Origin of the sequence: Gilliamella sp. W8123 (genome assembly GCF_016101085.1) — a bacterium.
GTDB classification, from domain to species: domain Bacteria; phylum Pseudomonadota; class Gammaproteobacteria; order Enterobacterales; family Orbaceae; genus Gilliamella; species Gilliamella apis.
This window is the reverse complement of record NZ_JACFRE010000001.1, coordinates 576,713-634,383: the sequence shown is the minus strand read 5'-3', so window position 1 is coordinate 634,383 and position 57,671 is coordinate 576,713. Positions and strand designations below refer to the sequence as shown.

General features: G+C 33.8%; 47 protein-coding genes and 2 tRNA genes (1 of these 49 cut by a window edge). 37 read left to right on the top strand and 12 right to left on the bottom strand.

Going from position 1 to position 57,671, the window contains the following annotated elements:
* On the bottom strand, nucleotides 1-492 hold the 5' portion of the coding sequence (znuC, locus tag H3T56_RS02855; RefSeq protein WP_086320030.1) for a zinc ABC transporter ATP-binding protein ZnuC. Its footprint begins 285 nt before the window's first position; 492 of the gene's 777 nt are visible here — the first part of the coding sequence; the start codon lies at nucleotides 490-492; its stop codon lies beyond the left edge, outside the window.
* 117 nt (nucleotides 493-609) lie between these two features.
* On the opposite strand from znuC, the gene znuA reads away from it, so the two are divergent.
* The 15 genes from znuA to H3T56_RS02780 all read left to right on the top strand — a co-directional run bounded on the left by znuA (nucleotide 610) and on the right by H3T56_RS02780 (nucleotide 21,175).
* The gene (znuA, locus tag H3T56_RS02850; RefSeq protein WP_370545479.1) at nucleotides 610-1,518 is read left to right on the top strand and encodes a zinc ABC transporter substrate-binding protein ZnuA; all 909 of its coding nucleotides are present in this window, start codon (nucleotides 610-612) and stop codon (nucleotides 1,516-1,518) included.
* 55 nt (nucleotides 1,519-1,573) lie between these two features.
* The gene (mepM, locus tag H3T56_RS02845; protein ID WP_370545478.1) at nucleotides 1,574-2,908 is read left to right on the top strand and encodes a murein DD-endopeptidase MepM; all 1,335 of its coding nucleotides are present in this window, start codon (nucleotides 1,574-1,576) and stop codon (nucleotides 2,906-2,908) included.
* A 122-nt stretch (nucleotides 2,909-3,030) separates the two neighbouring features.
* The gene (gene mrcB / locus H3T56_RS02840) at nucleotides 3,031-5,355 is read left to right on the top strand and encodes a bifunctional glycosyl transferase/transpeptidase (protein WP_065650850.1); all 2,325 of its coding nucleotides are present in this window, start codon (nucleotides 3,031-3,033) and stop codon (nucleotides 5,353-5,355) included.
* 13 nt (nucleotides 5,356-5,368) lie between these two features.
* The gene (gene mutM, locus H3T56_RS02835) at nucleotides 5,369-6,178 is read left to right on the top strand and encodes a bifunctional DNA-formamidopyrimidine glycosylase/DNA-(apurinic or apyrimidinic site) lyase (protein ID WP_065577785.1); all 810 of its coding nucleotides are present in this window, start codon (nucleotides 5,369-5,371) and stop codon (nucleotides 6,176-6,178) included.
* A 394-nt stretch (nucleotides 6,179-6,572) separates the two neighbouring features.
* Complete coding sequence (gene tolB, locus H3T56_RS02830) at nucleotides 6,573-7,868, top strand: Tol-Pal system beta propeller repeat protein TolB (protein WP_065577804.1); 1,296 nt, start codon at nucleotides 6,573-6,575, stop codon at nucleotides 7,866-7,868.
* Between the two features lie 169 nt (nucleotides 7,869-8,037).
* Nucleotides 8,038-8,511 carry a peptidoglycan-associated lipoprotein Pal gene (gene pal, locus H3T56_RS02825; RefSeq protein ID WP_034903771.1) on the top strand — a complete coding sequence of 158 codons (474 nt, stop codon included), beginning with the start codon at nucleotides 8,038-8,040 and terminating at the stop codon, nucleotides 8,509-8,511.
* A 68-nt stretch (nucleotides 8,512-8,579) separates the two neighbouring features.
* Nucleotides 8,580-9,311, top strand: a complete 732-nt coding sequence (ybgF, locus tag H3T56_RS02820; RefSeq protein WP_165754873.1) for a tol-pal system protein YbgF — start codon at nucleotides 8,580-8,582, stop codon at nucleotides 9,309-9,311.
* Between the two features lie 135 nt (nucleotides 9,312-9,446).
* A tRNA-Lys gene (locus tag H3T56_RS02815) sits at nucleotides 9,447-9,522 on the top strand.
* A gap of 503 nt (nucleotides 9,523-10,025) precedes the next feature.
* The gene (locus tag H3T56_RS02810; RefSeq protein ID WP_198191944.1) at nucleotides 10,026-12,143 is read left to right on the top strand and encodes a TonB-dependent siderophore receptor; all 2,118 of its coding nucleotides are present in this window, start codon (nucleotides 10,026-10,028) and stop codon (nucleotides 12,141-12,143) included.
* 525 nt (nucleotides 12,144-12,668) lie between these two features.
* A complete protein-coding gene (locus H3T56_RS02805) occupies nucleotides 12,669-14,933 on the top strand; it encodes an aconitate hydratase (RefSeq protein WP_198191943.1) in 2,265 nt (754 codons plus the stop codon).
* A 21-nt stretch (nucleotides 14,934-14,954) separates the two neighbouring features.
* Entirely contained in the window at nucleotides 14,955-16,217 is a 1,263-nt protein-coding gene (gene icd, locus H3T56_RS02800) for an NADP-dependent isocitrate dehydrogenase (RefSeq protein ID WP_198191942.1), read from the top strand.
* A gap of 17 nt (nucleotides 16,218-16,234) precedes the next feature.
* Nucleotides 16,235-17,590 carry a citrate synthase gene (locus H3T56_RS02795; protein ID WP_198191941.1) on the top strand — a complete coding sequence of 452 codons (1,356 nt, stop codon included), beginning with the start codon at nucleotides 16,235-16,237 and terminating at the stop codon, nucleotides 17,588-17,590.
* 138 nt (nucleotides 17,591-17,728) lie between these two features.
* Complete coding sequence (gene murJ, locus H3T56_RS02790; protein WP_198191940.1) at nucleotides 17,729-19,267, top strand: murein biosynthesis integral membrane protein MurJ; 1,539 nt, start codon at nucleotides 17,729-17,731, stop codon at nucleotides 19,265-19,267.
* Nucleotides 19,268-19,289: 22 nt separating this feature from the next.
* Nucleotides 19,290-20,210, top strand: a complete 921-nt coding sequence (locus H3T56_RS02785) for a hypothetical protein (RefSeq protein ID WP_065577778.1) — start codon at nucleotides 19,290-19,292, stop codon at nucleotides 20,208-20,210.
* A gap of 26 nt (nucleotides 20,211-20,236) precedes the next feature.
* Nucleotides 20,237-21,175: a hypothetical protein gene (locus H3T56_RS02780; RefSeq protein ID WP_198191939.1), complete on the top strand. Its 939-nt coding sequence runs from the start codon at nucleotides 20,237-20,239 to the stop codon at nucleotides 21,173-21,175.
* Here H3T56_RS02780 and dusC read toward each other — a convergent pair.
* The 6 genes from dusC to H3T56_RS02750 all read right to left on the bottom strand — a co-directional run bounded on the left by dusC (nucleotide 21,172) and on the right by H3T56_RS02750 (nucleotide 26,149).
* Nucleotides 21,172-22,131 (bottom strand): tRNA dihydrouridine(16) synthase DusC, encoded by a 960-nt coding sequence (gene dusC, locus H3T56_RS02775; protein WP_198191938.1) that lies wholly within the window; start codon nucleotides 22,129-22,131, stop codon nucleotides 21,172-21,174. The two genes, H3T56_RS02780 and dusC, sit on opposite strands and share 4 nt — an antisense overlap.
* Nucleotides 22,122-22,901 (bottom strand): molybdopterin-synthase adenylyltransferase MoeB, encoded by a 780-nt coding sequence (locus tag H3T56_RS02770; RefSeq protein WP_198191937.1) that lies wholly within the window; start codon nucleotides 22,899-22,901, stop codon nucleotides 22,122-22,124. Before H3T56_RS02770 ends, dusC begins: the two co-directional genes overlap by 10 nt.
* Nucleotides 22,902-22,980: 79 nt before the next feature.
* Complete coding sequence (locus H3T56_RS02765) at nucleotides 22,981-24,300, bottom strand: amidohydrolase (RefSeq protein ID WP_198191936.1); 1,320 nt, start codon at nucleotides 24,298-24,300, stop codon at nucleotides 22,981-22,983.
* A gap of 21 nt (nucleotides 24,301-24,321) precedes the next feature.
* Nucleotides 24,322-24,771, bottom strand: a complete 450-nt coding sequence (locus tag H3T56_RS02760) for a hypothetical protein (RefSeq protein ID WP_065577773.1) — start codon at nucleotides 24,769-24,771, stop codon at nucleotides 24,322-24,324.
* 10 nt (nucleotides 24,772-24,781) lie between these two features.
* Nucleotides 24,782-25,558 (bottom strand): DUF3100 domain-containing protein, encoded by a 777-nt coding sequence (locus H3T56_RS02755; RefSeq protein ID WP_065650838.1) that lies wholly within the window; start codon nucleotides 25,556-25,558, stop codon nucleotides 24,782-24,784.
* A gap of 45 nt (nucleotides 25,559-25,603) precedes the next feature.
* On the bottom strand, nucleotides 25,604-26,149 hold the full coding sequence (locus tag H3T56_RS02750) for a cysteine hydrolase family protein (protein ID WP_086360738.1): 546 nt from the start codon (nucleotides 26,147-26,149) through the stop codon (nucleotides 25,604-25,606).
* Between the two features lie 285 nt (nucleotides 26,150-26,434).
* Between H3T56_RS02750 and aspS the strand changes: the two genes are divergently transcribed.
* From aspS to H3T56_RS02725, 5 genes are all read left to right on the top strand, one after another.
* Nucleotides 26,435-28,192 carry an aspartate--tRNA ligase gene (aspS, locus tag H3T56_RS02745; protein WP_198191935.1) on the top strand — a complete coding sequence of 586 codons (1,758 nt, stop codon included), beginning with the start codon at nucleotides 26,435-26,437 and terminating at the stop codon, nucleotides 28,190-28,192.
* Between the two features lie 10 nt (nucleotides 28,193-28,202).
* A complete protein-coding gene (nudB, locus tag H3T56_RS02740) occupies nucleotides 28,203-28,670 on the top strand; it encodes a dihydroneopterin triphosphate diphosphatase (RefSeq protein ID WP_065614346.1) in 468 nt (155 codons plus the stop codon).
* Complete coding sequence (locus H3T56_RS02735; RefSeq protein WP_065650835.1) at nucleotides 28,667-29,083, top strand: hypothetical protein; 417 nt, start codon at nucleotides 28,667-28,669, stop codon at nucleotides 29,081-29,083. The genes nudB and H3T56_RS02735 overlap by 4 nt, the downstream gene beginning before the upstream one ends.
* Nucleotides 29,084-29,139: 56 nt before the next feature.
* On the top strand, nucleotides 29,140-30,603 hold the full coding sequence (ubiD, locus tag H3T56_RS02730; RefSeq protein WP_110453032.1) for a 4-hydroxy-3-polyprenylbenzoate decarboxylase: 1,464 nt from the start codon (nucleotides 29,140-29,142) through the stop codon (nucleotides 30,601-30,603).
* 114 nt (nucleotides 30,604-30,717) lie between these two features.
* Nucleotides 30,718-31,788, top strand: a complete 1,071-nt coding sequence (locus tag H3T56_RS02725; RefSeq protein WP_198191934.1) for an SEL1-like repeat protein — start codon at nucleotides 30,718-30,720, stop codon at nucleotides 31,786-31,788.
* An 11-nt stretch (nucleotides 31,789-31,799) separates the two neighbouring features.
* Here the strand turns inward: H3T56_RS02725 and ppc are convergent, their stop codons facing one another.
* Entirely contained in the window at nucleotides 31,800-34,442 is a 2,643-nt protein-coding gene (ppc, locus tag H3T56_RS02720; RefSeq protein ID WP_198191933.1) for a phosphoenolpyruvate carboxylase, read from the bottom strand.
* Nucleotides 34,443-34,771: 329 nt separating this feature from the next.
* On the opposite strand from ppc, the gene H3T56_RS02715 reads away from it, so the two are divergent.
* The 12 genes from H3T56_RS02715 to H3T56_RS02660 all read left to right on the top strand — a co-directional run bounded on the left by H3T56_RS02715 (nucleotide 34,772) and on the right by H3T56_RS02660 (nucleotide 45,519).
* Entirely contained in the window at nucleotides 34,772-35,263 is a 492-nt protein-coding gene (locus H3T56_RS02715; RefSeq protein ID WP_065577764.1) for an NADH-quinone oxidoreductase subunit J, read from the top strand.
* Nucleotide 35,264: 1 nt separating this feature from the next.
* Entirely contained in the window at nucleotides 35,265-35,567 is a 303-nt protein-coding gene (gene nuoK / locus H3T56_RS02710) for an NADH-quinone oxidoreductase subunit NuoK (protein WP_065577763.1), read from the top strand.
* A complete protein-coding gene (locus H3T56_RS02705) occupies nucleotides 35,564-37,411 on the top strand; it encodes an NADH-quinone oxidoreductase subunit L (RefSeq protein WP_110453033.1) in 1,848 nt (615 codons plus the stop codon). The genes nuoK and H3T56_RS02705 overlap by 4 nt, the downstream gene beginning before the upstream one ends.
* A gap of 16 nt (nucleotides 37,412-37,427) precedes the next feature.
* Nucleotides 37,428-38,972, top strand: a complete 1,545-nt coding sequence (locus H3T56_RS02700) for a NuoM family protein (protein WP_198191932.1) — start codon at nucleotides 37,428-37,430, stop codon at nucleotides 38,970-38,972.
* A gap of 6 nt (nucleotides 38,973-38,978) precedes the next feature.
* A complete protein-coding gene (locus tag H3T56_RS02695) occupies nucleotides 38,979-40,697 on the top strand; it encodes an NADH-quinone oxidoreductase subunit N (RefSeq protein WP_065577760.1) in 1,719 nt (572 codons plus the stop codon).
* A 182-nt stretch (nucleotides 40,698-40,879) separates the two neighbouring features.
* Nucleotides 40,880-41,209 (top strand): preprotein translocase subunit YajC, encoded by a 330-nt coding sequence (gene yajC / locus H3T56_RS02690; protein WP_065577759.1) that lies wholly within the window; start codon nucleotides 40,880-40,882, stop codon nucleotides 41,207-41,209.
* Nucleotides 41,210-41,267: 58 nt separating this feature from the next.
* Complete coding sequence (gene secD / locus H3T56_RS02685) at nucleotides 41,268-43,124, top strand: protein translocase subunit SecD (protein ID WP_081298790.1); 1,857 nt, start codon at nucleotides 41,268-41,270, stop codon at nucleotides 43,122-43,124.
* A gap of 15 nt (nucleotides 43,125-43,139) precedes the next feature.
* A complete protein-coding gene (gene secF, locus H3T56_RS02680) occupies nucleotides 43,140-44,135 on the top strand; it encodes a protein translocase subunit SecF (protein WP_198191964.1) in 996 nt (331 codons plus the stop codon).
* Between the two features lie 123 nt (nucleotides 44,136-44,258).
* A tRNA-Ala gene (locus tag H3T56_RS02675) sits at nucleotides 44,259-44,334 on the top strand.
* Between the two features lie 84 nt (nucleotides 44,335-44,418).
* Nucleotides 44,419-44,736: a chorismate mutase gene (locus H3T56_RS02670; RefSeq protein WP_198191931.1), complete on the top strand. Its 318-nt coding sequence runs from the start codon at nucleotides 44,419-44,421 to the stop codon at nucleotides 44,734-44,736.
* 1 nt (nucleotide 44,737) lies between these two features.
* Nucleotides 44,738-45,250, top strand: a complete 513-nt coding sequence (locus H3T56_RS02665) for a ClbS/DfsB family four-helix bundle protein (RefSeq protein WP_065650829.1) — start codon at nucleotides 44,738-44,740, stop codon at nucleotides 45,248-45,250.
* A 35-nt stretch (nucleotides 45,251-45,285) separates the two neighbouring features.
* Nucleotides 45,286-45,519 (top strand): Pathogenicity locus, encoded by a 234-nt coding sequence (locus H3T56_RS02660; protein ID WP_065650828.1) that lies wholly within the window; start codon nucleotides 45,286-45,288, stop codon nucleotides 45,517-45,519.
* Between the two features lie 369 nt (nucleotides 45,520-45,888).
* Here the strand turns inward: H3T56_RS02660 and cas3 are convergent, their stop codons facing one another.
* The gene (gene cas3 / locus H3T56_RS02655) at nucleotides 45,889-48,597 is read right to left on the bottom strand and encodes a CRISPR-associated helicase Cas3' (RefSeq protein ID WP_198191930.1); all 2,709 of its coding nucleotides are present in this window, start codon (nucleotides 48,595-48,597) and stop codon (nucleotides 45,889-45,891) included.
* Between the two features lie 411 nt (nucleotides 48,598-49,008).
* On the opposite strand from cas3, the gene H3T56_RS02650 reads away from it, so the two are divergent.
* The 5 genes from H3T56_RS02650 to H3T56_RS02630 all read left to right on the top strand — a co-directional run bounded on the left by H3T56_RS02650 (nucleotide 49,009) and on the right by H3T56_RS02630 (nucleotide 55,785).
* Complete coding sequence (locus H3T56_RS02650) at nucleotides 49,009-50,964, top strand: extracellular solute-binding protein (protein ID WP_198191929.1); 1,956 nt, start codon at nucleotides 49,009-49,011, stop codon at nucleotides 50,962-50,964.
* Nucleotide 50,965: 1 nt separating this feature from the next.
* Nucleotides 50,966-52,054: a microcin C ABC transporter permease YejB gene (locus H3T56_RS02645; protein ID WP_110447102.1), complete on the top strand. Its 1,089-nt coding sequence runs from the start codon at nucleotides 50,966-50,968 to the stop codon at nucleotides 52,052-52,054.
* Nucleotides 52,054-53,085: an ABC transporter permease gene (locus H3T56_RS02640; RefSeq protein WP_198191928.1), complete on the top strand. Its 1,032-nt coding sequence runs from the start codon at nucleotides 52,054-52,056 to the stop codon at nucleotides 53,083-53,085. The genes H3T56_RS02645 and H3T56_RS02640 overlap by 1 nt, the downstream gene beginning before the upstream one ends.
* On the top strand, nucleotides 53,082-54,851 hold the full coding sequence (gene yejF, locus H3T56_RS02635; protein WP_198191927.1) for a microcin C ABC transporter ATP-binding protein YejF: 1,770 nt from the start codon (nucleotides 53,082-53,084) through the stop codon (nucleotides 54,849-54,851). The genes H3T56_RS02640 and yejF overlap by 4 nt, the downstream gene beginning before the upstream one ends.
* 73 nt (nucleotides 54,852-54,924) lie before the next feature.
* Nucleotides 54,925-55,785 carry a hypothetical protein gene (locus H3T56_RS02630; RefSeq protein WP_086360722.1) on the top strand — a complete coding sequence of 287 codons (861 nt, stop codon included), beginning with the start codon at nucleotides 54,925-54,927 and terminating at the stop codon, nucleotides 55,783-55,785.
* A 65-nt stretch (nucleotides 55,786-55,850) separates the two neighbouring features.
* On the opposite strand, the gene frdD is transcribed toward H3T56_RS02630, so the two are convergent.
* The 3 genes from frdD to H3T56_RS02615 form a co-directional block, all read right to left on the bottom strand.
* Nucleotides 55,851-56,204 (bottom strand): fumarate reductase subunit FrdD, encoded by a 354-nt coding sequence (gene frdD / locus H3T56_RS02625; RefSeq protein ID WP_198191926.1) that lies wholly within the window; start codon nucleotides 56,202-56,204, stop codon nucleotides 55,851-55,853.
* Nucleotides 56,205-56,218: 14 nt separating this feature from the next.
* Nucleotides 56,219-56,656 (bottom strand): hypothetical protein, encoded by a 438-nt coding sequence (locus H3T56_RS02620; protein WP_198191925.1) that lies wholly within the window; start codon nucleotides 56,654-56,656, stop codon nucleotides 56,219-56,221.
* 197 nt (nucleotides 56,657-56,853) lie between these two features.
* A complete protein-coding gene (locus H3T56_RS02615; RefSeq protein WP_198191924.1) occupies nucleotides 56,854-57,438 on the bottom strand; it encodes a hypothetical protein in 585 nt (194 codons plus the stop codon).
* Nucleotides 57,439-57,671: the final 233 nt, after the last annotated feature.

Genomic DNA, 57,671 nt, shown 5'->3' with positions numbered 1-57,671 from the left:
AATAATTAGATCATATAACAGTACCTGTCCATTAACATCAACGCCTTGGGTCGGTTCATCAAGAATGAGTAACTTTGGGCGTTTGGCTAATGCTTGTGCTAAAAGAACTCGCTGTAGTTCACCACCTGATAGTTGATGCATGGATCGATTTATCAAATATTCAGCCTTAACTAATGATAATGTTTTATGAATATCTATTTGACTTAACTGTTTATTTAACTGCATAAAACGTTTTACAGTAATCGGTAAAGTCGGATTTAAGTTTATGGACTGAGGAACATAGCCAATAGTTAAATCAGATGCACGTTTAATGGTACCAGTGGTTGGTTGAATTAAACCTAAGATAATTTTGACAAGTGTTGATTTACCAGCGCCATTTGGTCCTAATATTGTAATAATTTGATTTAAATTAACCGTTAATGAAATATCATATAATATTTTCTGGTTATTTATTTCAATGGAAACATTATCAAGTGACATTAATTGCGTCATGATATTATTAGTCCTTGCTGGTCAATATGTTATGTTATATTATAACAATATTCTGGTTTATTCCATCATATTTTATAAATATTGGATGATAAAGTGAAAAATTCTATTAATAGTACAATAAAGTTTATCCGTTTTTTTTTAGCTTTTTTATTTATTTTCGGGCTAATAGCTAATGCCAATGCGACAATAATTTCTTCAGTAAGACCTATTGGATTTATTACCGAAGCAATCGCATCAGGTGTAATAGATACTGATATATTATTACCGGATGGTGCTTCACCACACACTTATTCATTGAAACCTTCCGATTTAATTAAAATCAAAAATGCAGACTTAATAATTTGGGTTGGTGAGGAGATGGAAACTTTTATGCCAACTGTATTAAAAAATATTGACCACCATAAACAAATAGAATTAATGGATGTTGGCGAAATTAAAAACTTACTCCGCACAAACCATGAAGAAGATACACATCATGATATGCACGCAGATGATGAGCATCATGGTGAATATGATGAACATATTTGGCTTTCTCCTACTATTGCTAAAATCATTGCTAAATCAATTCATGATAAGCTGCTTGATTTATACCCCAATAAAGCGGCAATACTTGACTTAAATCTAGACAAATTCATTACAAATTTATCAGAAACGGAACAAAACATTGCAAAAAAACTAATTAACGTCCAAAATAGGGGCTATTTTGTGTTTCATGATGCTTATGGCTATTTTGAATCATATTTCGGATTAAAAAATCTAGGAAGTTTTACCATAAATCCAGCAGTACAACCTGGTGTTCAAACAGTTTATGCAATTCAAAAAGAGTTAGCTGAACACCAAGCGGTCTGTGTTTTTAGAGAGCCACAGTTTAGCCCTGCAATAATTAAAAAGATAGTGAATGGTACGGATGTTCGAATTGGTGAGTTAAATCCATTAGGGACAGGTATCCCTATAACAAAAGATTCATATTCACACTTTTTATTTGCATTGACACAAGAACTGTTGGATTGTTTAGATGAAAAATAATTTAGATAATAGATAGTTAAGGTTAATTTTGGTACGGCAGATTAAATCCTCTGATATTGAAAAAAATAATTTGAAAATTCCTTATTTTTCAATATTGGGAGTCCTTGTTGCTGTGATTTTAGTAACTATATTGTGGCGTCCTTTAAATTTAGATCGTACAGAGTATGTTCCTTTAAATTCACAAGCGCAAACCACAGTGACAGATACATCAACATCATCAGTTGTTATTGGTGATGGCCGAGTAGATATGGTTGGTGATAAATCAAAATCAGAAAACGTCACTGAATCGTCCGATGTTCCAGAAGATGCTATAGCTAAAGATGAATTAGACGATATTGCTGAAGAAAAAGATAACACCGTACAATATACTATTTCACGTGGAGATACATTACACGATATTTTAGTTCGTTATAATGTTAATCGAAATGATATTTCACAACTAACCAGTAAATTTAAACAGCTCGCCAATTTAAGAATTGGGCAACAAGTGAGTTGGACAACTGATGACAACCATAATTTATTAACTTTCAATTGGACAATATCAAGTAATAACGTTCGAATTTTTGAAAAGTCAGGCAATAAATTTATAGAAAGTTCTGAAACTATAGAAGGTACATCTGAAAATGTTGTCATTACTGGAGATCTTAAAACGAGTTTTGTTGCTGATGCACGTAAAGCCGGTCTAACTGGCAATGAAATCGGTATTATTACCCGAGCCTTGCAATGGCGCTTGGATTTTCGCCGTTTAAAAGTCGGAGATAAATTTGCCGTATATTTGTCACGTGAAATGCATGGTAAAAGATTATCTAAAAGCAAACTTCTTGGTGTTCGAATTAAAAATGGAACTAAAGATTATTATGCTATTTTGGCTGATGATGGTAAATATTATGATATTAATGCGAGTAGTTTGTCGCAAAGTTTTTTCCGTTATCCTTTGGCGAAGCAAGCTCGCGTATCATCAGGATTTAATCCTCGCCGTTTAAATCCTGTTACAGGCATCGTTACTCCGCATAATGGTGTTGATTTTGCTGTGTCTCGGGGAACACCTGTTTTATCAGTAGGTAATGGTGAGGTCGTTATTGCCAAATATAGTGGTTCTGCTGGTAACTATGTGGCTATTCGACACGGTAGGCAATATATGACAGCTTATATGCATCTGGATAAAATTTTAGTAAAATCAGGGCAACAAGTTAAGCAAGGCGATAAAATTGGGTTGTCCGGTAATACTGGACGTTCAACAGGACCTCATTTGCATTTTGAATTACATATCAATAACAAACCGGTTAATCCATTAACTGCTAGTTTGCCAATTAATGAAGGTTTGACTGGTAAATCTAAAAAAGCATTTATTGAAAAAGTTAAAAATATTAAACCTAAACTTAACTTTTAACTGATTTTGTCTCCAAATTTATTATTTAAACTTAAAATTCTTATTCGAAAGAAGGCCAATGCGTCAGTAAAAAGTTGTGCTATCATAAGGTAATTTTATTTAAAATAAATATCGGGTGTAGTTTGAACAAACCAACGAAAAAGACATCTACTAAAAAAGCTTCGAAGAAAAATAACAAATCATGGTGGCGCCGTATCTGGTGGTTGCTATTTAAGTTATTTCTTATATTTGTTGCAGTAACTGTTGTTTATGGGATTTATTTAGATCAACAAATTAAAGAACGGATCGATGGTAATGTCTGGGAATTACCGGCTGCTGTATATGGTCAAATTGTTGATCTTGAACCTGATAGTGATTATAGCCTTAGTGATGTTGTTACTTTGTTAAAAGGTGCACAATATCGTCAGCAAGATAGTAAAGCAACACGTCCTGGTGAATTTATTGTCCAAAACGATGCTGTTGAAATCTATCGACGACCATTTACTTTTCCTGATGGTGAAGAACAAGCTTTTCGAGTTAGAATAACTTTTTATGATAACAGAATTGATCGTATATCTAATTTAGATACCGGCCGTGACTTTGGCTTACTTAAAATTGATCCTAAATTAATAACTATGATGCATTCACCTAACGGTGAACAACGACTTTTTGTTCCGTTAAAAGAGTTTTCTGATTCGTTAATAAAAACCTTAATTGCAACTGAAGATAAACGTTTTTATGACCATCATGGTGTAAGTTTATACTCAATTGGACGGGCTATTTTTGTCAATTTGACCACTGGCCGAACAGAAGGTGGCAGCACATTAACACAACAAACGGTTAAAAACTTATTTTTGACCAATGAAAGAAGCTTAAGCCGTAAAATACGTGAAGCATATATGGCTATAATTTTAGATGCTCGTTATAGTAAAGAACGTATTTTAGAACTTTATCTAAATGAGGTTTATCTAGGGCAAGCTGGTAGTGAAGAGATCCATGGTTTCCCATTAGCGAGTCTTTATTACTTTGGACGTCCAGTTAATGAATTGACATTAGATCAACAAGCTGTATTAGTGGGGATGGTAAAAGGTGCTTCATACTATAATCCTTGGACTCAACCACAACAAGTGATTGAACGTCGTAATGTTGTCTTAAAGCTTGCTGAACAGCAAGGGATTATTGATGAGGAGTTATTCAACTTACTTAGTCAGCGCCCACTTTCCGTTTTACCAAAAGGGGGAGTAATATCTCCACAACCAGCATTTATGCAAGTTGTGCGTAGTGAGCTGAGAAAACAGTTAGGCGATAAAGCAGATCATCTTTCTGGCATGAAAATTTTTACCACCTTTGATCCGGTTGCTCAAGCGGCAGCTGAACAATCCGTAACCAATGAAATTGAAAATTTACGCAAATCGACGAATAAAGATTTACAAACGGCAATGGTCATTGTCAGTCGTGAAACTGGTGAAATTCGTGCAATTATTGGTAGTGCTGAACCTCGTTATCCTGGTTATAACCGCGCGTGGTTAACCAGACGAGCAATTGGTTCACTTGCAAAACCGTCAACTTACTTAACAGCATTAAGCCAACCAGGGCGTTATCAGCTTAATAGTTGGCTTGATGATAGCCCATTATCAATAAAGTTGGATAATGGTACTTATTGGCAACCAAAGAATTTTGACCGCAAGTTTCGCGATAAAGTAATGTTAATTGATGCGTTAGCCCTTTCGCTTAATGTCCCTACCGTTAACTTAGGGATGGGATTAGGTTTAGATGCAACCAAAAATACTTTACAAGCACTGGGTGTACCTCAAGATCGTATTCCGAATTTACCATCAAGATTATTGGGTGCTCTAGAGTTAACGCCTTTAGAAACCGCACAGATGTTCCAAACTATTACTAATAATGGTCAACGGGCACCATTAACAATTTTAAGATATGTATTGTCTGACAAGGGTGAACTTGTTTATCAAAATTATCCACAACAAATTCAAGCTGTTTCTCAACAATCAGCTTATTTGACGACTTATGCTATGCAACAAGTAGTTGAATCAGGAACATCGCGCTCGTTAAAAACTAAATATGGATCATTTAATTTAGCCGCGAAAACTGGGACTAGTAATGATTCTCGTGATAGCTGGTTTACCGGAATTGATGGTAAAAATGTTGCGGTAGTTTGGATCGGTCTTGATGATCATTCTCCGATGAAATTAACAGGTGCAACGGGTGCCTTAAAAATATATAGTGAATACTTACAAAATAATCCGCCAAAAAGGTTACAACTTCCCGTACCGCAAAATATATTTATGGTACCTATTGATAGTAATGGACAATGGCAGTGTAATGGCGGTGGTGTACGTAGTTTACCTGCATGGACGATCAACCCTCAAAGTTTATGTTCCGCTAGTCCTCAGGCTGTATCTAATCAACAAGCACCAAGTTGGGTGACTGACATGTTAAATAATTAAATGAGGTTATTATATGCCTGAATTACCAGAAGTTGAAACGAGTCGACGAGGTATTTTACCTTATTTAAAAGGCCAAACTATCTCGCAGATTATTGTCCGAAACCCAAAGCTTCGTTGGCCTATAGATGAAAAAATTAATAATACTCAAGGGCAAGTGATAGTAGATGTTAAAAGGCGTGCCAAATATCTACTGTTACAACTGACACATGATTGGATTGTCATACATTTGGGAATGTCAGGTAGTTTACGCATATTAGAGTCATACCAAGAACCAGCTAAACATGATCATGTCGATTTAGTATTAGCGAATGGAGTGATATTAAGATATACCGATCCAAGACGTTTTGGATCATGGCTATGGACCCACACTATTGAAGAATTAACTCAATTGAAGCACTTGGGACCAGAGCCACTTAGTGATAACTTTTCAGCTAATTATTTATTTGAAAAAGCTAACAATCGAAAAATACCAATTAAAAGTTGGATTATGGATAATCATATTGTCGTTGGTGTTGGTAATATTTATGCTTCAGAATCATTGTTTTTGGCAAAAATTAATCCAAATCGAAAAGTTAGTAGCTTAACATTAGTTGAATGTGAACGATTAGTTACAGCAATTAAGCTGGTACTTACAGAATCTATAGAGCAAGGTGGAACGACACTTAAAGATTTTGTTCAATCTGATGGTAAACCGGGGTACTTTGTCCAGAACCTTCAAGTATATGGCCGAGAAGGTGAGAAATGCTTAATTTGTCAATCTAATATTAAGTCTAATAGAATAGGACAACGTAATACATTTTATTGTGAAACCTGCCAAAAATAATAGATAAATTTAATTATATTTTTCTTTTCTAACAATTGTTTTAATTATTGATAGTAATATAAATTCAACTCTTTTTAGTTATCAATCATATAAAAATACTTATTAATCTCTTTTCACTTAGTTTATTTCTGAATAGTATAGATAATAAACAATTTATTTATGGAATCAAAAAGAATATAATAGTATCAATTAAAAAATCTTTTTTACTCAAAAGGCTATGGACTTGTTATACAATATCGGCTATCTTTCTCGCTGTAAAATTAACTATATTTTGTAAAGCATAGTATCTATTATAAATTAATTATAATGTTTTAATTTTAAAATACTTTTCTTTATATGGGGTTAAGTTTATTTTAACCTAGTGTATTTCGCTTTGATTAAGGAATTTAAGATGATCAAATTTGCTTCTCGCTTTTTGATAGCTTGTTTTGTTTTATTATCAACAATGATGGCTACAGCTGAAGTTAAGATTGTAATTACTGATGGCGTCAGTTCGGCCAAACCAATTGCTGTCGTACCATTTAAATGGACTGGTAGCGGAGAGCCTCCCCAACTTGTAGATAATATTGTCGCATCTGATTTACGTAATAGTGGTAAATTTAATCCTATTGACGTTGCAGCAATGCCACAAAAACCAACTACAGCATCAGAAGTTAATCCTGGCGTTTGGAGTAATATGGGTATTTCTGCTGTTGTAGTAGGATCAATTCAACCAGATGTGTCTGGGAAATATCTTATAACTTATCAACTAATTGATACAGTTGATCGACCAGGTTCAGTATTAGCAGAAAACCAATTCTCTATAGAGCAACGTTGGTTACGTTATGCCTCTCATACTGCAAGTGATGAAATCTTTGAAGCATTAACCGGTATTAGAGGTGCATTTAGAACACGTATTGCTTATGTGGTAAAAAATAATAAAGGACCTTATACCCATGAATTGCGTGTATCAGATTATGATGGTTATGATCAAATTACAGTACATCGTTCTAAAGAGCCATTAATGTCGCCAACATGGTCTCCTGATGGTAAAAAATTAGCTTACGTAACTTTTGAAAGTGGCCGTTCTGCTCTTGTATTAAAGACTTTAGATAGTGGTGCAGTTGAAACTATTGCTTCATTCCCTCAACATAATGGTGCGCCAGCATTTTCGCCTGATGGTAGTAAATTAGCTTTTGCTTTGTCAAAAGGGGGCAGTTTAAATTTATATATGATGAATTTGAGTTCTAAAAAAATTACCCAAATTACATCAGGACGTAGCAATGATACAGAACCTTCTTGGATGCCAGATAATCAAACCATAGTTTATACCTCTGACCAGGCTGGACGTCCGCAACTTTATTCAATTAATATTGGTAGTGGAGCATCGCAAAGGGTAACTTGGGATAATACCCAAAATCAAAATGCTCGCGTATCTCCAGACGGCAAGTTTATTGCTGTAATTTCTACTAATAATGGTGAGCAACATATTACTCGATATGATGTAGAAACTAATACATATCAAAGATTAACCGATACTTTTTTAGATGAAACACCGAGTATTGCTCCAAATGGCACTATGATTATCTACAGTTCTTCACAAGGTTTAGGTACAATTTTAAATCTTGTTTCTACTGATGGTAATTTTAAAGCAAGGTTACCAGCAACGGATGGGCAAGTGAAATTCCCTTCTTGGTCACCTTATTTATAAGAACGGCTAAATTTTAGGCAATAATGACATTATTAAAATTGTGTAAATGTTAAGGTCGTTATAATATATACTTCTAATCTTTCTAGTTAGTAACCGTGCGTTACTTTGAAGTTGGTTAGATGTATAAAAAAATAAGTAAAATTTATTTAAAAACAAAGGAGTTAATACAATGCAATTTTCTAAATTTCTTAAAGTAGCCGCGGTTGCTTTACCATTAATCGCTGTAACTGCATGTTCATCAAACAGTAGCAGTAAAGCAGGCGGTAACGGTGCTTTATCAAAAGAAGCTTTAGAGCAACTTCAAAAACTACAACAAATTAACACTGTTTATTTTGATTATGATAAATACAATGTTAAATCAGAATATGAAACATTGTTAAATGCACATGCTGTATTTATTCGTTCAACTAACTTAAACGTTATTATTGAAGGTCATGCCGATGAGCGTGGTACTCCAGAATATAATATCGCTTTAGGTGAACGTCGTGCATCAGCAGTTAAATCTTACCTACAAGGTAATGGTGTTTCTGGTGAACAATTATCAATCGTTTCTTATGGTAAAGAAAAACCAGCAGTATTAGGTCACAACGAAGCAGCTTATGCTAAAAACCGTCGTGCAGTAGTTACTTACGCTGGATACTAATCCCATCTAATGACGGCTGAATCATCAGCCGTTTTTTATTTCCAATGTTCACGTTGAGTTTATATAATATGTATAAAAAAATAATCACATTGTCCTTATTTCTTTTGTTTGCTGGTTATGGTTGTGCTGCTGGTAGTTCTGATGTTGATAGAACAATACAAGCTCAAGGGCAGTTAATCATTCAGAATCAACAAAAAATTAGTGATCTACAATCTGATTTAGATACACTTCGTGGCCAATTAGAAGAAACAAGGCACCAACTTAATCAAACTATTGAACGTCAAAAAATGATTTTGCAGGAAATGGCTAATGGTACAGGTTTCTCCGCAAGTAATTCCAATACAGGATCACAAGAAAACAGTTCTGATTCGGTTGCGAGTCCTGAACAATCATCTTCAGAACTATCTGGATGGTCGACATCGGGAGATGATAAAGCTGATTATAATTTTGTCATGCAATTTATCAATGATGACAAACAAAGTGACAATGCTATTGTTGCCTTCCAAAATTTCTTAAAAGCTTATCCAAAGACCAACTATCGTGCAAATGTTAACTATTGGCTTGGTCAACTTTGCTATAAAAAAGGTAAAAAAGATGATGCTTCATTCTATTATGCAACAGTAGTAAAAGATTTTCCTTCTTCACCAAAAGCTGCAGATAGTCTTTATAAAGTAGGTGTTATCTTACTTGATAAAGGTGATAAAAAGAATGCTAAAGCTGTTTTTCAACAAGTGGTAAATAAATACGCTAAAGATAAAAATGCAGTTGAGCAAGCAAATAAAAAGCTATCATCGCTGTAACAAAGTGTATAAATAACCAGCTATCGAATAAAAATAGCAATAAAAGGGTTGCGCCTTTTTACAATTCTAAGTATTATAGCAACCCGAAATTGCTTGAAACACAAAGTAATTTAACAAGAATTATCTTATCAAAATGGGTTGTTAGCTCAGTCGGTAGAGCAGCGGACTTTTAATCCGTTTGTCGAGCGTTCGAATCGCTCACGACCCACCACCCTTTTTCATCAATATAAAAAACAACTCAAATAAAATTAATAGATAAAGCGATGAGAACGCTAGCGTTCGACAAATTCGTCAGGAACGAATTTGAACAACACAACGTGTTGGCCCTGAAAGGGTGAGACACAGGATGTGTCGAATAATCTAGCTCACGACCCACCACCACTTTTTCATCAATATAAAAAACAACTCAAATAAAATTAATAGATAAAGCGATGAGAACGCTAGCGTTCGATAAATTCGTCTGAATTATTTCAATTATCGTTTATTCAATTTTTTATCATTTCTAAAATTTGCTTAAACTAGTAAATTGGTCCCTAACTAAAATTAATTAAATTTCCTAATTATATAAATTAATTTCAATAAGATATGAGTTGATAACCTTTTTTAATTGATTAAAAAATATAAAATAATTTGTAAATGCAAACAATAATCATTATCATTATTTGTTGTTATTTTGAAATTAATTAGATAACACAGCAAATAATAGGAAAAATAATGAAATTAGTTAATCAATTAGTCTTACCTTGTATATTGGGCTCATCAGCTTTTATAGTTAATGCCCAAGAAAAAGTTAATGGTGATAATGATATTGAAACTATGAAAGTTGTCGCAACTATTAAGGATAATAATGATCAGCGCATAAAAAAATCATCAACAGCAACTAAAACATCCTTTGATATTAAGGATATACCACAAACCATCAATTCGGTTAATCTTGAACAAGAGAAAATTTATGGACAAAACGACCTAAGTGTTATTGTCAATAAATTGCCTGGTGTAGATGCAACCTATGATATGCGGGATGAAGGCATAAAAATTAGAGGCTTTTCGGCAAGTTCTGGTGATATTTACCGAGATGGTGTTCGTGCAAGCGGACAGGTTAGGCAAAGTACCGCTAATATTGAGCGAATTGAAGTACTAAAAGGGCCTGCCTCGGTACTCTACGGTCGAGGTTCTGGTGGCGGAATAATAAATATGATCAGTAAACAAGCCAACTTTGATTCACCAACGACATTAAGTATTCGTGGTGGATCTTGGGATAAATATGGTGGAATGGTAGATATTAATCATGTTTTACATGATAAGCTTGCGGTACGAATGACCATTGATCATCAATCGGATAAAAGTTTTCGTAAAGGTATTAAACAACGAGATACAATGATTTCTCCAAGTTTATTGTACGATAATTTGGAAGGATTTAATTGGTTAGTACAATATACTAATGATAAATTATGGCGTAAACCTGATCGGGCTCCAGCTTATTATGATTTACCTAAAGGTGTTTCGATTAAAACGGCTTATGCGCATCCAGATGACTATGTCAAAGATAATTTTAATTCATTACGTTCGGTAATGGGATATCAATTCAATCATAATTGGTCTATCAAATTAACGAATATGTATCGTAAAGCTGATCAAAATTTTGATCATCTTTATGCGGGTACTTATTGTGATCTGAATGGAAAAACTAGCAGAAAAGCCTCTTGTAACTACCAAGGTAAATTGAAATTCCGTCGAGCTTGGCAAGAAACCTCAAACAAAACCTATAGTAATACGCTTGATTTAGCGGGTAAATTTGCTACGGCAAGTATTGCTCATGATATGTTAATCGGAATTGAATATAATATTGAAAAACGACAACCTCGATTAGCTTTAACTAGTGAATATCCAGAAGCAATTGATCCGTTTCATCCTCATTGGAACTCTAAAAAGCCTCGCTACAATAAATTAAATACTAAGACAAATCATAAAGCTACATCTAAAGGATTATATTGGCAAGATCTCATTAGTTTTACTGAACAATGGAAATTACTTGCAGGATTACGTTATGATAAATATGAGTTTGCTTCGGATAATAAATTAAATCATCAAAGTCGTTCTTATGAGGGTCACTCTTTAAGCCCACGGATAGGATTAATTTGGCAGCCGATAGAGTCACAAAGTTTTTATGCTTCTTATAGTAAAAATTTTGCACCTTATGGTGGTCGAGGCATGATAACTATTGCTACTGATTCTAAGACGGTCTATGATGACAAACCTCAATATTCACGCCAGTATGAAGTCGGGATTAAGAGTGATTGGTTTAATGATAAGCTATCTTCTCAAATCGCCCTCTATGACCTTGAACTGTATAATGTTCGTTATCAACCCGATGCCGTCAATGACCCTTATAATTGGCAGGTTAGAGGTAGTGATCGAAGCCAAGGTATAGAATTAAGTGCAATAGGACAATTGAGTAAAAATTGGTATATCAATAGTGGTGTTGGTTATCAACAGGCTAAAGTTCATAAAGATAAAAAATCACCTGATAATAAAGATAAGTATTTATCTAACACAGCCAAACATAGTGGTTATTTAGGTGTTCGTTATTTACCTTATGAAAATTGGTTTACCGAAATTGAATTCAATTATAAGGGCTCAATGTATAACGATGATAAAAATCTGGTTAAACGTTCTGGTTATGGAATATGGAATGCGGCTGTAGGTTATCAAACACGATCTATTGATGTAACTTTAGCTGTAACTAATTTATTGGGTAAAGAGTATTGGCGATCAAGTAGTATGCCGGGAACGCCTAGAGCTTTCTTACTAACTGCTAGTTATAAATTATAATTGTTAATAAGTATTTGTCAGAGCTAAATTAGGTTTTGATACATTAAAGAGGGAATAGTATTCCCTTTTTTAATTATTCTTATCTTTTAACGACTGATTAAATAATTCTGAGCAACTAATTTGAATAATGAGATTAATGTTAAAAAACTTAAAATAAAATTTAGATGTAGCAAAAAATCATTTATTAATATCAAAAAACATCCTTATTTAGCTATTTTATGACTTAAAAACCCCTCTCCTCAAAATTTTTACATTATTTTTACTTATACAATTTGCTAATTTTGAATTTTCTTTAATGTGCATAATATTTAATATTTCGCTAGTATAGAATTTGTACTAGTTAACAAGGCTAAACTAATTACTGTTAATACTATTGATAGTAGTAATTACGTTAGGATTGCATAAAATAAAAACAATGCTATATTATATGAATAATTAATCAAAAAAATAGAATAAATATTCAATTATTGTGCTTATGAATAGAGCTTTAAAGGATATTATAATATCAGCAATGGGAGCTTCATTATGGTTTTCGATATTGATTTAATAAAAGATATTTATCAAAGTTATCCACAAAAAATTGATGTTATCCGCCAGAAAATTGGAAAACCATTAACATTGACGGAAAAAATTCTCTATGCTCATCTGGCTGAAGGAGAGGAACTTAAAGCTTATAAACGAGGGGAAGATTATGTAAATTTCTCCCCCGATCGTGTCGCGATGCAAGATGCAACGGCACAAATGGCATTATTACAGTTAATGAATTCTGGTCGTAAACGGGTCGCGGTACCTTCAACTGTTCATTGTGATCACCTTATCCAAGCTTATAAAAATGCCCATGACGATCTGATTGTAGCTGAAAGCAATAACCACGAAGTTTATCAATTCTTACGCGATGTTTCGAACAAATATGGCATCGGATTTTGGAAGCCTGATGCTGGTATTATTCACCAAGTGGTGCTGGAGAATTATGCCTTTCCTGGTGGGATGATGATTGGTACCGATTCACATACCCCTAATGCCGGTGGTTTATCCATGATTGCAATTGGTGTTGGTGGTGCTGATGCTGTTGATGTAATGGCTGGTATGCCATGGGAACTGAAAATGCCAAAAATTATTGGCGTAAAATTGATTGGCAAATTATCGGGTTGGGCATCACCAAAAGATGTCATTTTAAAACTAGCAGGTATCTTAACAGTTAAAGGTGGTACTAATTCCATTATTGAATATTTTGGCGAAGGTACTGAGTCATTATCCGCCACCGGTAAAGCAACAATTTGTAATATGGGGGCAGAAGTGGGAGCAACGACTTCAATCTTCCCTTATAGCAAAAAATCTGCTGATTATCTTAGCATGACAGGTCGTCAAGAAGTCGTTGATTTAGCTAATACATTAACCGATTGTTTCAATCCTGATAAAGCGGTACTAGAACAACCTGAAAATTATTATGACCAAGTTATCGAGATTAACTTATCGACGTTAGAACCTTATGTTAATGGTCCATTTACTCCTGACTTAGCTTATCCTATTTCCCAGCTTGCCTCTGCTGTTAAGGAACATGATTATCCTGATAATATGGAAGTTGGACTTATTGGATCATGCACTAACTCTTCTTACGAAGATATGATGCGCGCAGCTTCAGTGATTGATAACGCCAATAAGTTAGGTTTGAAAGTAAATGCCAAATTAATTATAAATCCTGGTTCAGAGCAAGTTAAATATACTTCAAAACGAGATGGTATTTTAAGTCGTTTTGAACAAGCTGGTGCAGCTATTATGGCTAATGCATGTGGGCCTTGTATTGGGCAATGGCGTCGTGATGATGTTGCCGATGAACACAAAAATTCGATTGTTACTTCGTTCAATCGTAATTTCGCTAAACGTAATGATGGTAGCCCAAACACTTATACATTTGTTTGTTCGCCAGAAATTGTAGTAGCGCTATCAATTGCTGGTAAATTAAGTTTTAATCCATTAACCGACAATCTCATCAATGATAAAGGTGAAAAAGTTAAGCTGCCAGAACCTATCGGTGATGAGTTACCAAAACGAGGATTTGCTGTCGATGATGCCGGTTATATTGAGCCGATGGCTGATGGTAGTTTAGTTGAAGTTCGTATTGCACCTAATTCAGAACGGTTGCAACAGCTGTTACCTTTCTCACCTTGGGATGGTAAAGATATTATTTCGCAACCGTTATTGATTAAAGCAACCGCTAAATGTACCACTGACCATATTTCAATGGCCGGTAAATGGTTAAAATTTCGTGGTCATTTAGATAATATTTCCAATAATATGTTAATTGGTGCGGTTAATGCTTTTAATCAGAAAACCAACAGTGTGTTTGATGCACAAACTGGCGATTATGTTGAAGTCCCTGCGTTGGCTCGTAAATTAAAAGCACAAGGAATTGGTTCAATAGTCGTTGCTGAAGATAATTACGGTGAAGGTTCGTCAAGGGAGCATGCCGCAATGGAGCCGCGCTTTTTAAATGTTAAAGCAATTGTGGTTAAATCGTTTGCGCGTATTCATGAAACTAATCTGAAAAAACAAGGTATGTTAGCGCTAACTTTTGTTAATAAGGATGATTACGACAAAATTCAAGAAGATGACCAAATCAGCATTACTGGACTTTGCGATTTTGCACCAGGTAAAAATTTGACATTAACCCTTCATCATCGTGATGGTCGTCAAGATTTTTTTGCAGTAGCGCATACTTATAATCAAGCACAAATTGAATGGTTCAAAGCGGGTAGCGCATTGAATAAGTTAAAAGAAGAATTTAAATAAGAAATAAGAGGAAGAGACAATATGAATCAGCAAGTTTCAATTGAAAATGGACAATTAGTCGTTCCAAATCATCCAACGATTCCTTTTATTGAAGGCGATGGCGTTGGTAAAGAGATTTGGCATGCTGCTCAAACTATTTTTGATAAAGCAGTTGAAAAGGCTTACCAAGGCAAACGTAGTGTTCTATGGAAAGAGGTACTTGCTGGTGAAAAGTCGTTTAATGCAAATGGATCATGGTTACCGCAAGAGACCATGGATGCCTTCAAACATTATCTTATCGGTATCAAAGGACCATTAATGACACCAGTTGGCGGTGGGATCCGCTCACTCAATGTTGCTTTGCGTCAAGAGTTAGATCTTTATGTCTGTTTGCGCCCAGTGCGTTGGTTTAAAGGTGTTGAATCACCGTTAAAGCACCCAGAAAAAGTCAGTATGACCATTTTTCGTGAAAATACTGAAGACATTTATGCCGGTATTGAGTGGCAACAAGGTACAGCTGAAGCTGAAAAGTTTTATCATTTTTTAGCTGACCAGATGAAAGTGACCAAAGTCCGTTTTCCTAACACTTCGGCTTTCGGGGTTAAACCTGTTTCTATTGAGGGATCTGAGCGTTTAATCCGAGCCGCAATTAACTATGCATTACAACATAAATTACCATCGGTTACTTTAGTTCATAAAGGTAATATTATGAAATTCACAGAAGGTGGATTTAAGCAATGGGGCTATGAACTTGCGGAAAGAGAATTTACTGACGTAGTATTCACCATGAATCAATATGCTAAAATTCAAAAAGCCGAAGGTAAGGCAGCAGCTGAACAAGCATTACAAGCCGCGAAATCAGCCGGTAAATTGATTATAAAAGATGTGATTTGTGATGCATTTTTACAAAATACCTTGTTAAAACCCGAGGATTATTCGGTTGTTGCGACATTAAACCTTAATGGTGATTATGTTTCCGATCAGCTTGCCGCCATGGTAGGTGGGATTGGTATTGCACCGGGCGCTAATATTAACTATTTAACCGGACATGCTATATTCGAAGCGACCCATGGTACCGCTCCTGATATTGCCGGCCAAAATCAGGCCAATCCATCATCACTTTTATTATCTGGCGTGATGATGTTTGAATATTTAGGATGGCATGAAGTTGGGCAACTAATTACTAATGCAATGGAAAGCTTATTTCAATCAGGCAAAGCAACTGCAGATTTAGCGCGCTTTATGCAAAATGGGCAACCATTATCAACAACCCAATTTACTCAAGCCGTTATCGATAATTTATAATTCAAAGGGGATGGTTAATGAAAGAAAAGTTCTTAGTTTATAAATTATCGGAAACCATTAAAAATACCAGTAAAATTGAATCTCAGCTATTCGAACAATTTAATGTAAAACGTGGATTACGTAATGCTGACCATACCGGTGTTTTAGTTGGGTTAACCAAAATTGGTGATGTATTAGGTTATGAACGCTTAGATGATGGCTCACTAAAACCAATTGCAGGTAAATTATTATATCGTGGTATTGATATTGAAGAGCTTGTGCATAATGCTCAACAAGAACAACGTACAGGTTTCGAAGAGACTATTTATTTACTTTTATCTGGTTCTTTGCCCGATAAAGAAGAATTACGTGATTTCTCACGTTTACTTTGTGAATCAATGGCATTAGAAAAGCAAACCAAGATTGCAATTATGGAGCTTGAAGGGCACGATGTAATGAACATTTTGGCTCGAACTGTTCTAGAAATGTATACTTATGATCCGGAGCCTGACGATACCTCACGCGATAATTTAATGCGTCAATCCATAGATCTGATTGCTAAATTTCCAGCTATTATTGCGTATGCTTATAATATGTTAAGCCATAGCGCTAAAGGAAAATCCTTACATATCCGCCATCCTCATGAGGATTATTCAATTGCGGAAAATTTTCTTTATATGATGAAAGGCTCAGGAGGATATACAGAGTTAGATGTAAGAGTACTTGATTTAGCCATGATAATTCATGCTGAACATGGTGGCGGGAATAACTCAACTTTTACTGTTCGAGTAACGAGCTCAACGGGTACTGATACTTACTCATCAATTGCCGCTGGGATTGGTTCATTGAAAGGCCCATTACATGGCGGAGCAAATTTACAAGTCGGAAAAATGCTTAAACATCTTGCTGATGAGATTAAAAATTGGACTGATGTGAATGAAATTGATGCTTATTTACAACGTATTTTAAATAAAGAGGTCTTTGATCAAAAAGGGCTAATTTATGGTATTGGTCATGCTGTTTATACGGTATCAGATCCACGGGCAATGTTACTAAAAGAGATGGCATATAAACTCGCTCAAGAAAAAGGCCGAGAAAAAGAGTATAACTTTTTAAATTTACTAGAAGAACGAGCTATTCATGCGGTGGTGAATCGTAAAAATGCCCGAACCAAAAAACAAGTTTGTGCCAATGTTGATTTTTACTCTGGGTTTGTTTACGACATGATTGGTTTACCTAAAGAAGTTTATACTCCTTTATTTGCTATGTCGCGAATTGTTGGTTGGTGTGCTCATCGCATTGAAGAACTCAATTTTGATGATCGTCGAATTATCCGTCCGGCCTATAAAAATATTGGCCAACTTATGTCATTTACTCCTTTAAAAGATCGTTAGTTTATTTACCGTCAGTATTTCCTGACGGTAGCTGCTAAAAATATTGCTTATTAAAAAATCGTGGTGATTTAGAACAATAGTTTGTAGACTATGCCTAATTAATCGTTTTTGGCTATGTACTTTGTACATAAATTATATATGAATCTTTTAAAATCTTTAGCTACAGTTAGCTCGATGACAATGGTTTCACGTGTTTTAGGATTTGTACGTGATGCTATTATTGCCCGCTTTTTTGGTGCGGGAATGGCAACGGATGCCTTTTTTGTTGCATTCAAATTACCAAATTTGCTTCGCCGTATTTTTGCCGAAGGTGCGTTTTCACAGGCGTTTGTACCGATTTTAGCTGAATATAAAAATCAACAAGGCATTGAGGCTTCACGTACTTTTGTAGCTTATGTTGCGGGGCTATTAACGTTAGTATTGGCTATTGTTACCTTAATTGGTGTTATAACTGCACCTTTTATTATAATGTTAACTGCCCCCGGATTTATGCAAGATTCAACTGAAAAGTTTGAGCTTGCTACTGTGATGTTGAGAATAACATTTCCCTATATCTTTTTTATTTCACTCGCATCATTAGTTGGTGCCATACTTAATACCTGGAATCGTTTTTCTGTTCCTGCGTTTGTGCCAACTTTACTTAATTTAAGTATGATAGTTGGTACATTATTTTTAACACCTTATTTTAATCCTCCGGTACTTGCACTCGCTGTTTCGGTAGTTATTGGTGGTGTTTTACAACTGCTTTATCAGCTACCATATTTAAAAAAGATTGGTATATTAGTTTTACCGCGAATTAGCTTCAAAGATAGTGGTGTTTGGCGAGTGTTAAAACAGATGGGGCCAGCTATTTTAGGTGTATCAGTTGGACAAATATCACTGATTATAAATACGATTTTTGCCTCATTCCTAATTTCAGGTTCTGTTTCATGGATGTATTATGCTGACCGACTTATGGAGTTTCCTGCCGGTGTGCTCGGTGTGGCTCTAGGTACTATTTTATTGCCATCTTTAGCTAAAAGTTTTGCCAAAGGTGACCAAAAACAATATTCAGAGCTATTAGATTGGGGGCTTCGTCTCTGCTTTTTATTAGCTTTGCCAAGTACCGTAGCATTAGGTGTTATTTCAAAACCATTAATATCAACTCTTTTCGAGTATGGGCAATTTACTTTGAATGATACGTTAATGACCCAACGTGCATTAATTGCGTATTCAATTGGTTTACTCGGGCTGATTTTAATTAAAGTATTGGCTCCTGCATTTTATTCCAGACAAGATATTAAAACACCCGTTAAAATAGCTATTGTCACTTTGATATTAACTCAGTTAATGAATTTGGCATTTATTGGGCCATTACAACATGCAGGACTTTCATTATCAATTGGGCTGGCAGCATGTTTTAATGCTGGGCTGTTATTTTGGCAACTTCGCAAAAAGAAACTCTATCAACCTCAACCGGGCTGGTACCGATTTTTAATCAAGGTAATTATTGCTGTTATATTGATGTCTTTTACTTTGTGGTTTGGTGCACAGTTATTACCCGATTGGTCAACTGGCTCAATGTTAGCCAGAATTGGTCGTCTATTCTTATTGGTTATAGTTGGTATTGGCATCTATTTTGGATCGCTGGCTTTAATGGGTTTTAAAATAAAGCATTTTATTAAACGAATTGAATAAATATAGATAACAAGGAAGTAAGATGGAGAAAACGTTTTTTTTTAAATTGTCGATGATAGGTAGTACAATTTATTTGTTTCTGAGTTTTTTATTGATTATCTTGTATCGCTCTTGTCTACCAGATATAGGTTTCTCTCAAGAATTATTTTGGGAAAATCTTGACTCCACTAGCTTAGATTCGCTTTTTTTATCTCATTTTTTTGAAGCGTTATGGCTTTTTGGTTTATTAACATTATTTCTTCATTTTAATAATATTTATCTTGTTAACATACATAATGTCCTTTTATTATTGCTATTAATATTAGCGTATTCAGGCATCACTTTTTGTATATGGCGTTCTATTGACACTTATATTGATGAGCTATCTTCTTCATCACTGCGTGTATTATGTGATTCTGCATTCATTTTTCTTCATTATATTTTTTATTCTTTACTTTTATATTATTTGGTTGAATTATCGAAAAAAATTTTTTTTAAAAATCGACAAGCTTTTTGTTTAACGTCCGAAAATAGTAGTTTAATACATGCGATACTTTTTTTAGCATTTATTTGTCCAATTTTGTATAGTGGATTTAGAATAATTGAAAATTTAATTATGTTTTTTGGCCATGGATCTGTTAATCTTGATTTAAAATTTACTTTTATCCTTTTTATACTATTTTGTATGCGTGTTAGTAAAAAAAATTTCATGATTTCTTTTGATGAAATTCAATACGCAAGGTTATTTAAAAGTGTATTCGTATCTAGTGTCTTGTTGTTAGTTAATGTTTTAATTTGTTTACTTCTTAGAGGAGAGTCTAGAAGTTTTTATTTTGATTATTCCTCGTTAATCTTAGATTATGTTAAACTGTTTTTTTTAGTTGTATTTTTTCTTTTATTAACTTATCTAATTTTCAATAAAGTGACTAAATATTATTTTTTAAAATTTGATAATAAAAAATAATCAATGGAATGGAGTGTAATATACATATGGAAAAGAGTTTATTTAAACTACCGTTGATAGGTTGTTTAATCTATTTTTTGTTAAACATATTATTGAATATATTTTCTTTATATTTGCACGCAGATGAACTTTTCTTAGGTAATTTTACTTGGTATGTATTTTTTGATGGACCTTTTTCATTTTTATTACGGTTTTTTTTTGAACACTATTTTATAGATTCCTTATTAGTTTTTGGCCTTTTAACTCTATTCTTTCATTCTGCCCATGTTTATGTTGTTAATAAAGTTAATATCACTTTGTTAATTATTATAATGTTGATTTATTGTATTGTTGCCTATTTCATAACAATTAATACGAACGTTTATTTAAAAATAGAATCGCCTTTGTTTCTAATATTTTTTAATATAGCATTTGCTATTATCCGTTATGTACTTGATGCTTTACTTTTATATTATTTGATTGTTTTTTGTAAAGGTTATTTTATTAAAAGCCAAAATCAGTTTATTTTAACGAAAAAAGACTCCCCAAATATTCACTTTGTTCTTTTTTCTATTTTTAGTTGCTTTATATTGATTAAATGTTTTATCTTTCTAAATCGAGCCTTTTTAAATGTATTTAATGGTTCTATTTATAATTATTTAACGGCTATTTATTTGGTTGCGATATTATGTGGTTTGGTATTAAGCAAACAATCTTTTCATGTTTTCTTTGATAAAATTCAATATGAAAAACTTTTTAAAAGTGTATCAATATCTAGTGGTTTAATTTTCTTCTATGTTTTTATTGCCTTTACTATCATTGATAATAATCCATCAAAATACTATATTGATTCATTTATATCTGTTTTTAACAATATTAATAAATTACTTTTAGTGATATTGCTTATTTCATTGATTTGTCTAACTATTAATAAAACAACTAAATATTATTTTGGTAAGGCAGTATTTAGAAAGAGTCAAAATTAGTTAGATTCATTATCTAATTTGGTTTTCAAAAAATTACAGATTTCATTTTGTGATTTTAGTTGCCTGATTTCAGGTAATAATATTGATGCTTGTGGGTAATATTGTCTTAAATAAGCTAACCACTGTTTTATTCTAGCCGAATGGTAAAGTGGTTTAGCATCTTCGATGGATGTCATTGCATAACGAAGCAGTAATTGCATTACTTCTTGCCAATTTAATGGTGAATGATTAAAACGAATTGTATTGGCTAAATTAGGAATATTAAGTATTCCTCGACCAAGCATAATGTCATTTGTTTGGCTTTGCGTTAAGCAATTTTGAGCATCTGCAATAGAAAATATTTCACCGTTAGCAATAACCGGAATGGTTAATTTTTGTTTAATTTTACCAATGGTTGGCCAATCAATTTTCTCGGCTTTATATCCATCAGCTTTAGTACGTCCGTGAATAACAATTTCATTAGCACCAGCTTGTTCAATTGCTTCAGCTATTTCGTAACAGTGAGATTTATCATCCCAACCTAATCGAATTTTAACAGATAAAGTTGAGGCAGAGCCAATTGCTGTCCTAACTTGAGTTACAATATTAAATATTTGCTCAGGATATTGTAATAAATAAGCACCACCATGGCTGCCAACAACGGTTTTAGCTGGACAACCAAAATTGATATCTATGCCATAAGAACCAAGTTCAAGCGCTTTAATGGCATTTTCAGCCATCCATTCAGGAGATTGTCCTAATAATTGAACTCGGACTGGCGTTCCTGATAAGGTTTTTCCTTCATTATAAAGTTCTGGACATAGTCGATAAAAAGTTCGGTTTGATAATTTATGCTGAGTTACTCTTACAAACTCAGTGACACAATAATCAAATTGATTGATTTCAGTTAATATTTGCCGCACATGATAATCAAGAACCCCTTCCATTGGTGCTAAAATGATGCGATTTATTTGCATTTTAGATCCTGTTTAGCATGTTGGTTTCCACAGACAATACAATTAGTTTGTTTAGTAAATATGACTTGGTTAAATTCCATCGTCATAGTATCAATCATTAGAACTCGACCAATTAAAGGTTTTCCATAATTGGTAAGTACTTTGATTGCCTCTAGAGCTTGCATTGAACCGAACATACCAACTAATGGTGCCATTACACCCGCTTCAATACAAGTCAGCTGGTTTTGCCCAAATAATTGACTTAAGCATTGATAGCATGGTTGATTATCTTGATAATTGAATACAGTGAGTAAACCTTCCATGCGGATTGCCGCACCAGAAATTAATGGTTTCTTTTCGAGAAAACAACAGCGATTAATTTGTTCACGGCTAGTTAAATTATCGGTGCAATCAATAACGATATTATGTTGTTTGATTAGGGAAATTAGCTCATTATCACTCAGTTTCTGATTAATTGTTTCAATAATCATATCGGCATTAATATTACATAATGCTTGTTTTGCGACTTCAACCTTATACTGATTTATTGATTGTTGAGTATATAAAATTTGTCTATTTAAATTCGACGCTGATATTGTATCAAAATCAATTAATGTTAGTTTACCGATGCCTGATGCTGCTATATAGACGGCAGCAGCACAACCTAACCCGCCTAACCCGATAATTAAGGCTGTACTATTTTTTAAAATTTGCTGCTTGTCGATATCAAATCCATGCAAAGTGATTTGTCGGTCGTAGCGTAGCAATTCTTGATCAGAAAGCGTTAACATATGAAGTGATAGTTATTGTTGATAATGATTTGTATAGTATAACAAAAACTTGGCACATGATTGTGCCAAGTTTTTAACTTTATTTATCAAAACCAGATAGGAATGTTAAATATTCTTCTTTTGTCATAAGTGGTTGGTAATTTGTCATTAATGTTTGAGCTGATTTCGCATCATCATAAAGTAGATCAATAATGGTACATGCCATCATTTGTGCAGGGCGAATATAAGCCATATCTTCATCAAATACAGTGTAATCTTTGCCATGTAACACGCCTCTAACCGAACCAATCCAAGGATGACTTACTGGCATAATATGCGATAGATCACCTGTGTCGGTACTTCCTGTCATATGAGGTGCAATTGAAACATTTTCTTCACCAATTAAATTTTCAGCATTTTGTTTTAGAAAATCATTCAGTGTTGGATTATTATTTAACGGCAGATAACCTGGAAGATCTTTAATTTCACAAGTAGCACCAACAGCCATTGCTCCTGCCTTTAGTGCTTGATTAATTCTTTCATTAGCGTCAATCATGGCTGGTACATTACCTGCTCGCACATAACTTTCCATTCTTACATCGCTTGGTACAACATTTACTAAATCACCACCTTGGGTAATAATTGGATGAAAACGAATATAATCTTTTTCTTGAAATGTTTCACGGATAGCATGTACACCCATCATTCCCATCATAGCTGCATTTAATGCATTTACACCAGCATGAGGAGCTGCGGCAGCATGGGATGCTTCACCTTTATATTTAATTAGTTTACCAATAAAGCCATTGCTTGTAGTTGAGATCTCAATAAAACCATCTTGGCGTTCATTTGGAACACTGGTTAAATGTATTTGTAATGCCATATCAACATCATCAAAATCACCGCGAGAAATTAATTCTGGTTTGCCTCCAATATATTTAATCCTACCTTCTTCTATTAATCGATTTCGATACGTAATTTCAACATATTCTTCGGCTGGAACGGCAAATGGTACTACATCACCAGCTAAAAATTCCATTGCACCTGAGTCAATTAGTCCCATAGTGACAGCCATCATATTAGCGATTTGCGCATTATGTCCACAGCAGTGAGCCGCACCTGATGTTTCATCAGCAGCAGGGTGGTCAGCACAAATAATCGCATCAAGCTCACCAATAACCGCTATACTATATTTGCTATCTTTACCGCCTTTAAGACGACCTTTTACCCCGGTTAAGGCTAATTTATTTTTAAAAGGAACACCTAATTTCTCAAAAGCATCTTCTACTTTTTTAGCCGTTTTGTGTTCTTTATAGCCAAGCTCTGGTTCTGACCAAATTGCCTCGGCAATTGACTTGATATCTGCTTTTCGATTTGCAATTGCATCGCAAACTTTTTTCTTTAGTTCTTCTTTTGTCATAAATAAAATCCTTATCTAAATTTAGATAACGCCTTCCCAGTGTAGTGTGACTTGAGCAATTATAGCTGCAAAAATAAATGTACCAGAAAAAACAGCTAAAGATACGGGAATAATGCGCCAAGAGATATTTTTAAATAACGCAAGATCTTTACCGATAGCTAATCCTGCATAAGCAAGTATAGGCGTACAAACTGCAAGTAATGACACTTGATCAGTAATTGCAACAATTTCTTGATGGTATGGGAATATTGGTGCTGACATGATAGCTGCAACCACAGATACCCATAAAATTACCGGTAATTTATTAAATCCGGGTAACTTACTTATTAACAGCCCTACAATAGAGATAATAACTAGCATCGCTACTGCTTCAAGCGATGAAATCAAATCAATTTTATATCCCACAGTGTTACCAGCTGCCATAATAATGGCAACTAAAATAAATACAAAAATCGTCTCGAAAATCTTCATTATGACATCCTTATTTTTTGCGTCGAAAACGGTCTAAAGTGTTATACATAAAAGAAGCGAAAGGCAAAGAAAATAGTGTGTAAATATACATACCCACCATTCCCGACATTAAATTCGCTGTGGTAGCATAAGCATTAATGTTTTCTGATAAGTCAGGATATAAATCGCTTATTGGTGCAAGTGAGGCTGCCATCATACTTCCACTACCTACACCAGCTCCCATTGCTAGCGCATATGGGTGTAGAATGTTCAATTTTGCTATTAAGCTGGCAAGAATACTCATCCAAATCGCACCATAAAGAGTACCGCAGACATACATAGCCATAACACCTCGACCTTCGGGTGAATCTAAACCATATTTATCTGCAACTATGGCGATATTAGGTTCGCGAGCTACCGAATAAGTAGCCCCAACAGCTTCTCGTTTCATACCTAAGATCATTGCTAATGGTAGGCCCAGTAAAATGGTTCCGGCAAAATGACCTAATTCTTGAAAAATTAGGGCTAGTTTGGCATCTTCTAAAATCATATCAATTTTCGGGCCTACAGCTACACCAAGTTTTGCGACAAGTAGAATTAATGTAACCATCATAACAAGACTTGCATTTTGCATATTTTTATTGGTTAATATTTTTAGTTTTGGGAAGCTAATAATGCCACCAAAAATCATTGCATATAGCATTGGATAAACAGCAATAATCCATATAGTTTGTCTGCCGATAAGCTCACAAATAATTACTACTAAAAAGGCAATTAAATGCAATTTATAGTCTCGTAAAACTTCCATTCTTGCTCCTTCTTCATTTTTTTATCTATTTTTACACTGCACTTCTTATACTATTGTTGCTCCTAAGGTATTTTGAAAGTGTTTTAAAGCCCATTGATGGCCAATAGGATCAAAGCTTGCAACAGCATTTTGATGAATAACTAATTTATAACCTAAGTTATAGGCATCTACAGCCGTATGTAAAATACAAATATCAGTACAAACGCCAATCAGATGGATTTCAGTGATATGTCTTTCGCGTAAACGGAGGTCAAGATCCGTACCACAAAATGCTGAGTAGTGACGTTTATTGATCCAGTAGATATTGTCTGAATATCGGTGTTGTTGGTAAAGTTGCTGTAATTTACCAAATAATTGTTGGCCAACAGTCCCAACAAGATTGTGAGGGGGAAATAGCGAATTTTCCGGATGGTATTTATCTAAAGGTTCATGAGCATCAATAGCAAAAACGATAAATTCATTATTGTTAATAAATGATTGAGTTATGTTTATCATTTCTGATTCAATTTGTTGACCTACGGAACCGGTTGTTAAAGCTCCATTATCAGCAATGAAATCATTAGTATAATCAATTGAAATTAAAGCTTTCATATCCAATAAACAACATTTAAATAATCCTAAAGCTTATTAATAAATATCAGATATGACAAGTTATTAAATTAATCATTTTTCAAATTTATTTATAAAAGATGTATTTTGATTAATTATCTTATTGAATTTAAATAAATTTACAAATGATTATATAAATTAAAATTATTATCATAAACTGAGTATAAATAAATTAAATAAGGATTATTTTTATAGATAGTCTTTATCCCCCGATAAATTGCTCTATAATAATTATCATTTTTGACAATTGTACACAGGATATATTTAATGAGAACAATTTATTGCGGACAAATAAACGCAAGTTATATTAATCAAGAAGTCACACTATGTGGATGGGTCAATAAACGCCGAGATTTAGGTGGAATGATTTTTATTGATATGCGTGATCGTGAAGGAATTGTGCAAGTTTTTTTTGATCCTGATTACCCACAAGCACACGAATTAGCTGGCGAATTACGTAATGAATTTTGTATTCAAATTAAAGGTAAAGTAAGAGCAAGACCTGAAGGTCAAGTTAATAAAGATATGGCAACTGGCGAAGTTGAAATTTTGGCTACTGAGCTGACTATTTTCAATCGTAGTGATGTCTTACCTCTTGATTTTAATCAAAACAACAGTGAAGAACAACGTTTAAAATATCGCTATATTGATTTGCGTCGACCAGAAATGTCTACCATTTTCAAAACTCGAGCCCAAATTACCGCATTTGTTCGTTCTTTCATGAATGAACATGGCTTTTTAGATATCGAAACACCAATGTTAACCAAAGCAACACCTGAAGGGGCTCGAGATTATCTTGTACCAAGTCGTGTTCATAATGGTGAGTTTTATGCATTGCCACAATCGCCACAGTTATTTAAACAGCTGCTAATGATGTCAGGCTTTGATCGCTATTATCAAATTGTTAAATGTTTTCGTGACGAAGATCTTCGTGCTGATCGCCAACCTGAATTTACCCAAATTGATGTTGAGACCTCTTTTATGAGTGCTGAACAAGTGCGTGAAATTATGGAGAAAATGATTCGCGAACTTTGGTTACATGTAAAAAATATCGATTTAGGTCGTTTTCCAATATTAACTTTTGCTGAAGCAATGCGACGATTTGGTAGTGATAAACCAGATTTACGTAATCCACTGGAAATTATTGATGTGGCTGATTTAGTAAAAGATATTGATTTTAAAGTATTTTCAACACCAGCGAATGATCCAAAAGGTCGAGTTGCGCTACTTTGCGTACCAAATGGTGCACAATTAACACGCAAACAATTAGATGATTATACGCAATTTATCTCGGTATATGGCGCTAAAGGTATGGCGTGGATCAAAGTTAATGAACGTAACAAAGGTTTAGCAGGTGTACAAAGCCCAGTAGCTAAATTCTTTAATGAATCTCAAATGGAAGCATTACTCAATCGTGCTGATGCTAAAGATGGCGATATTTTACTATTTGGTGCAGATAGTTATAAAGTTGTTAGTGATGCATTAGGGGCTTTACGTTTGAAAGTCGGTAAAGATTTAAGTATAACTGATGAGAATAAATGGGCAGTACTTTGGGTTGTTGATTTCCCAATGTTTGAAGAAACAGAGGAAGGCTTAAGTGCTATGCATCATCCATTCACATCACCGAAGGATTTCACGCCAGAGCAATTAATTAATAATCCTCAAAATGCGGTAGCTAATGCATACGATATGGTTATTAATGGTTATGAAGTAGGTGGTGGTTCTGTACGTATTCATCGAAGCGAAATGCAACAAGCTGTCTTTTCAATTTTAGGTATTAATGAAGATGATCAGCGTGAAAAATTTGGCTTCTTACTTGATGCACTAAAATATGGTACACCACCGCATGCAGGTTTAGCCTTTGGCTTAGATAGATTAACTATGCTATTAACTGGAACTGATAATATCCGTGATGTTATTGCTTTTCCAAAAACAACTGCAGCAACATGTTTGTTAACTGATGCACCTAGTCCAGCTAATCCAGCAGCGTTAAAGGAACTTGGTATTGAAGTGAGTCAAAAGTAACGGTATTTATATGCAAAAGTATAAGAACCCTGAGTCAGTTTTAGTTGTTATTTATTGTAAAAGCACTCAGCGAGTTCTTATGTTGCAACGTAAAGATGATCCTAATTTTTGGCAATCAGTTACAGGTAGTTTGGAAAAAAATGAATTGCCTAGGGATACGGCAATTCGTGAGGTTTTTGAAGAGACCGGTATAGATATTAATGGAAAAAATCTTAAATTAATTGATGCAAAACATGTGGTTGAATTTGAAATTTTCCCTCAGTTTAGATATCGGTATGCACCAGAAGTAAAGATAAATAAAGAGCATTGGTTTTATTTACCTCTTTGTGATGAGGTAACGCCAGTACTTACTGAACATTTATCTTATCAATGGTTAACTATAAATAGTGCAGCCAATCTTACTGTATCACCAAATAATGGTGAGGCTATTGGTAAAATTGGTTCAATTGAGAAAATTAATTTAAGAGATCAAAAATGAAATTTAATCAATATATCTTTTTGTTGTTTAGTTTATCCTTTCTAATATCAAACAGTTATGCTGAGATAAATATAAAAAGGTGCAAAGTTAATCAAGGTGACTACATCATTTTTGATGAGTATGATTCTCAAATCGCCGAAAAAATCATCGATTATAAATTACATAATCAACCCGAGAAACGAGAAAATAGTATTATTAAAATTTTCGCCAATGAAAATAGTGATGATCGTAATTATTGGTTAGCTTCGATTCAAACTGATAATAAAACTGAAGATTATTTATTTTATCAAGTAGATCAAAATAAATTTACTGAAATTGATCAGCAACAGTTTCAAATTTTATTACCTAAAATTGTTGGGTGTAATCAGATCAAAGAAGTTCCTATATATAGTGAAAATTTCGATGCAGATTAATTAATATTTATCAGCTTGTATTTGATTAATGTAATTTAGAGTTGAAAGGAGCAATAATGGCATTATCTAATTTTCGGGATTTTTTAGATTACCTTGAACAGCAAGGCGAACTGAAACGAATTAGTTATCCGGTTAATCCTCATCTTGAAATGACAGAAATCGCTGATCGTGTATTACGTTCACAAGGTCCGGCATTATTGTTCGAAAATCCAATTGGTTATAAAATCCCAGTGTTGTGTAATCTTTTTGGTACGGCTAAACGAGTTGCTATGGCGATGGGGCGAGAAGAAACTACAGAATTGCGAGCAATTGGCGAATTGCTCGCTTTTTTACGAGAGCCTGAACCACCGAAAGGTATTCGACAATTTTTTGATGTTTTGCCTAAATATAAACAAGTTCTTAATATGCCGGTAAAGCGTCGTTCTTCAGCACCTTGTCAGGAATTAATTTTTAAAGATGATGAAGTCGATTTAACTCAATTACCTATTATGCATTGCTGGCCAGGAGATGTAGCCCCACTCGTAACTTGGGGGTTAACAATAACCAAAGGTCCTCATAAAGAGCGTCAAAATATTGGTGTTTATCGCTTACAATTATTGGGTAAAAATAAATTAATCATGCGTTGGTTATCACATCGTGGTGGTGCGCTTGATTTTGCTGAATGGCAAAAATCTCATCCAAATGAAAATTTTCCAGTTAGTATCGCAATAGGCGCAGATCCAGCCACTATATTAAGTGCCGTTACGCCAGTGCCAGATACATTATCAGAATACGCTTTTGCAGGATTGTTACGAAATAGTCGAACAGAAGTTGTTAAGTCATTATCAAATGAATTAGAAGTGCCAGCGACAGCTGAAATTATTCTCGAAGGTTATATCGATCCCAACGAACTAGCTGCTGAAGGCCCTTACGGTGATCATACTGGTTATTATAATGAAGTTGAAAAATTTGCCGTGTTTACTGTGACTCATCTAACTCGACGCAAAGATGCCATTTATCATTCCACTTATACTGGTAGGCCACCAGATGAACCGGCAGTAATGGGATTAGCATTAAATGAAGTGTTTATTCCAATATTACAAAAACAATTTCCTGAAATTGTTGATTTTTATCTTCCACCTGAGGGATGTTCTTACCGAATTGCTATTGTCACAATCAAAAAACAATATCCAGGGCATGCCAAAAGAGTCATGATGGGTATTTGGTCCTATTTAAGACAATTTATGTATACTAAATTTATTATTGTTTGTGATGATGATATTAATGCAAGGGATTGGAAAGATGTTATGTGGGCTATATCAACAAGAATGGATCCACACCGAGATACTACATTTGTTGATAATACGCCAATTGATTATCTAGACTTCGCTTCACCTGTATCTGGCTTAGGGTCTAAAATGGGATTGGATGCTACAAATAAGTGGCAGGGTGAAACAAATCGAGAATGGGGAAGCATTATTACTAAAGATGAAAAAGTGGTTGCCCATGTTGATAAAATTTGGCAGGAACTTGGTTTGTAATATATTTAACTAATTAATGGGAAAATAATGGATAAAGTTAATTGCAAAACAAAACTATTCCCTTTTGGAGCAATTATGTATAATTATTGCCAATATTATGGCATTTAGACAATTATGAAAAAACTTCAAATTATATTGGCTTTGATGTTATTTATCTCTTATGGAGTAATGGCAAGTGAAGCTAAAACACAGCCTGATACGGAATTAAAAGTGAGCGACCCAGGTTCACTAATACCTTCTTTATTGCTTGCTGCTGAAAAGGGTGATATGCAATCACAATATAATCTCGGTACCATTTATAAACAAGGGTTAGGTGTTGAAGTTAATGATTTAAAAGCATTTTTTTGGTTCAATAAAGCTGCGGAACAAGGATTAGCTAAAGCACAAAATAATTTAGCTTATATGTATCAAAATGGATTAGGAACCAAAGCGAATTTATCTGAAGCATTCAAATTTTTTAAATTGGCAGCTGATCAGAATTATCCTTTAGCTAAATATAATTTGGCGTTAATGTATAAAAATGGTGAAGGAGTTGCTAAAGATATTTCTGCTGCGATTAATTATTTTACCCAAGCAGGCGATCAAGGTATTTATGATGCCTATTTAAATCTGGGTATTATGTACTTTTTTGGTGATGATGTAGAAAAAGATCGAATGATTGCTGCTGATTGGTTTAGTCAAGCTGCAAAAGATAATAATGCTGAAGCACAATATTATTTAGGATTAATGTCTCAAAATGGTGATGGTTTAACTCAGGATTATGTTGCTGCACTTTATTTTTATACGCAAGCTGCAGAACGTGGCCATATATTAGCCATGTATAATTTAGGTATTATGTATGCAACTGGCTCGGGGACAAGACCAGATAATACTCAAGCAGCTCATTGGTTTACTAAAGCAGCCGAGGGTGGTAATGCTGATGCCCAATATAATATTGCTGTTATGTATGATGTCGGTGGTGGGGTCCCTAAAGACGAACAAAAAGCTATAGATTGGTATAATAAAGCCGCCAATCAAGGAAGTGTTGATGCTCAATATAATTTAGCTATTAAATACCTTGAAGGTCAGGATGTTAAACAAAATATTAATGTAGCTATTTATTGGTTCACCAAAGCTAGCGAGCAAGGTGATGAAGATGCTAAAGCATATTTGGAACAACTTTCTCAAAATAAAAAGGGCGAATAAGCCCTTTTTTATTATCCTGAATTTCGCATTCCTGCTGCAATACCTGAAATTGTTATCATTAATCCTTGTTCAACAATACTATTTTCATCATTATTTTTACGAGAACGACTCAATAATTCGGCTTGCAATAAGTTAAGTGGTTCAATATAAGTATTACGCAATGCGACTGACTCGGCAATCCATGGTAAGTCAGCCATTAAGCTAATATCATCCGTGATGGTTAGTACAGTATTGATATCTTCAGTTAATAAATTTCTTAATTCATCACCTAATGGCCATAATGTAGAGGAAACTAGACGTTGTTCATAATATTCATGAATATTTGGTGCTGCTTTGGCATAAACCATTTCTAGCATTCCTAAACGAGCATTAAAAAATGGCCAATTATGATACATATCTTGCAATTGCTCTTTTTTACCTTCAAGGATAACAACTCTAAGTGCACTACCTGCACCAAGCCATGAAGGCACCATTAAACGGTTTTGAGTCCAAGCAAAAATCCATGGTATTGCACGTAGGCTCTCAATTCCACCACCTGTTCGACGTTTTTGTGGACGGGAACCTAATGGTAATCTACCTAGTTCTGCTTCTGGTGTAACTGCTCTAAAATAATCAACAAATTCAGCTTTTTCTCGAACATAGCTTCGATAGCATTGGCAAGAATAATCTGACATTTCATCCATAATATCTCGCCAGACTTGCTTAGGCTCTGGAGGTGGAAGTAAATTTGCTTGTAAAATCGCTGATGCATAAAGCATTAAGCTACTAAGTGCAACCTCAGGTAAACCAAGCTTAAATCTAATCATCTCGCCTTGTTCTGTAACACGTAAACCACCTTTAAGTGATCCTGGTGGTTGTGAAAGTAAAGCCGCATGAGCTGGTGCACCACCACGTCCAATTGAACCACCACGACCATGGAATAATACTAAGTTAATATTATATTTTTCAAACAAATTGACTAATTCTTCTTGTGACCGATATTGTGCCCATGACGCAGCAAGTGTTCCTGCATCTTTCGCAGAATCTGAATAGCCAATCATTACCATCTGTTTGCCATTGATCTTTTCACGATACCAAGGAATATCTAAAAGTTTTTGCATAACAGATTTAGCATTATTTAAATCTTCTAAGGTTTCAAATAATGGCGCAACAGGAATATTTTTTTGGCAATCAACACTTTTTAGAAGTAAATAAACGGCCAAGATATCAGAAGGTGCTTTGGCCATTGAAATTACATAAGAAGCAATTGATTCCTCACCAGCTTTTTTGATAACTCGGCAGGTATCTAACACTTCTTGAACCATTTCATCAGGTTGCCAATTATAAGGAAGTAATGGTCGATTAGATTGTAATTCAGCTAATAAAAATTCCTGTTTTTCTTCTTCTGTCCATGAGGCATAACTACCTAAATTAAGTTCTTTAGTTAAAGCGTCTAATGCTTCTGTGTGTATAGAACTATCTTGACGAATATCTAATCGAACTAATTGCAATCCAAAGCTTTTAATACGTCTTAATGTATCTAATAATGGCCCATGAGCAATAGTTGACATGCCATTCTCTATTAAAGATTCATAACAGATATAAAGTGGTGTCCATAATTGTTCATTTTTAGTCAAAAGATCGGCTGGCGCTAAAACTTGCTCATTGTTTAATAGTGAAATGATATAACCGTGGGTTTTAACTAAACGAGATCGTAGTTGTTTCATTACGGCTCGGTAAGGCTCTGATGCAGTTTTATTTTGTTCGTTTAATAAATCAATAACCGATTGACTACATTCTGTCATGGATAATTCACGAACTAGAATCTGAATATCCGCTAAAAATAATTCAATTGCTTTTAATCTGGCTTGTAACATGACCTTTTCTGTCACCTTAGCTGTGACATTTGGATTGCCATCTCGATCTCCGCCCATCCATGAGGTAAATTTAACTGGTACATGTTCAACGGATAGCTCTTCATTAAATGAATCAACTAGTTGATCATTGAACTCACGTAAAAATAGAGGAACACCTTCCCATAAACTATCTTCAATAACCGAAAATCCCCATTTAGCTTCATCAAGAGGTGTAGGGCGTTTTTTACGAATTTCGTCGGTATACCATGCTTGGCAAACGAGCTGTTTTAAACGACGCATAATCCGTTCTTTTTCATAATCGGCTAAATCATTATGGTCAAGTTGTGATAAACAACTATTAATTGCGGTATAAGTATTAATCATTGTGCGGCGATTGATTTCCGTTGGATGAGCAGTAAGTACTAACTCAATAGATAAATTATCAATCGCTTGTGAAATAGTCTGAGGGGCAAAATTTAAGTTTTTAAGTGATTTAAATAATTCAGTCATCTTTTTAGGACTACTTGATGCTTCGCCATGAGGCGAAATACCATAATACTCTGCAGCAGTGTTAACTAAATTTAAAAACTGGTTGAATGCACGTGCAACATGAAGTAGATCTTGATCATTAAGATTCTCAATTAACTTAAGTAATTCATTATGCGCTTGTTTATTTCCTTGTTGCGCCGATTTGGATAACTGACGGATTTTTTCGACTAAATCGAAAGTTTCATTACCTGTTGCGCGTTTAATTGCATCGCCTAATAGGGTGCCTAACATATTGACGTTACTTCGCATTGATGAGTATTGATTATTCATTCTATTCTCTACTTGTTTATATTTTTGCCTAAGTGCGTTTAAACTGTATGATTAAAATGACAATTTAAAGAAAAAGGTATAAATATAGATTAATTGCTCAGGATACATACTTTATAACAATGTTGTATTGAATTTAAATAATAAAATTTTATGGATTTTATTATTTCTATTGTTTTTATTATATTTGCTAAATAAATATTCTTACTATTATGAAAAGTTAAAATTTTATTTAGAAAGACTTTTTTGTATTAACACTGCGTTAGTAAACTGTATATTGTTGTCAATTAAGTATATACTAATGTCATTATGAATAAGTATTGGATGAATTAATGATCGTTGTTTTTTATATCGCATCGATAATTGCTGTTTTTGCAAGTATAAAAGTGATTTTTTGTCGGCGAGTAGAAAAAGCAATTTTATATCTGGCTATATCACTTTTTGCATCAGCATTAATATTTATTCTCCTTGAAACATATATTTCGGCTGTTTTATATATTCTTTTTTTTATTGGTGGAGCTGTCATTCTGTTTAGGGCTGTTTCTTTAATGCTCGAAATGCGTCGTGACAATGTTGAAAATGGTAAACATGGTATCAGTCCCAAAATTTGGCTAGGACCATTAGTTTTAGCGTTTATTTTATTAGTTGTTCTTATTTATGGCGTAGTAAGCACTGACTATACACAGTTCACGGAATCTCATGAATTGATGCACCAAATGTCAATCTATGCTTATGTATTAATGGCTGAGTTAGCTACATTTTTATTATTAGGTGCTGCAGTTATATCTTATCATTTTATGCATCGAATGCTGTCGGAGAAATAATGTGATACCACTTATGTATGGTTTGATTTTTGCCTCTATCTTATTTGTAATAGGGCTTTTAGGGGTAATGATTAGACGTAATCTCTACTTCTTATTGTTAAGTCTTGTCATCATGAATAATGGAGCCATTGCAGCACTTTTTGTTGCAAGTAGTTATTGGCAGCAATCTGATGGAGAGGTGCTTGCTATATTAGCGGTAACGGCGGTATTAGCTCAAATATCTGTCGGGCTTGCTTTACTGGTAAAATTAATTTATCGACGTAAAAACTTTAATATTGACTCATTGAGTGAAATGAAAGGATGAATTTACTTTATTTAACTATCATTGTTCCATTACTATCTTTCTTGATATTAGTCTGTTTTGGGCGACAAATACAATCCATTAATGTTATGTTAATCGGGATTTGTACGATGTTTCTTGTTGGATTAATAACAATATTTTCTTGTATTGATTTTACTACCAATACTGTTCCTGATATGACATTGGTTTATACAAGAAATTTATGGACTTGGTTTTCAGTCGGTGATTTTGAAGTTCCTATATCTTTAACACTAGATGGCTTATCACTAACATTCTTAGTATTAATATCATTCTTTGGTTTATTGATTTATTTTTTTGCCGCCTGTTATTTAAAATCGAGAAAAGATATTTATACTTTTTATGCATATAGCAATTTACTTATAGCAAGTGTGTTAACGGTTGTTCTTGTTGATAATTTGTTTGTGATGTTACTTGGTTGGGAAGGGGTGAGTATAAGTACTTACTTACTTATTGGTATCTACTACAAACAAGCTCGCAATAGTTATGCTGCCGTTAAAGCATTTGTTATGATGCATTTAACTGATATTTTTCTAATCATAGGTATATTCTTACTTTATCAGACTTTAGAAACATTAAAAATTAGCGATATTTTAATAAAAGCGCATAATGATTTAGCTGTTGATTCAGATATTATTTTTTGGATTACGTTAATGTTATTTCTTGGCGCTATGAGTAAATCTGCGCTTTTCCCAATGCATTCATGGTTCAAAGAAACAACACTAGCACCGATGCCAGCGGTTGCGTTATTGCAATCTTCTACTGTTATATTTGCTGGTGTTTATCTGGTCTTAAGACTAAGCAATCTGTTTATGATGTCAAGTGATACGCTTAATATAATGCTTTTATTTGCTTCTTTGACTGTTATTTTTGCCAGTAGTATTGCTTTGGTTCAAAATGATATAAAACAGATTATAACTTATATCAATTTAGCGCAAATAAGTTATCTATTTTATGCATTTTCGACCCAGAGCTGGAATTTGTCATTAAGTTGTTTGATTAATTATGCTGTAACTAGCACATTACTCATTCTTGCTTCTGCAATTTTAATCAAACAGTGCCAAGGTGAACGAGACATCAATAAACTTGGTGGCTTGTTAAAGTCTAATCGAGTTTTATATGCAATCTTCTTAGTAATCATGTTATCACTTAGTGCCTTACCGTGGGTGTCAGCATCATTTTATATTAAAGGTGATATTATTTGGGGATTAATGGCTCAAGATAGCTTAATGGCCGGTACTATCGGCTTATTAGGTATTTTATTGTCTAGTTTATGTATTTGGCGGTTGATATTTTTGGTTTTCCATCATTCAATTAAAATTGAAAAGATAATAAGAATCAGAAAAATAAATTATTATCCGCTTTTTATCTTATTGATATTTACTACGGCACTGTTTATTTACTTGCCATTGCCGATAAAAGGGATAATCCCAATAGCTAATTTAGATACGCAAGGTCAGATCCCATTTAGAATACTGCTGTGTGCAGTAACCTTATTAAGTTTAGTCATTGCCTATATTCTTTATGCTCATCCGAACGCTGAAGTTCATGAAATTATCAATACTCCGATGATCAAATCGTTAGGAAAATTATGTAAAAGTGATTGGCGATTTGACTATTTGTTAAATAATGTTTTTGTAAAACCATATATTTATTTAGCAAACTTATTGAAAAAGGATCCATTAGCCTTATGGGATGATTGGATTATGTGGGGGATAAAGAAAATAAATGCTTATATTGTCAGTTTAGAAAACGGACAAATAAGATGGTATATGGTTTCAATGGTAATAGGTAGCATTATTATATTAATGTTATTGATTTTTATTTGATAAAGGTGTGAACTTAATGTTGTTATGGCTTGTTTTCTTACCTGTAATTGGCGGATTTATTGGTTGGCTTTGTCATGTATTTTTACAGAGAATCATGACTTCAACCGATATACAGTTGCGTTGGCAACGTTTACCAATGATGATTGCTCTTATAACCATATTAATCACGTTTATTTTGGTAATTGTTTTATGGGCAGATGCAAGCAGTTCTTTAGAACAAAGTCCAAACTGGATTAAAGAAGTTAATATTGATTGGATCCCTTTACTTGGTATTCATTTTCATTTGGTATTAGATGGTTTATCTTTGATTGTTATTAGTTCAACACTCTTTGTTGTATTGTTAGTTATTGTTTATTCTAGTAAAGAAAATCTTAATAATGTCGGATTATTTTATTTATGTGTATTATTTATGGCATCAGCCATTATGATGTTATTTGTAATCACTGATCTGTTTTTAATGTTTTTCTTCTGGGAAGCGGTAGCTATTCCAATCTATTTTTTAATTTCGTTGTGGGGCAGACGAGATTTAAATTCACAATTACGTTTTAATGGTGCTAGCAAATTTTTAATTTACACTCAGATAAGTAGCCTACTAATGCTAATATCGATTGTATCATTGGCCTTAATCAACTGGAACATAACGGCGAAATGGACTTTTGATTATCAAATTTTAACTAATACGCCGATTTCAAGTAATACCGAATTTTTATTAATGCTAGGCTTTTTAGCTGCTTTTATTATACGTATTCCTTTAATCCCTTTTCATAATTGGTTTATTGAAGCACATATTGAATCGTCAACAAGTGGTTCGATGATGATAAGTGGTTTGTTAGTTAATACAGCAGCATTTGGTTTATTACGTTTTGTGATCCCACTTTTTCCTAATGCTTCGCTAACAATTATGCCGTTTATTTTAGTGTTGGCTATATGTACGTTGTTTTATACCGCTTTACTTGCTTTTAATCAGACAGATATTAAGAAGCTGATTGCTTATATCCATATTGCTTTAATGGGATTTGTCACGGCTATTATTTATAGCGGCTCAGTTATTGCTTTCCAAGGTGTTGTTATTCAAATGATAGCTGTTAATTTAGCTATTGTTGGTATGTTTATAATAAGTGGTTTGTTAGCAGAATGTTATTTAACCCGAAACATTAATCAATTCGTTGGATTAAAAGAGCAAGTAAAGTATTTGTCTTCTTTTACTCTATTTTTTATGTTAGCTGTGTTAGGTATTCCAGGAACGGCTAACTTTGTTGGTAATTATATGATGTTATTGGGTAGTTATAACTCATATCCTTATTACACTATCTTACTGGCAATTGGATTATTGTTATTGTCGATATCGTTAATTATTCGCATGCAACCTATTTTTTATGGCGTAGTTGATAAAATTACGGTTACAAAACACTTGCTGAGTAAAAAAGATATTTTTCTATTGTCTAGTGTGCTTATTGTATTAATTTTTATTGGATTATATCCAAAAATGGTTTTAGATATGTCTTATTCTATTGTCAACCAAACACTGCAATATATAATTACTGAAAGAGTGGGAGAGTAATAACTTATGATAGCTTTATTGCCAATATTTATATTGAGCTTTGCCATAATAGTTTTGCTCATCGCATTATTTATTTTCAAAATAGATACTAAAAAATGTGCTACTTTAACCATATCGGGATTAATTTTTGCATTAGTTTTCTCAGCAATTTTGGGGTATAAAATTTCATTTAATACCCAAGCAATATCAGATATTAGTAGTGACAATATGCAAATATCTGTTTCTTCGCCACTAGATACTAGTGATAAAACGCCTGCAACTGAACAAACGGTAGCTATTGATGCCGTACCTACAGAACAAGAAATCACTACTTCGGAAAATTCGGAAATTACCGAGTCTGTTACAGAAAATAATGATATGGTTGGATCGTCACCTAATGTAGATGATACTCAGCAGAATGATGCTAATAACGAATGGGGAGCTCATCATGTTACTGCGTTATTTACTTGTGATGGTTATGGGTTACTTTATACCAGCTTAATTTTAATCATTTCAATTGTGGTCGCATCATTAGCTTATCGATGGTTTGTACAAGAAGAAATCAACCATGGATTATTCTATATAATTTTACTATTTATGACATTAGGCGGAATCACTTTAGTTTATGCTAGTCATTTAATGTCATTCTTTCTTGGAATTGAATTACTTTCGATTCCATTTATTGGCTTAATCGGTTATCAATACATCCAAACCCATGCGCTAGAAGCTGCGATTAAATATATGATTTTGTCTGCCATTGCTAGTTCATTTTTGTTAATGGGTATTGCTTTTTATTATGCTACGACTGGCGAGCTGACATTTAGTGGTTTAAGTTATCAATTATCAACCATGACCTATCCAAGTACATTATTATTAATTGGTATTTGTTTAATGCTAGTTGGTATTGGTTTTAAACTTTCGCTGGTACCTTTCCAACTTTGGTTACCTGACGTTTACCAAGGGGCTCCGACAGTTGTTTCATTACTACTATCAACGGTAGGTAAAGTCGCCGTGTTTTGTGCTATTGCCAGACTATTTTTATTAGCACCAATAGTAAATAATGAAACAATCCGTATTATTTTGGTTATCATGGCCTTTTGTTCAATTTTATGGGGAAATTTATTGGCATTAATGCAAAGTAGCTTAAAAAGGTTATTGGCTTATTCCTCAGTTGCCCATTTTGGCTATCTTTTACTGGCTTTAATTGCTGTGCAGTATCAGGTGCTCGCTTTAGAAACAATAGGTGTTTATTTAATTGGTTACATTTTTGCCAACATCTGTGTTTTAGGCGTGATCAGCTTAGAATCCCATTCCAATGAGTTACAAGATCATGAAAAAGAAATTGATCTTTCAGGATTATTTTGGCGTCGCCCTATTTTAGCCTTGGCAATGGGAGTTGGTTTATTATCTCTAGCAGGTGCACCACTTACAGCAGGTTTTGTAGGACGTTTTCTTTTAGTACTATTAGGTGTGACGGCTGAATTATGGTGGTTAATTGCTGCAGTAGTGATTGGTAGTACTATAGGTTTATATTTCTACTCACGACTTATTCTTAATCTTTATATTAGGCCACCTATCAGCCATGATGATTTCTCAAGTAATAATTCTATTATTAAATTGAAATGGCAAGATATAAAAGTGAGTGAATTATTTATTGTTATCGCAGCATTATTAACCATGGTATGTGGTGTTTATCCTAAATGGTTATTTAACTTGGTTAGTATGGCACAATATTTAACGACTTAATTTTTTGGCTGGTTCATTGTTGGCGGGTACTGTATTTATTTAGTTAATTGAATAAAATTGTTAATAATAGCGATATTTGTTGTTGACTTAAAAGATATTGGCAAGAAATAGTTAATAATCGATTTATTTATTGTGTTATAATTCTGCACTTTAATATTTTTATATTCATTAAGAGGACCAATATGGACTTTTTTATTTCTAATGCATACGCAGCTGATGGTGCTCAGCCTGGTGGCGATTACATAATGCCAATTATGTTGGTGGTGTTTGGGCTATTTTTCTATTTTATGATTATGCGTCCACAACAAAAACGTGCTAAAGCACATCGTGAGTTAATGGCTTCTATTTCAAAAGGTGATGAAGTATTAACTAATGGTGGACTTATTGGTCGAGTATCAAAAGTTAATGAAAATGGTTATATTGTGTTAGAGTTAAATGATACAACTGAAGTTGTTATCAAACGTGACTTCATCACATCGGTATTACCAAAAGGAACAATGAAATCATTATAATAGATTTTGCTATTATAATTCATTGTATTAATTATCTAATCCCACAAGAGAATATGTCGTGCTAAATCGCTATCCTTTGTGGAAGTACATTATGTTGGTCGTCGTGATTTGCGTCGGCCTACTTTATGCTCTTCCAAATATTTATGGTGAAGATCCCGCTATACAAATTTCAGGTTCAAATAGTGCCGAAATTAATGTTGCTACGCAAGATAAAGTCAAACAACTTTTGGTGAAAAATCAAATTGAACCTAAATCACTAGTTTATGAAAATAAATCTATTTTAATTCGTTTAAGTGATAATGATACTCAGCTGAAAGCTAAGGAATTAATATCACAAGAATTAGGTGATGATTATACTGTTGCACTAAATCTAGCGCCTGCAACACCATCATGGTTAACAATGATTGGTGCCGAACCCATGAAATTAGGGCTCGATTTGCGTGGTGGTGTGCATTTCTTAATGGAAGTAGATATGACTACTGCGTTAAGTAAATTGACAGAACAATCGATTGAAAATTTAAAAGCAGAGTTCAATAAAAATAATCTAAATTACAAAGCATTAAATAAAAGTAGTAATCAACAAATCTTAATGCAATTCGATAATACAGAAGATCGAAACAAAGCCATTACTAAAATTAATGGATTGCAAGATTATGAATTAACTTCGCAAAGTGAAAATAGCATCGTTATTAGTGTTAGCCAACAGCGGCTACAACAAGCTAAAAGTGATGCTGTACAACAAAATACCACCATTTTGCGTAATCGTGTTAATCAATTAGGTGTTGCTGAACCAATTGTTCAACGTCAAGGTTCTGATCGTATTGTTGTTGAATTACCTGGTATTCAAGATACTGCATTAGCTAAACGAATTTTAGGTGCAACTGCAACTCTCGAGTTTAGACAAGTAAATGAAGATGGTTCAACTGACTTAGAAGCTATTTTAAAAGGTGAAATGCGTGTTCCATATGGTTCTGAAATAAAATATATGGAAAATGGTCGTCCGGTCTTACTTTATAAACGTGTGGTATTAACAGGTGATCATATTACCGATTCTTCATTTAGAGTAAATGAATATAGCCAGCCTGAAGTTTCTATTAACTTAGATAGTGCTGGCGGCAAAACTATGCTTGATTTCACGCAGAAACATCTGAAAAAAGCAATGGCAACATTATTTGTTGAATATAAAGATACAGGAAAACGTGATGAAAATGATAAACCTATTCTTGAAAAACAAGAGAGAGTTATCAATGTAGCAACGATCCAAGGTATTTTTAGTGACCGATTCCAAGTAACTGGGATTAGTAGTGTTGATGAAGCTAGAAACTTATCACTATTATTAAGAGCAGGTGCATTGATTGCGCCGATCCAAATAATTGAAGAACGTACCGTTGGTCCGTCAATGGGGCAAGAAAATATTACTCAAGGTTTAGAATCTTGTGTATGGGGATTATTAATTTCGGTAATCTTTATGTTAGTGGTATATCGTTTATTTGGTGTATTCGCTAGCCTTGCATTAGTTGCAAACTTAATTCTTATTGTTGGTGCAATGTCTTTATTACCTGGGGCAACATTAAGTATGCCAGGTATTGCCGGTATCGTACTAACTGTAGGTATGGCGGTTGATGCTAATGTTTTAATTAATGAGCGTATAAAAGAAGAGCTCAGTAATGGTCGAGGTGTCCAACATGCAATTAACGAAGGTTATGCTGGCGCTTGGAGTAGTATTTTTGATGCCAATATTACCACATTAATAACTGCGATTATTCTTTATGCAGTAGGTACAGGTTCTATCAAAGGCTTTGCCATTACATTAGGTATCGGTATTGTAACATCGATGTTTACCTCGATCGTAGGGACTCGAGCTCTGGCCAATCTTATTTATGGTGGTCGTCGCGTCAATAAGTTATCAATTTAGAGGTTTATTGTGACTATTAATAAAAAAGAAAATCATGATGTTAGAGAATTAAATCATGGACGAAGAGTACTCGACTTTTTAAAATTTGGCTTCATTGCTTTTGTTATCTCAATGTTATTGGTTGTTGCTTCATTTGTGGTTATTCTTGTTAAAGGTTTCAATCTGGGACAGGATTTTACCGGTGGTACCACAGTTGAACTGACAGTAACTAAAGCCGTAAATCTTGATGACTTACGTAATAGTTTACGTGATGCCGGTTATCATGAGCCAGTCGTTCAGTATTATGGCAGCAGTAAAGATATTATTATCCGATTAGCAACCGCTAATCAAAATGAGGGTAGTGCATCATCTGCAATTGATAATGCATTAGGTACTAAAATCTCTAATTTAGTACATAAAGATATTGATAGTAATGCTGAAATTAAGCGAGTTGAATTCGTTGGTCCTACGGTTGGTACTGAATTAGCACAGGATGGTATTTTGGCGATCTGTGCAGCATTAATTTGTATCTTAATCTATATTGCATTTCGATTTGAATGGCGATTTGGTACTGGTGCTGTTGTAGCATTAGCGCATGACGTCGTCATTACCGCGGGCTATTTATCACTCTTTGATCGTGAATTAGATTTAACCATTATTGCAGCAATGTTATCTATAATTGGTTATTCACTTAATGATACTATCGTTGTATTCGATCGAATTCGTGAGAATTTTAGAAAAATACGACGTGCGTCGCCATATGATGTTATCAACATCTCATTAACTCAAACATTACATCGAACCTTAATGACATCTGGCACAACGTTAGCCGTTGTTATTATCTTATATATTTTCGGTGGTTCAATGTTAAAAGGTTTCTCTGAAACATTAGGGGTTGGTATTGTGTTAGGTACAATTTCATCAATTTACGTAGCAGCATATATGTCGCTTAAATTAGGTGTGAAACGTGAACACTTTATGCCACCAAAAGTTGAAGCAGAAGGCGCGGATCAAAACGCAATTTTACGTTAATCATTCAAGCTCTGTCATAGCCTGACAGAGCTTTGTTAGCTTTTTTTTTGAGCAAATAATATTAATTTATTTGACACTCTTTAACTAGTTGCATATTATTAGCCACAGTTTTTCATCCCTTTAGGGGCCATAGCTCAGCTGGGAGAGCGCAACGCTGGCAGCGTTGAGGTCAGGGGTTCGATCCCCCTTGGCTCCACCAATTCTAAATTCGGCAATTCAAATCCTTTTAGAAATATTTATACAGTGCTAAGATAGCAAAACTAGCAATTATTAGTCGTTAAATATGATTCAATACAATCCAAATATCTTAGCAAATGAATGTCGTGATATGAATGATATTCGCGCGGAAATTGATAATATCGATCATCTGGTAATTCAATTACTAGCAACTCGTTTTGACTATGTTAAAGCAGCCAGTCAGTTCAAAAAAAATACTACCGATGTGCAAGCTAAAGAACGTTTTAATAGCATGCTTGAGCAACGTAAACTTTGGGCTGATGAGTTAGGTCTCAATGGCGATGTAATTAAAGAATTGTATGCTAACTTAGTTAGATATTTTATTGATGAAGAATTAAAGTATTTTAATAATAATGGTAAATAAAATGAATTACGCCAATAAACAACAACTATTAGATGAAATTAACAAAACAGCTAAGCTATTTATTGATGAATTCAGTGAATTAAGCGAAGCCGAAAAAGATAAATTAATTGAAGGTGTTGATCGAACCCCAGCACAAATGATTGCTTATCAATTAGGATGGTTAGATCTTGTTAAATCTTGGGATGATGCTGAACTTGCTGGGCAAACCCCTGTATTGCCAGCGGAAGGATATAAATGGAATCAGTTAGGTGAATTATACCAACATTTTTATAAAATATATCAAAATTATTCATTACAAGAGCTGATTCAATTATTTAAGCAGAAACTGACTACTTGGAATAGTTGGATTGAGTCATTAGATGATAATACGCTTTTTACTAAAGATGCTCGCAATTGGACAAAACCTTATCCTTCAGCATGGCCTGTGGCACGATTTATTCATATTAATTCAGTTGCGCCATTTAAATCTTTTAGAACTAAAATCAGGAAATGGAAAAAACTAAATTCACATTAGTAACATCATAACAATTTTTTAAATGGATAGAAAAAATGGCCTTTTCAGAATTAGAAAAAGAACAATTGCTACAACTTAAATATGTTGGCGATAAAATTATTGAAAGATTACAACAGATGGAATTAGATTCCTTCGAAAAACTCCGTAATAGCAATTTAGATGAAATATTAAATAAAGGTGCTTTACTAACGGGATCATCATGTTGGAAAAATAGCCATCAAGCTAAAACAGCCATCCAAAATATTTTGGCTTTGGTTAATCAAAGCTAATTAATATTTGATTCTAACTAATTACTAAATCTATATTTATCCCTATGTGCATAGGGAACACCAACAAGGTAACCGCACCTGACACTCTCTACCCGGTTTATCCCTATGTATATAGGGAACACCAAAAAATATGTGGGATTAAATTTGTGTTTTGCGGTTTATCCCTATGTATATAGGGAACACAAACATTAAAATAGTTTAAAATAATTCCAAAACGGTTTATCCCTATGTATATAGGGAACACCCTAATTATAACCATTTGTTTTATAATTGAAATATAAGGGAGTAATTTTTTACCGATTTTTTCTGTATGAAATTCACTCAACTTATTGCAAGTTAAAATTATTAATATTTAACTTTAAATTTAAATTAATTTAGATAAAAGCCTAATTCCTTGGAATAAAAAGAAGGTTCTTTTTCTGTCTCAATTAACACAATAATGGCATTTGGTCTATGTATTTGTTGTCTCAATTTTTCTAGATGCTGTTCGTCAAGTTGTGGGACGGCTTTTTTAACTCTAGCCCATTTAGATGCACTAATTGTAACATGGCTTTGTTCCCATGCGTATTCGTTACTACTACAGTAAGGAATAACTTTTCCATCTTGTTGATATGCTAAATAAAGATCAATATTATCTTTTGATAAACGGGTTGAAACTTCAATTTCCTTATCCCATTCACCATTGAACTGTTCACGGCTATAGCATTTATTAAAATTCAATATAATACTTTTAGCTTGTGAACTTTGTCCTAATTGTTCTCCTAATGCTTTATAAAAAGCCTCTTGTAAACCTTTTGGTGGTTCAAGATCATGGCGATAAACCGCTTCTATAAGTAGTCTCGCCGCTTCAGGCATTGTTATAACACCTCTTTCACGTAAAACCCGTTGGGTAAACCATAAATAGGCATGATTAGCGTAAACATATTTAGTATTGCGAAATTCTGGATTATCTAGCCAATCTTCGCTTGGATCATCCTGCCATGTTGGCGCAAATACGGTCAATATAGGTGGATTTCGCTCATCACGTGGTTGATTCTGGTGAGTGGCTGATTTGATATTTCCGTGTTTATCTCGCACATGTCGTTGTAAACGCCCTGCACGTTGAATCAATAGATCAATAGGTGCAATGTCACTAATCATTTCGTCAAAATCAAGATCTAATGATTGCTCAATGACTTGAGTCGCAATTATGATTTTTGCCGAGCGAATGGTGTTATTTGAAGTTTTTCCCGCCCATTCGATAGTTTTTTGCTCGATAGCCAAACGATCACAATAAGCAAAACGACTATGAAATAGCAAAATTTGCTTACTATCAAGATGCAAATTTTGTTGTATTTGTTGATATAAACTAATAGCATCAGCCACACTATTTTTTATCCAACAAATAATTTTTCCTTGCTCAATTGCCCTCTTTATTTTTTCGATACCGGAATTGATATTATCAATCCAGTCAATCTTAACTTGTCGCTTTACTTCATCTCTTGTTTCTATTGCTTGTTCGACTAAGTTTTTTTGATTTAGTTGAGTAAATAAAGGAAAAGGTAAATCTGTATTAAGTGTTAAAGATGATGGTGTTGATGTTAATCCACTATAGAAGGCGTTAAGCAATTTTTCGCGCAGAAAAAATGGTAAAGTCGCAGTAAGAATAATTGCACTGCCACCTTGCGATGCATGATAATGCAATAATGATTCTAATAGTTTTACCATATAACTATCATAAGCATGAACTTCGTCTAAAATAAGTAATTTATGACGCAACCCTAATAATCGTAACGATTGATGTTTAAACGGCATTACAGCCATCAAAGCTTGATCCAATGTACCAACCCCAACTTCCGCCAGTAATGACTTTTTACGAGTATCGACAAACCATTCATTGCACTCGCTACTGGCTGAATTATCATTGTTGAGATATTTTTGCTGGCTAATATTATCTAAATTAATTATTGTTTGAGTAAAAGTCGGATTCATGTAACTTGCACCATGAGCCAAAACCAGAGATGGATGGCTATCGGCTTGATACAATTGACCGTAGATCTGTGCCGTTCTTTGATAGATAGCATTAGCCGTTGCTTGAGTGGGTAAGCCGATATAAATACCTTGAGCCTTTCCGGCTGCCATTAATCGATGAGCCAAAATCATTGAGGCTTCGGTTTTGCCGGCACCGGTGACATCCTCCATAATAAATAATTCGGGGCCATTATCGGTTAGTGGGCAAGATAATGCTTTTTGTTGTAGAGGGGTTGGTTTTTCTATAAATGGAAACAGGTTTTTAATACCATTAAAAGGAGTAATGGATGACCTTTTAGGTAAAGTTGCTACGGCTTTTTCAGCATTAGCGAGTGCGTAGTTTGCCCAATACTCCGATAACTCCATTGATTTTGAACAAAAAGGGAAAAATTGCTCATTGGAACCTAACCAATCGCTAATAACTGTTATGGCTGCGATTAACCAGCTCAATTTGCTGAGAATTTTGCGAAATTTTTTATCAAAAAAACTAGTGTGGTAGCCAGCTAACCGATTATCTACAATAAACAACTTATTAATTGCTTTAATATAATCTAAAGATGCATGTTTATCTTGTGAATTAAATGCTAAGTTGCCTTTGGGATCTAAGATTGGTGGCTTGCCATGGTGGCCGGTCATGATTAATAACCAAATATTATATATTTGGTCAATATTATAATTGTAATGTTCTAATTGGATTTCTGATTCTTGCATTAAATAATTCTTCCATAACCAGTGTCCAAGAGAATCATGTCGAGTTAAATAACTTTTGGCAGGATCTGGGGCGACGAGATGGGGATTATTGTGTTTGAATAATTGCTGAAATCCATTAGCGAATTTGCCAATATCATGCCAAGCTAGAAAATAGGCGAACCAAAGGGCTGCTGTTTCAGTCTCATCTGATGAAAAACCAATCTGTTCAAATAGCTCTGCAGAATTAAAATAATTGTTTTTTACTGTATGATATCCACAAGCTGCAACATCTAAATTGTGGTAGGCTAAAAGGTGATAATTATCTGACTGATCGCCTTGTTGGCATTTTCCCCAATATTTGTAGAATGATTCAAGCATTAAAACGGATATCCTTATTTTAGATGATTAACTGGTTGGAGTATTTAGCTGAGTATCATTAATGATTCTAAAATAATAAAATAATATCGATTAAATTGCTAAATTTTTATACTAAAAAACCCCGTTCCTCAAAATTTTTTTATTATGAATCATGACGATTTATTCTTATCTAGTTAAAAATTTATTTTCTATAAAAGAATAAATCTTAAACAAATATTGATAACAATTAATGTTATAATCGCCGTTTATTATTAAGTTTATTAATAAGGTTTTGCTCATTCGCTGGAAGTTTGGCAAAATAGTTAACTTACTATGTTATTAAGCGTATTCTAAATTGTTTGAAATTTTTAAGACTCAATAGGGTAAAATCTTATTTTGATAAATTGTTGATAAAACAGGAACTAAATTAGGATGATTAGTCAAAGAAAAAAAAATATCAAAAAGTTATTCATCTCAAGCTGTTTTAGTGGATTATTATTTTGTTCAATGACTATCTATGCCGAAGAAGAACCAAATGTCACTTTGCTGTCAGATACACCGCTACAAGCTAACCCATCAACTGAGACCATTGAATCCCAGCCGATTGACAGCATAGAACCGAATCAACCAACCGAGCATATTTACCATAAAACCATTTTTTCGTTATTGGGTGATCCGAAATATCCTGAAAATTTTGACCATCTAGAATATGTGAATCCCAATGCCCCTAAAGGTGGGATTATCAAACTACATGAAATAGGTACCTTTGATAATTTTAACCGTTTTGCTAGTCGTGGCGCACCTGAACATCATTCTGGTTCGCTATATGATTCTCTTTTTACCTCAACAGCCGATGATATTTCCAGCTTTTATCCACTGATAGCAACTTCAATAACTTATTCTGATAGTTATCGTTGGGCAGAAGTCTCGATTAATCCTAATGCACGTTTTCAGGATGGTAAACCAATAACCGCATATGATGTGGAATTTACTTTTCATAAATTTATGACCGAAGGTGTTTCACAATATCGAGTTTATAACAAAGGTATAAATGTTAAAGCGATAGATGATTATCGGGTTAGGGTGGAATTACCTGAAACCGATCGTGAAAAATTACTTTCTTTTGTTGGTAGTATGCGTGTTATTCCTAAACATTTTTGGCAAGATCATAATTTTTCTGAGCCGTTAAGTACTCCTCCTGTTGGCAGTGGCCCTTATTATATTAGTGATTATAAAATGGGGCAGTATGTAGTTTATAAGCGTAATCCTGACTATTGGGCAAAAGATTTACCTGTTAATAAAGGTTTAGATAATTTTGATGAAAAACGTATCGATTATTATATGGATACGAGTATAGCTTTAGAGGCGTTTAAAGCTGGAGAATACGATTTCCGAGGTGAAGGACAACCGAAAAACTGGTTTACTCAATATCAAGGAAAATACTTTGATTCAAAAGATATCATAAAGCAAGAAAAAAACGTCGAAACCGCTGTAGATACTAAATGGTTAGCATTTAATTTGCAGAAAGATCTTTTTAGAGATGTTAGAGTTCGCCAAGCAATAACCTTAGCTTTTGATTTTGAATGGCTTAATCACGCCTTTTATTATGATAGTTATAAAAGACCGTTTAGCTTTTTTGAAAATACCATTTATGCTGCAAAAGGTAAACCTAGTGAACAAGAACTTAAATGGTTAACACCATATAAAGATATTATTCCCGAGCAAACCATTGATGAAGCCTACACTATTGCGAAAAGTGATGGACAAGGTTTTAACCGCAATAACTTATTAACTGCAGCTAAATTGTTAGAAGAAGCGGGTTGGATCATTAAAGATGGTAACTTAATTAATGCTAAAACTGAGCAACCTTTTGCGTTTGAATTGTTGACTTATCTAGGTGATGACATTAAATATGCGATTCCATTTCAGCAAAATTTAGCTCGTTTAGGTATTACAATGAAAATAACTTCATTAGATTATGCCCAATTGACGCGCAGAATGCGTGAGCGTGATTATGACATGATGCCACGTAATTATAGTGCAATAGATTATCCATCCTCAGATTTAATGATTTTTTGGGGGAGTGAATATTTAAATTCTTCTTATAATGGTTCAGGATTACATAATCAGGCAATTGATTCGATTATTGCTGAAATAATCAAAAATGTAGGTAATCAAAGAGAGTTAATTTCACTAGGAAGAGCGCTCGATCGTATTTTAACTCAAGAATATCCGATGATTCCAATGTGGTATAACAGCAAAACTTATTATGCATATTGGAACAAATTTGGGCAACCAGCCATACAGCCAACTTATGCAATAGGTATTGATAGCTGGTGGTATGATGCTAACAAAGCAGCTAGTTTGACAAAGAATAGAGTACGCTAATATGTTGAATTATTTTATCCGTCGATTATTGCTAATTATACCAACCTTATTAATCATTTTGACTATCAACTTTTTTATTGTGCAAATTGCACCAGGTGGCCCCGTCGATCAAGCTTTAGCTATGATAGAGAATGGTCCCCAAGCAGGGCAAGTGTTGCTGCCTGGCAGTGAAAATAGCCCTGCTAAGCTGACCGAACCAAAAAATGAATCAAATTATCGTGGTGCTCGCGGTTTAGATCCAGAAATTGTGGCAATGATTGAAAAACAGTATGGATTTGATAAACCGCTTTGGGAACGCTATATCAATACGTTAAAGCAATATATCCAGTTTGATTTTGGTAACAGTTTTTTTAAAAGTGAATCAGTATTAAGTTTAATTGCCAAAAGTTTACCTGTTTCTATTTCATTGGGATTATGGAGTACATTAATCATTTATTTAATCTCAATCCCATTAGGAATTCGTAAAGCGGTTAAAGATGGTTCAAGATTTGATTTTTGGTCAAGTACGTTAATTATCATTGGTTATGCAATACCCGCTTTTTTATTAGCCGTATTATTAATTGTTTTGTTCGCAGGTGGCAGTTATTGGGATATTTTCCCGCTACGCGGATTGATTTCTAATAATTTTGAACAATTAGATTTTTGGGGCAAAGTAAAAGATTATGCGTGGCATATTTGCTTACCGACTATTGCTATGGTAGTAAGTGGTTTTGCCACACTAACCATGTTAACCAAAAACTCATTCTTAGATGAGATTCGTAAACAATATGTTGTTACTGCCAGAGCGAAAGGGTTAAGTGAAAGGCAAATTCTGTATAAGCACGTTTTTCGTAATGCAACCTTGCTTATTGTATCGGGTTTTCCTGCTGCATTTGTTGGTATTTTATTTACCGGTTCAGTATTGATTGAAGCTATTTTTTCGCTTAATGGATTGGGTCTTCTTGGCTATGAAGCAATTATACAGCGTGATTACCCGGTTATTTTTGGTTCATTGTATATATTTACATTGATTGGGCTTATTACCAAACTCTTATCAGATTTATCTTATATGATAATCGATCCACGTATTGACTTTGAGGCTCGCAACTGATGACTACGCACTATTCAATTAATCAGCTACGTTGGCAACGATTTAAACGCAATCGACGTGGGTATTATTCATTATGGTTATTTTCAATATTATTTATAATCAGCCTATTTTCTGATTTTATATTTAATGATCGACCGATATTTATCAAGTATCAAAATAACTATTATTCGCCCATATTCCATTTTTATCCGGAAACCGAATTTGGTGGGCAATTTAAAACACAAACTAATTATTTAGATCCAGCGGTACAAAATAAGATCGAGTCTGATGGTTGGATACTTTGGCCTCCATTTCGTTATACTCATAATACTGTGATTCATGACACAACCAGCACATTTCCTATACCACCATCAAAAAAACATCTGCTTGGCACCACCGATGCTGGATTTGATGTTTTAGCAAACATTGCCTATGGTTTTAGAGTTTCAATGTTTTTTGCCCTGTTTCTTACCTTTTTTACCTCCATTATCGGCGTGCTAATTGGCGCGATTCAAGGTTATTATGGTGGAAAAGTTGATCTATTAGGACAACGATTTATTGAGATTTGGAGTGGTTTACCTGAACTATTTGTGATAATTCTGCTTGCCAGTATCTTACCGCTTAATTTTTGGTGGTTATTAGGTATTACGGTGTTATTTGGTTGGATGGCATTGGTCGGTGTTGTTCGAGCAGAATTCCTCCGAACCCGTAACTTCGATTATATTCGAGCCGCTAAAGCTATGGGCGTAAGCGATAGTAAAATTATGTTACGACATATGCTACCAAATGCGATGGTGGCAACATTAACATTTTTACCATTTATTCTTTGTGGTTCAATTTCAACACTAACGGCACTTGATTTTCTTGGCTTTGGTTTACCAATTGATTCACCATCTTTAGGGCGATTATTACTACAAGGCAAAAATAATTTGCAAGCGCCTTGGTTAGGAATTAGTTCTTTTTTAGTTATTTCCATCTTATTGTCACTGTTAATATTTATTGGTGAAGCAATTAGAGATGCATTCGATCCAAACAAAGGAGTATATAAATGAGTTCTCCTTTATTATCTATCATTGATTTAAGTATTGCCTTTAAAACAGGCCAGCATTCACAAAATCAAGTTGTTGACGCTATTAGTTTTGATATTAATGAACAAGAAACCGTGGCATTAGTCGGTGAGTCAGGTTCTGGTAAAAGTGTAACAGCACTGTCAATATTAAGGCTGTTATCAAAAGAGCGAGTGATTTATCCTTCAGGAGATATTATTTTCGAAGATAAATCATTATTACATGCCTCTGAAAAACAATTGCGTAAAATTCGCGGTAATGAAATTAGTATGATATTTCAAGAGCCAATGGTATCACTTAATCCATTGCATACCGTTGAAAAACAACTTTATGAAGTCTTATCTTTACATCGGGGTATGCGACGTAATGAGGCTCGAAGTGAAATCTTACAATATCTCGATCGGGTTGGCATTAAAGATCCTAAAAGCAAACTGGCTTCTTATCCTCATCAGTTATCTGGTGGTGAAAGGCAACGTGTAATGATTGCCATGGCCATTTTAACTCATCCAAAATTATTAATTGCTGATGAACCAACTACTGCTTTAGATGTTTCTGTTCAGGGACAAATTATTGAACTACTCAAAGATCTCAAAAAAGAGCTTAATATGAGCATGTTATTTATTTCACATAATTTGGGAATAGTAAAAAAATTAGCCGATAAAGTAGCGGTAATGCAAGATGGCCAACTTGTTGAATTCAATAATAAACAACGTATCTTTTTGCGTCCACAACAAGAATATACTCAAACATTATTAAATTCTCAGCCTAGTGGTGAACCGGTTCCTTTACCTGATACTCCCGGTATATTGCTGAATGTGAATCATCTTAATGTTGAGGTCGTCACTCAAAAACGATTATTTAGCAGCAAAAAGAAAAAAATTGTTGATAATATAGGTTTTGCGGTACATCAAGGTGAGACAGTTGGTATTGTTGGGGAGTCAGGCTCAGGTAAAAGTACCACCGCACTGGCTATTTTACGTTTAATCAAATCAAAAGGTGATATCCTATTTGATAGCCATCCTATCCAGAATTTATCTGGTAAGAAGTTATTACCATTCCGTAGCCGAATTCAGGTTGTATTTCAAGATCCCTTTTCATCACTTAATCCGCGCTTTAATGTTGAGCAAATTATCAGTGAAGGTCTAATGACACATAAAAAATTGACTAAAGCTGAGCGAGAACAAGCGGTAATTGATATTATGCTAGAGGTTGGTTTGGACCCTGAAATGCGTTTTCGTTATCCAAATGAGTTTTCTGGCGGACAACGGCAAAGAATAGCGATTGCTCGAGCTTTAATATTGCAACCGGAATTATTAATTTTAGATGAGCCAACGTCATCTTTAGATCATACAATTCAAAAGCAGATAATTAATTTACTTAAATCATTGCAAGAGAAACATCATCTTAGCTATCTGTTTATTAGCCATGATCTTGCATTAGTCTATTCAATATGTCATCAGATTGTAGTTATGAAAGACGGTAAAATTGTTGAACAAGGTTCACGAGAAAAAGTGTTTTATACGCCGGAATCTGAGTACACCAAAGTTTTACTATCATTTTTAGATAAACCACCGAGAAAAGCGACTAAAACGTTAATTCATGCGGATATTATCGAAAAAACTCAAAAAGCAGAATCATCTGAAAATGTAGAAAAAGATGAACAGTCTGATGAAAAACAACAAGCTCAGCAAGAGCATAAACAAGAACAAAAGGTTAATTGGGAAGACGCATTATTAATGCGAAAAAAATAAATGTACAACTTTGTGGCTTAGCTATAAGCCACTATTAAATATTTAGTTTAGTAAACGAGTTAACAGGTTCATTATGCAAAAAAATATATTCCGTTTTTTAACCGCTTCATGTTTATCATTTATCTCAATAAATGCAATGGCATTGACGTGTTCAGATAATCCCGAACAAAATAAAGTTGAGGCAAATAACTATATTTTTAAAATATTAGACTTTATTGATTCAACAGCTAAAGGGATTAAGCAAGAAGTGAGAACTTCAACCATTACATCAGATACTGGTACGATACGTTCAATTGTCAAACATAGTTTAAATTATGATCCAAATGGTTTGATTACAGAAAGTCATTATGATCTTTATTCCGGTGACAATGAAAAACTCTATTCTGAACATCTACAAAAAAATGAATCTGGTTGGCAAAATGTGATTGAAGATATAGAGGATAAAACAAGTAGCACTACTCAGTTCAAAATCGATACACAAGGTCGAGTTATTGCTTCTGAACAGATAAAACAAGCGCCCGATTTTACCTTTATTGAGAATGATAGTTATCAATTTGATAATAACAATTGTTTAATTAATAAAAATGTGCAATGGCAGCTAAAAGAGTTGGATGCTAATGGCCAAGTAGTAGGAACAGAGCAAAAAGGTGCTTCGATTTATGCGTTTGGTTATCAAAATCGCCATCTAGCAAAGGTATCGGCGCAATATAGTAATAAAACTAAAAATGAAAGCGATTTTTCTTACCAATATGATGATAAAAATCGATTAAATGCAATCCAATCGACTTATTCAATAGTTGGAAAAAATACAACTCATTACATGACTGAATTTTTAACTTTTAATGAGAAAAATGATTGGTTGAGTGCAACACAATCAAAACAAAATAGAAAAAACAAACAAACTAATATAGTTCGGCAGATTACTTATTATTAATCAATTAAACATGGCGTTATCACAAGTGAACTCGATAACGCCAATGAATTAACATCATTCTAGTTTTATCTTACAAATAAAATATAAATCGCATGAGCTGTCCATGCTAACGCTAACCCATACGTAAGTAGTTTTTCTCGCTTTGGATAGATATTAAATTGATGTAATAAAGTTAGAATCTGTTGCAATCCACACCAAATTGGTAGCGAAATCATTAAGCACAAAAATAATTTACCTAATTCAGTATTAGCTAACTTTAAAATATATGAACGCGTTATTGCGTCACCAAAAGGAATGATAAACGCAACAATGATTAATACCACTGGTGCGAAAATAGCTGCCCAAAGCCCACCTAAAGCAAATAATCCTTTTGCCACTTTTGAGTCTGACTGTATTGGTTGAGTTTCTTGATTTTTCATTGATCAAATACCACTTATTTAATTATCAATAATAGTAAGCAATATGAAAGTAAAATTGTTACACCCCATAAGCCAATAATAAGTAAATATCCTTGTTTCTTTTTATGAATATTTTGCTTAAAAATAACCTTTGGTATTAACCTAAACCAGTTTAGTGAATGAAATAAAGCGAGTGATAATGCAATACAGTTTAGCACTACAACAACTGGGCTTTGTAAGAAAAAGATAAAACGATAAAACTCATCTTGTCCCATTCTATTTGTATACATACAGATAACACCATACATCAACACCAAACTAACCCAAATCATGGAAAAAGGCGTTAATTTATCAATGATTGACAGAAACAACGGCTGTTTTGTCTGTAACGATGTGATCTCGGACTGTGTACCAGTATTGTTATTATTTAAATCATTATTTGCTGGATAATTATCATTATTCTTCTTAATCATAACTTTCTCAATGTGAGTAACATTATTATGTAATTAACGTTTCTAGGGCTGAATGTTTAATGTTGTATTATAAACATTAAGTGATTCAAATCGTCAAATTAAAGTCCTGCATAATATCGGTTTTTAAGGTAATAACACTAGGCAGAAAGTGCGTTGAAATGGTTTGCATGACATTGCAAATGTGATTAACTAATAAATTATTTGCTAGTAACAAATAACTTATAATCAGTTAAATATGAGCCTATTGGTGTTTCTTTGACTCTTACTTGAGCTTTAGTACCATATTTGATTTTGTCATTTAAATTTATGCATAGAAAAAAGTAATAATTGTTATCTTTATCAAGAATCTTTAAACCATTTTTACAATGCCCATGTTTACCTCTACTTGGCCCTGGCGCGGTAATTTTATATTCAGTGGTATAAATTCTAGATTCAGTAGGATAGAAATAAATGATATCTATTGGTAGACCTAAAAAAATTAGGAGATTAAAAGAAAAAATCATAAAAGCACGTGCAAGGTACTGTTTAATTCGTTCTAAAAATGGTTTTTTCAACATTTTTTTTCTAGAAAAAGCGAGAAGAAAACTAAGCAGGATGGCTACAGCAAAAAATGAATATTCAAATTTAAGGAAGATAATAGTTCTTTGGTGTAATCGCAAAGTAAAAAGAATATTAAGAATAAACAAGAGTGCCACTGAAAGCTGTACTATTGTTGTTATATTTTTCTTTAATACAACTTTTTTTAATAGATCTTGATTATAATTTTTAAAGTTTTGTGGCATATAAGATCTCTATCATCTCTTCTTAATAATAAAGTTATTTTTACTATATCATTAATAGCTAATTTTTAGCTAAACTAAAATAATTATTAAAAATAGCGTACATTACGCAACATTAATCGTAAATTTATTATCAATCGTTTAGAAATTTTTTATGATTTCATTTAAAAAATTATTATCAATATGTAAAACACTACAAAATTAGTGCAATTACCAAAAAATTGATAGACTATTGA

Bases quoted from the DNA above. Each gene is read 5' to 3' on its own strand.
- H3T56_RS02645 (WP_110447102.1), top strand. From the start codon at position 50,966: ATGTTGAATTATTTTATCCGTCGATTATTGCTAATTATACCAACCTTA.
- yejF (WP_198191927.1), top strand. From the start codon at position 53,082: ATGAGTTCTCCTTTATTATCTATCATTGATTTAAGTATTGCCTTTAAA.
- nudB (WP_065614346.1), top strand. From the start codon at position 28,203: ATGCAAAAGTATAAGAACCCTGAGTCAGTTTTAGTTGTTATTTATTGT.
- H3T56_RS02760 (WP_065577773.1), bottom strand. From the start codon at position 24,771: ATGAAGATTTTCGAGACGATTTTTGTATTTATTTTAGTTGCCATTATT.
- H3T56_RS02715 (WP_065577764.1), top strand. From the start codon at position 34,772: ATGATCGTTGTTTTTTATATCGCATCGATAATTGCTGTTTTTGCAAGT.
- icd (WP_198191942.1), top strand. From the start codon at position 14,955: ATGAATCAGCAAGTTTCAATTGAAAATGGACAATTAGTCGTTCCAAAT.
- H3T56_RS02695 (WP_065577760.1), top strand. From the start codon at position 38,979: ATGATAGCTTTATTGCCAATATTTATATTGAGCTTTGCCATAATAGTT.
- H3T56_RS02650 (WP_198191929.1), top strand. From the start codon at position 49,009: ATGATTAGTCAAAGAAAAAAAAATATCAAAAAGTTATTCATCTCAAGC.
- H3T56_RS02785 (WP_065577778.1), top strand. From the start codon at position 19,290: ATGGAGAAAACGTTTTTTTTTAAATTGTCGATGATAGGTAGTACAATT.
- H3T56_RS02770 (WP_198191937.1), bottom strand. From the start codon at position 22,901: ATGTTAACGCTTTCTGATCAAGAATTGCTACGCTACGACCGACAAATC.
- H3T56_RS02725 (WP_198191934.1), top strand. From the start codon at position 30,718: ATGAAAAAACTTCAAATTATATTGGCTTTGATGTTATTTATCTCTTAT.
- H3T56_RS02665 (WP_065650829.1), top strand. From the start codon at position 44,738: ATGAATTACGCCAATAAACAACAACTATTAGATGAAATTAACAAAACA.
- ubiD (WP_110453032.1), top strand. From the start codon at position 29,140: ATGGCATTATCTAATTTTCGGGATTTTTTAGATTACCTTGAACAGCAA.
- ppc (WP_198191933.1), bottom strand. From the start codon at position 34,442: ATGAATAATCAATACTCATCAATGCGAAGTAACGTCAATATGTTAGGC.
- mutM (WP_065577785.1), top strand. From the start codon at position 5,369: ATGCCTGAATTACCAGAAGTTGAAACGAGTCGACGAGGTATTTTACCT.
- H3T56_RS02795 (WP_198191941.1), top strand. From the start codon at position 16,235: ATGAAAGAAAAGTTCTTAGTTTATAAATTATCGGAAACCATTAAAAAT.
- frdD (WP_198191926.1), bottom strand. From the start codon at position 56,204: ATGAAAAATCAAGAAACTCAACCAATACAGTCAGACTCAAAAGTGGCA.
- H3T56_RS02805 (WP_198191943.1), top strand. From the start codon at position 12,669: ATGGTTTTCGATATTGATTTAATAAAAGATATTTATCAAAGTTATCCA.
- H3T56_RS02670 (WP_198191931.1), top strand. From the start codon at position 44,419: ATGATTCAATACAATCCAAATATCTTAGCAAATGAATGTCGTGATATG.
- H3T56_RS02620 (WP_198191925.1), bottom strand. From the start codon at position 56,656: ATGATTAAGAAGAATAATGATAATTATCCAGCAAATAATGATTTAAAT.
- H3T56_RS02615 (WP_198191924.1), bottom strand. From the start codon at position 57,438: ATGCCACAAAACTTTAAAAATTATAATCAAGATCTATTAAAAAAAGTT.
- H3T56_RS02705 (WP_110453033.1), top strand. From the start codon at position 35,564: ATGAATTTACTTTATTTAACTATCATTGTTCCATTACTATCTTTCTTG.
- H3T56_RS02735 (WP_065650835.1), top strand. From the start codon at position 28,667: ATGAAATTTAATCAATATATCTTTTTGTTGTTTAGTTTATCCTTTCTA.
- aspS (WP_198191935.1), top strand. From the start codon at position 26,435: ATGAGAACAATTTATTGCGGACAAATAAACGCAAGTTATATTAATCAA.
- H3T56_RS02810 (WP_198191944.1), top strand. From the start codon at position 10,026: ATGAAATTAGTTAATCAATTAGTCTTACCTTGTATATTGGGCTCATCA.
- murJ (WP_198191940.1), top strand. From the start codon at position 17,729: ATGAATCTTTTAAAATCTTTAGCTACAGTTAGCTCGATGACAATGGTT.
- H3T56_RS02780 (WP_198191939.1), top strand. From the start codon at position 20,237: ATGGAAAAGAGTTTATTTAAACTACCGTTGATAGGTTGTTTAATCTAT.
- H3T56_RS02700 (WP_198191932.1), top strand. From the start codon at position 37,428: ATGTTGTTATGGCTTGTTTTCTTACCTGTAATTGGCGGATTTATTGGT.
- H3T56_RS02750 (WP_086360738.1), bottom strand. From the start codon at position 26,149: ATGAAAGCTTTAATTTCAATTGATTATACTAATGATTTCATTGCTGAT.
- yajC (WP_065577759.1), top strand. From the start codon at position 40,880: ATGGACTTTTTTATTTCTAATGCATACGCAGCTGATGGTGCTCAGCCT.
- H3T56_RS02765 (WP_198191936.1), bottom strand. From the start codon at position 24,300: ATGACAAAAGAAGAACTAAAGAAAAAAGTTTGCGATGCAATTGCAAAT.
- dusC (WP_198191938.1), bottom strand. From the start codon at position 22,131: ATGCAAATAAATCGCATCATTTTAGCACCAATGGAAGGGGTTCTTGAT.
- ybgF (WP_165754873.1), top strand. From the start codon at position 8,580: ATGTATAAAAAAATAATCACATTGTCCTTATTTCTTTTGTTTGCTGGT.
- H3T56_RS02660 (WP_065650828.1), top strand. From the start codon at position 45,286: ATGGCCTTTTCAGAATTAGAAAAAGAACAATTGCTACAACTTAAATAT.
- H3T56_RS02640 (WP_198191928.1), top strand. From the start codon at position 52,054: ATGACTACGCACTATTCAATTAATCAGCTACGTTGGCAACGATTTAAA.
- cas3 (WP_198191930.1), bottom strand. From the start codon at position 48,597: ATGCTTGAATCATTCTACAAATATTGGGGAAAATGCCAACAAGGCGAT.
- H3T56_RS02630 (WP_086360722.1), top strand. From the start codon at position 54,925: ATGCAAAAAAATATATTCCGTTTTTTAACCGCTTCATGTTTATCATTT.
- H3T56_RS02755 (WP_065650838.1), bottom strand. From the start codon at position 25,558: ATGGAAGTTTTACGAGACTATAAATTGCATTTAATTGCCTTTTTAGTA.
- pal (WP_034903771.1), top strand. From the start codon at position 8,038: ATGCAATTTTCTAAATTTCTTAAAGTAGCCGCGGTTGCTTTACCATTA.